The sequence below is a fragment of the Micromonospora sp. C28SCA-DRY-2 genome, assembly GCF_030519475.1.
Lineage (GTDB): Bacteria > Actinomycetota > Actinomycetes > Mycobacteriales > Micromonosporaceae > Micromonospora.
In genome coordinates this window covers 167,481-224,481 of sequence record NZ_JAUMKD010000002.1, presented here as the reverse complement: position 1 = coordinate 224,481, position 57,001 = coordinate 167,481, and the positions used below count along the sequence as shown (strand labels likewise).

Genomic DNA, 57,001 nt, shown 5'->3' with positions numbered 1-57,001 from the left:
GGCGTCTTCGGCATCACCCTGGACATCGGGCACTGCCGCTGCCTGGAGCCGCGGCCGGTGCCGGACTGCGTGCTCGACGTGGCCGAGTACCTGGTCAACGTCCAGATCGACGACATGCGCCGGGGGGTGCACGAGCACCTGGAGTTCGGCACCGGCGAGATCGACTTCCCGTCGGTGCTGGGCGCCCTCGCCGACGCCGGCTACCGCGGCCTGGTCGCCGTCGAACTGCCCCGGCACTCGCACGCCGCACCGGCCGTCGCCGCCCGCTCGATCGACTTCCTGCGCGCCGCCGCCACCCGCGCCGAGGCGCCCGCTCGTGCCGGGGCGCCCGCTCGTGCCGGGGCGCCCGCCCGTGCCGAGGCGTCCACCCGCGCCGAGGCGCCCGCGCGTGCCGAGGCGTCCGCGCGTGGCGAGGCGCCCGGTCGCGCCGAGGCGTCCGCGCGGCCGGCGCGCGCCGCGGCCCCCCGCTCCGCACCCACCGACAGCCCGGACCGGAAGGCCGCGGTGCGTATGTAGGTGCGGAACGAGGGGCCGAGGGTGCCCACCGGCCGGTGCCGGTGGCGGGGCGGCCAGGCCGCCCCCGGGCGCCACTAGACCGCGCCGGCTCCCGGTCGGGAGGCGGCGCCGAGGGGAGGCACGATGACAGCCGATCAGCTGCGGGCCGCGCTGCGGGAGGTGTCCGATCCCGACTGGCTGGCCGAGGCCCTGCGCCGGGTGGCCGCCGAACCGGACAGCATCGCCCGCTCGTTCCCGGCCGCCGGCCGGCGCTGCGGCCGGCACGAGCTGGCCGGACTGCCCGGCTGGACCGCCGACGAGGCGGCCCGGGTGTTGCTGCTGACCAGCCTGCCCACCCGGCACGCCGAGCGCGCCGAGGCCCTCTACCGGCACGGCGACGCCGCCGAGAAGCGGGCCGTGCTGAAGGCTCTGCCGCTGCTGCCGATCGGCGCGGCCGGGGTGCCGCTGCTGCACGACGCGATCCGCACCAACGACACCCGCCTGGTCGCCGCCGCCCTCGGCCCGTACGCCCGGCACCTGGACCCGGCGGCCTGGCGGCAGGCGGTGCTCAAGTGCGTCTTCACCGGGGTGCCGCTGGCCGCGGTGGCCGACCTCGACACGCGCGCCGACGCCGAGCTGGCCGCGATGCTGGCCGCGCTGGCGGCCGAACGGCACGCCGCCGGCCGGAGCATGCCGGCCGACGCCACCGACCTGCTCGACCGGCTCACCGCCGGCTCCGGCCGGCCCACCGCCAGGGAGGCGTGATGCGCATCTTCGACCCGCACATCCACATGACCTCGCGTACCACCGACGACTACGAACGGATGGCCGCGGCCGGGGTACGCGCGGTGGTGGAGCCGGCGTTCTGGCTGGGCCAGCCCCGCACCAGCGCCGACTCGTTCGCCGACTACTTCGACTCGCTGATCGGCTGGGAGCCGTTCCGGGCGGGGCAGTTCGGCGTCCGGCACCACGCCACCATCGCGCTCAACCCGAAGGAGGCCAACGACCCGCGCTGCCGCCCGGTGCTCGACCTGCTGCCCCGCTACCTGGAGAAGGACGGCGTGGTGGCGGTCGGCGAGATCGGCTACGACTCGATGACCCCGGAGGAGGACGCGGCGTTCGCCGCCCAGCTCGCCCTCGCCGTCGCGCACGACCTGCCGGCGCTGGTGCACACCCCGCACCGGGACAAGGCCCGGGGCGTGGAGCGCAGCCTCGCGGTGGTCCGGGAGAGCGGCATCGAGCCGGGCCGGGTGGTGCTCGACCACCTCAACGAGGTGACCGTCAAGCTGGTCCGGGACACCGGCTGCTGGCTCGGCTTCTCCATCTACCCGGACACCAAGATGTCGCCGCCGCGGATGGTGGAGCTGCTGCGGGCGTACGGGACGGAGCGGATGCTGGTCAACTCGGCGGCCGACTGGGGGCGCTCGGACCCGCTACTGACCCGCGCCACGGGCGAGGCGATGCTGCTCGCCGGGTTCACCGCCGACGACGTCGACCAGGTGCTGTGGCGCAACCCGGTCGAGTTCTACGGCCAGTCCGGCCGGCTCGACCTGACCGACCTCGACCTGGCCGACGTCGACCCGCCCGCCGGCACGTACGCCGGCAACTCGATCCTGCGCGGGGGGAGCTGATGCGGCTGCGGCACGCCGGCGGCAGCACCGTCCACCTCGGCTACTGCACCAACGTGCACCCCGCCGAGGACCTCGCCGGCGTCCTCGCCCAACTGGACAGCTACGCCCTGCCGGTGCGCCGGCACCTCGACGCCGACCTGCTCGGCCTGGGGCTGTGGCTGGCCGCCCCGGTCGCCGCCGAGCTGGCCGCCGACCCCGCGGCCCGCCGCCGGCTGCGCGCCGAACTGGCCGCGCGGGGCCTGGAGGTGGTCACCCTCAACGGCTTCCCGTACGCGGCCTTCCAGGCCCCGGTGGTCAAGGGCGAGGTCTACCACCCGGACTGGACCACCGAACGGCGGCTGCGCTACACCCTCGACCTGGCCCGGGTGCTGGCCGACCTGCTGCCCGAGGACGCGGCCCGCGGCTCGGTCTCCACCCTCCCGCTGGCCTGGCGGCACCCCTGGGACGCCAGCCGGGCGGACGCCGCCCGCCGCCGGCTGGACCAGCTCGCGGCCGGGCTCGCCGCCGTCGAGCGGGACACCGGCCGGCCGGTCCGGGTCGGCTTCGAGCCGGAGCCCGGCTGTCTGGTGGAGAGCAGCGCACAGGCGGCCGGGGTACTGTCCGGTATGGACACCGAGCGGCTCGGCGTCTGCCTGGACCTGGCGCACCTGGCGTGCGCCTGGGAGGAGCCGGCCGAGGCACTGGCCCGGCTGCGCGCCGCCGGGCTGCCGGTGGTGAAGGTGCAGGTCTCCGCGGCGATCGAGGCGCCGGCCGCGGCGACGGAGGCGCTGCGCCGGTGGGTGGAGCCGCGCTTCCTGCACCAGACCCGGGCCGCCGGCTGCGCGGGCGCGGCCGACCCGGCCGACCCGGCGTGCGCGGCGGACGACCTGGACGCCGCGCTGGACGCCCGGCTGCCCGGGCCCTGGCGGGTGCACTACCACGTGCCGCTGCACGCCCCGCCCGAGGAGCCGCTGGGCGCCACCCTGCCGGTGCTGCGCGCCGCGCTGGCCGCGCTCTACACCGGCCCGGAGGCCGGCTGCGACCACCTGGACGTCGAGACGTACACCTGGGGGGTGCTGCCGGAGGCGCGCCGGCCGCGCACCGACGCGGAGCTGGCCGCCGGGATCGCCGCCGAGCTGGCCTTCGCCCGCGACGAGCTGGCCGCGCTCGGCCTCGCGCCGGCCGACCCGACGCGGGCCGGCGCCGAGCGGAGCGAGGTGGCGGCATGAGCGAGCCGTGGCGAGCGGATCATCGACACAGCGCCGCGGTGCCTCGTGGCGGCGCCGAGCGGAGCGAGGTGGCGGCATGAGCAGGCGGCTGGTGGTGCTGGACGTGGTCGGGCTGACCCCGCGGCTGCTGGCGCACATGCCGCGGCTGCGCGCGGTCGCCGACGCCGGTTTCCGGGCCGAGCTGGGCACGGTGCTACCCGCGGTGACCTGCTCGGTGCAGTCGACCTTCCTCACCGGGGCGCTGCCGGCCGGGCACGGCATCGTCGGCAACGGCTGGTACTTCCGGGAACTGGGCGAGGTGCTGCTCTGGCGGCAGCACAACGCGCTGGTCGGCGGCGAGAAGCTCTGGCAGGCGGCCCGCCGGGCCGAGCCCGGCTACACGGTGGCCAACGTCTGCTGGTGGTACGCGATGGGCGCGGACGTGGACTGGACGGTCACGCCGCGGCCGGTCTACCACGCCGACGGGCGCAAGGAACCGGACTGCTACACCCACCCGCCCGAGCTGCACGACGCGCTGACCGGCCGGCTGGGCACCTTCCCGCTCTTCACCTACTGGGGTCCGGGCGCCGGCATCGCCTCCTCGACCTGGATCTGCCGGGCGGCCGAGCAGATCCTCGCCGACCAGGCCCCGGACCTCACCCTGGTCTACGTCCCGCACCTCGACTACGACCTGCAACGCTTCGGCGCCTCGTCGCCCCGGGCGGCGGCCGCCGCGGCCGAACTGGACGGGGTGCTCGGGCCGCTGCTGGACGCCGCCGCGGCCCGGGACGCGACGGTGGTGGTGCTCTCCGAGTACGGCATCACCGACGTGTCCCGCCCGGTCGACGTCAACCGGCTGCTGCGCGCCGAGGGGCTGCTCCGGGTGCACACCCAGGCCGGCATGGAGTACCTCGACCCGTGGACCTCGCGGGCGTTCGCGGTCGCCGACCACCAGGTCGCGCACGTCTACGTCCGGGACCCGGCCGACGTGCCGGCGGTGGCGAAGCTCTGCGCCGGGCTGCCCGGGGTGGCCGAGGTGCTCGACGCCGACGGCAAGGCGGCGCACGGGCTGGACCACCCGCGCGCCGGTGAGCTGGTGCTGGTGGCCGAGGCGGACGCCTGGTTCACGTACTACTACTGGCTCGACGACGCGCGGGCGCCCGACTTCGCCCGGCTGGTGGAGATCCACCGGAAGCCGGGCTACGACCCGGCCGAGCTCTTCTTCGACCCGGCCGCGCCGGGGGCGGCGAAGCGGCGGGCAGCGGTCGCGCTGGCCCGCAAGAAGCTCGGCATGCGCTACCTGATGAGCGTGGTCGGGCTCGACGCGGGCGCGCGGGCGGTCCGCGGCTCGCACGGGCGGCTGCCGGCCGACCCGGCCGACGGGCCGGTGCTGCTCTGCTCCGACCCGGCGGCGGCCCGGGACCGGATCGCCGCCACCGAGGTCAAGGCGCTGCTGCTGGAGCTGGCCGGGCTGCCACCCGGCCCGCAGGGCGACCGCGTCCCGGCCGGCCGGCGGCGTCCACCGGCCGGCGGGCCGACCGGGGAGGCGCCGTGACGGTGACCGTGGCGCCGACCGACGCGAGCGGGCTGCGGGCCCGGTTCGACGCCGAGCTGGCCGCGTTCCTCGACCGGCAGGGCCCGGAGTGGCCGGACGGCGCGCCCCGGGGTGTCTTCACCGCGCTGCACCGCTTCGTGCTGGCCGGCGGGAAACGGCTGCGCCCGCTCTTCTGCTACTGGGGCTGGCGCGGCGCCGGGGGCGCGGACGGCACCCCGATCGTGGTAGCGGCCGCCGCGCTGGAGCTGTTCCACGCCTTCGCGCTGATCCACGACGACATCCTCGACGGCAGCGACCGGCGCCGGGGCGAGCCGTCGGTGCACCGGCTCTTCGCCGACCTGCACGCCCGCTCGGCCTGGCGCGGCGACCCGGAGGCGTACGGGCGCAACACGGCGCTGCTCTGCGGCGACCTCTGCGCGGCCTGGTCCGACCAGATGTTCCACGAGTGCGGGCTGAGCACCGAGCAGGTGCACCGGGGGTACGCGGTCTTCGCGCTGATGCGCACCGAGGTGATCGCCGGCGAGTACCTCGACCTGGTCTCCGGGGTCGGCGACGGTTCGGTGGCCAGCGCGCTGACCGTGATCCGGATGAAGGCGGCCCGCTACACGGTCACCCGGCCGTTGCAGATCGGCGCGGCGCTGGCCGGGGGCGGGCCGGACCTGCTCGCCGCGCTGGCCGAGTTCGGCGACCCGCTCGGCGACGCGTTCCAGCTCCGCGACGACGTGCTCGGGGTCTTCGGCGACCCGGCGGTGACCGGCAAGTCGGTCCTGGACGACCTGCGCGAGGGCAAGCCCACGGTGATGATGGCGCTGGCCCGCAGCGCCGCCGACCGGGCGCAGACGGCGCGGCTGCGGGAGCTGTTCGGTAACCCGGCACTGGACGCCGACGGCGCGGCCGAGCTGCGCGACATCATCGAGCGCACCGGCGCCCGGGAGCGGATCGAGCAGATGATCCGGGTCCGCGCCGAGGCCGCGCTGACCGCGCTGGCGCACGCGCCGCTGGGCGAGGAGACCCGGGCGGCGCTGATCGGCCTGGCCGGCCAGGTGGTCGACCGCCGGCTCTGAGCCGCGGCGGCGACGGCTCGGGCCGGGTTCCGCGGCCGGCCACCCCGGCGAGCGCAGGGCCCGAGACGCCGACTTTCGCCCAGATCGACAAAAGTCCATTCTGGATCCGCAGAAGGTATGGACACATCGACGTCGGCAACTTAATGTCGTGCCCAACACGACACTGTTTCGTCGAGGTGAACCGGCGGCGCGGTAACCCATCGACTGGTGACCTCCGAGACGTGGCTCCACCGACCGGTGGTCACGGCCGGCCGGGGCGGCACCCCGGCGGGCCGCCGCATCCCCCCGCTACGGCATCCGGCGCGACGGCGCGCGCCCGCCCTGGCAGTCACTCGTCAGGAAGGGACAGCTCAACGATGTCCACCACGGACGGTTCCACCCACCGACCCCGACGATGGTTCTCCGCCGGCTCGGCACTGCTCCTGGTCGCCGCGGCCGGCACGGTCTCCCTCGGCGCCGGCCCGGCCGCGCTCGGCGGCCCCGCGCCGGCCCAGGCCCACCCGATCACCGCCACCGACTTCCAGCAGGTCGAACTCGCCCGCGGCGTGGCCGAGATGGGCGAACCGATGTCGCTGGCCGTGCTGCCCGACCGCTCGGTGCTGCACACCGCCCGCAACGGCACGCTGCGCCGCACCGACGCGGCCGGCACCACCACGGTGATCGGCACGATCCCGGTCTACACCCACGACGAGGAGGGCCTGCAGGGCGTCGGGGTCGACCCGAACTTCGCCAGCAACCGGCACGTCTTCCTCTACTACGCGCCGCCGCTGTCCACCCCCGCCGGGGACGCGCCGGCCACCGGCAGCGACTTCTCCGCCTGGCAGGGTGTGAACCGGCTGTCCCGGTTCACCCTCAACGCCGACTTCACGCTCAACCAGGCCAGCCGGGTCGACGTGCTGGACGTGCCGGCCGACCGGGGGCTCTGCTGCCACGTCGGCGGGGACATCGACTTCGACGCCGCGGGCAACCTCTACCTGTCCACCGGCGACGACACCAACCCGTTCGACTCCGCCGGGTACGCGCCGATCGACGAGCGCACCAACCGCAACCCCGGCTACGACGCGCAGCGCAGCGCGGCCAACACCAACGACCTGCGCGGGAAGATCCTGCGGATCAAGGTGAACGCGAACGGGACGTACTCGATCCCGGCCGGCAACATGTTCGTCGACTCCGACGCGCGGACCCGGCCGGAGATCTACGCGATGGGCTTCCGCAACCCGTTCCGGATGAGCGTGGACCGGGCCACCGGCATCGTCTACGTCGGCGACTACGGCCCGGACGCCGGCTCCACCAGCACCACCCGCGGCCCCGCCGGCCAGGTCGAGTTCAACCGGGTCACCGGCCCGGGCAACTACGGCTGGCCGTACTGCACCGGGACGAACACCAGTAGCGAGACGTACAACGAGTGGAACTTCGCCACCAACGCCACCGGGCCGAAGTTCAACTGCGCCGGTGGGCCGACCAACAACTCGTTCCGCAACACCGGGCTGCCCACCCTGCCGGCGGCCAAGCCGTCCTGGATCCGGTACGGCGGCGACGCCGGCACGCCGCCCGAGTTCGGCGGCGGCTCCGAGTCGCCGATGGGCGGGCCGGTCTACCGGTACGACGCCGCGTCGACCTCGACCACCAAGTTCCCGCAGTCCTTCGACGGGCAGTTCTTCGCCACCGAGTTCGGCCGGGGCTGGATCAAGCCGATCCACGTCAACGCCGACGGCTCGCCCGGCACCATCGACAGCTTCCCGTGGACGGGCAAGCAGGTGATGGACTCGGCCTTCGGCCCGGACGGGGCGTACTACGTGCTCGACTACGGCACCGGCTACTTCAACGGCGACGCCAACTCCGCGCTCTACCGGTTCGACCACATCGGCGGCGGCAACCGGGCGCCGACCGCGGCGGCGAGCGCCAACCGCACCTCCGGCGCCGCCCCGCTGGCCGTCACCTTCTCCTCGGCCGGCTCGTCCGACCCGGAGGGCGGGGCGCTGACGTACGCCTGGAACTTCGGCGACGGCACCAGCTCCACGGCGGCCAACCCGACGAAGACGTACACCGCCAACGGGACGTACACGGCCACGCTGACCGTGCGCGACCCGCAGGGCGCCACCGGCAGCGCCAGCGTGGTCATCACCGTCGGCAACACCGCGCCGACGGTGACCATCAACAACCCCGGCAACGGCCGGCTCTTCTCCTACGGCGACACGGTGCCGTTCAGCATCACCGTCACCGACCCGGAGGACGGCACGATCGACTGCACCAAGGTCAAGATGACCTACGTGCTCGGCCACGACCAGCACGGGCACCAGATCACCTCGCAGAACGGCTGCTCCGGGGCGATCACCATCCCGGTCGACGGGGAGCACGACGAGGCGGCGAACATCTTCGCCATCTTCGACGCCGAGTACACCGACGCCGGCGGGCTGACCACGCACACCCAGCACACCCTCCAGCCCCGGCACCGGCAGGCCGAGCACTTCAAGACCTCGTCGGGGATCAACACCTTCGACAAGGCCACCGCCGAGGGCGGCAAGACCGTCGGTGACATCCACAACGGCGACTGGATCGCGTTCCAGCCGTACCAGCTCGGCAACGTCACCTCGTTCACCGCCCGGGTCTCCTCGGCCGGCGCGGGCGGCACTGTGCAGATCCGGGCCGGCTCGGCCACCGGCACGGTGCTCGGTTCGGCGACGGTGCCGGTGACCGGGGCCTGGGACGCCTTCACCACGGTGACCGGGACGGTGGCCGGCGCACCGGCCGGCACCACCACGCTCTACCTGACCTTCGCCGGCTCCGGCACCGGGGCGCTCTACGACGTGGACGCCTTCACCCTGAACACCGGCACCGCCAGCGGCGGCACCGGGCCGATCCGGGGGCTCGCCGGCAAGTGCCTGGACGTGCGCAACGCGGGCACCGCCGACGGTACGCAGATCCAGCTCTACACCTGCAACGGCAGCGCCGCGCAGACGTGGACGGTGACGCCGAACTCGACGATCCGGGCGTTGGGCAAGTGCCTGGACGTCTCCGGTGGTGGTTCCGCGGACGGTACGAAGATCCAGTTGTGGACCTGCAACGGCACCGGTGCGCAGAACTGGTCGGCGCAGGCGGACGGGACGGTGCGCAACCCGCAGTCGGGCAAGTGCCTGGACGTCTCCGGCAACAACTCCGCCGACGGCACCGCCGTGCACCTGTGGACCTGCACCGCCGCGGCGAACCAGAAGTGGACCCTGCCCTGAGTTGACCGGAGGGGCCGCCGGTCACGGCGTACCGTCGGCACTGGTGGCCCCTCCTGACCGGAATTGGGAGAGCGACATGCGCAGACTCCTCCGACCCGTCCTCGGCGCGGCCACCGCCGTCCTCGCCACCCTCGCCTGCACCACCCCGGCCACCCCGGCCAGCGCCGCCGACGCCCCGTACGACGTGCTGGTCTTCTCCAAGACCGCCGGGTTCCGGCACGACTCCATCACGGTCGGCACCCAGGCCATCCGTGACCTCGGGGCGGCGAACAACTTCACCGTCACCGCCACCGAGGACGCCGCCCAGTTCACCACCGCCAACCTCGCCCGGTTCGAGGCGGTGGTCTTCCTCAACACCACCGGCGACGTGCTCAACGCCAGTCAGCAGAGCGCCTTCGAGTCGTACATCGGCTCCGGCGGCGGGTACGTCGGGGTGCACGCCGCCGCCGACACCGAGTACGGCTGGTCGTTCTACGGCAACCTGGTCGGGGCGTACTTCGCCTCGCACCCGCACATCCAGCAGGCCAACGTCAAGGTGGAGAACCGGGCGCACGCGGCCACCGCGCACCTGCCGCAGACCTGGACCCGCACCGACGAGTGGTACAACTACCAGACCAACGCCCGGTCCACGGCCCGGGTGCTGGCCACCCTCGACGAGTCGTCGTACTCGGGCGGCTCGATGGGTGCCGACCACCCGCACTCGTGGTGCAAGACCTACAGCGGCGGCCGGGCCTTCTACACCGGCGGTGGGCACACCCAGGCGTCGTACGCCGAGCCGGCGTTCCGCGCCCACCTGCTCGGCGGCATCCGCTACGCGGCCGGCCGGGCCAAGGCCGACTGCCGGCCGGAGACCGGCTACACCACCCTCTACAACGGCTCCACCACCGGCTGGTCCCAGGCCGGACCGGGCAGCTTCAGCAACGCCGACGCCACCCTCACCTCGGTCGGCGGGATGGGCCTGTACTGGTACAGCGCGAAGCAGTTCAGCAACTACTCGCTCAAGCTGGACTGGCGGCTCGCGGGAGACGACAACTCCGGCGTCTTCATCGGCTTCCCGCCGTCGAGCGACCCGTGGTCGGCGGTGAACAACGGCTACGAGATCCAGATCGACGCCACCGACGCGGTCGACCGGACCACCGGCGCGGTCTACACCTTCAAGTCCGCCGACATCGCCGCCCGGGACGCGGCGCTGAACCCGCCGGGGGAGTGGAACACCTACGAGCTGCTGGTCGAGGGTGAGCGGCTCCAGGTCTTCCTGAACGGGGTGAAGATCAACGACTTCACCAACACCGACCCGGCCCGCTCGCTCGCCGGCCACATCGGCATCCAGAACCACGGCACCGGCGACGACGCCTCGTTCCGCAACATCCGGATCAAGGAACTGGGCACCACCCCGCCGCCCACCGGCACCGTCCAGGCGGAGGCGTTCAGCTCGGCCAGCGGGGTCACCCCGTTCAGCAAGGCCGGGGCGAACGGCGGTCAGACGCTCGGCTACATCGACCCGGGTGACTGGGCGGCGTACAACGGTCTCGACCTGACCGGGGTGACCTCGTTCAGGGCGCGGGTCGTCTCCGGCGGGCCGGGCGGCACCATCCAGGTCCGCACCGGCTCGACCACCGGCACCGTGCTCGGCTCGGTCGCGGTGCCGAACACCGGCAGCTGGACCACCTTCGCCGACGTCACCACGAACCTCGCCGGCGTCCCGTCCGGCACCCAGAACCTCTACCTGACCTTCACCGGCTCGGGCTCGGGGCTCTTCGACGTGGACGACTTCACCCTGGTGCGAGGCAGTGGCGGCGGCACCGGCACCGGGCCGATCCGGGGCCTGGCCGGCAAGTGCCTGGACGTGCGCAACTCCGGCACCGCCGACGGTACGCAGATCCAGCTCTACACCTGCAACGGCAGCGCCGCGCAGACGTGGACGGTGACGCCGAACTCGACGATCCGGGCGTTGGGCAAGTGCCTGGACGTCTCCGGTGGCGGTTCGGCGGACGGTACGAAGATCCAGTTGTGGACCTGCAACGGCACCGGCGCGCAGAACTGGTCGGCGCAGGCGGACGGGACGGTGCGCAACCCGCAGTCGGGCAAGTGCCTGGACGTCTCCGGCAACAACTCCGCCGACGGCACCGCCGTGCACCTGTGGACCTGCACCGCCGCGGCGAACCAGAAGTGGACCCTGCCCTGACCCTTGCCCTGCCCTGACCTTGTCGTGAGGGGCGCGGTGGCCGTGCCGTCGGCGGCGTCGCCCGTCGCACATCCCATGGAGCCTGATGACTCAGAGGTATGAATATGCCTCTGAGTCATCAGGCCCGGCCGGATCTCCCCACTCGGATCACGACACGCCGGCATCAGGTGCGCCCCGCCCCGAAGGACCGTAGGGAACTCGCCCCGGCCCCGGCCCCGGCCCCGGCCCCGGCCCCCGGCCGTCTCCGTCCGCGGCCTACCACGAGCCGCTGCCCGTCGCCTCCGCCCGCTGCCGGCCGCTCACGGTGGGGCCTTCCGTGGCGGTGGCGGCGGCCATAGAGTGGGGGCGGCGATCGTGGAGGTGGCCGGCGACCCGGCGGGAGGCGCAACCCGGCGGGTCCAGGTGCTTCGCGTACCCGTCGGCATCGCCGCGCTCGCCGGGCACCACCGGTCACCCTCGCCCCGGTCCGCAGGTACGGAATCCCCATCACGACAGGGGAGAAGGACAATGGCGCGACCCATCACGCTCTTCACCGGCCAGTGGGCCGACCTTCCGTTCGACGAGGTCTGCCGGCTCGCCTCCGAGTGGGGCTACGACGGGCTGGAGATCGCCTGCTGGGGCGACCACTTCGAGGTCGACAAGGCGCTGGCCGACGACTCGTACGTCGACCGCAAGCGGGAGACCCTCGCCAAGCACAACCTGAAGGTCTACGCGATCTCCAACCACCTGGTCGGCCAGGCCGTCTGCGACCACCCGATCGACGAGCGGCACCAGGACATCCTGCCGGCCCGGATCTGGGGCGACGGGGAGCCGGAGGGCGTACGCCAGCGGGCCGCCGAGGAGATCAAGGACACCGCGCGGGCGGCGGCGAAGCTCGGCGTGAAGACCGTCGTCGGCTTCACCGGGTCGTCGATCTGGCACACCCTGGCGATGTTCCCGCCGGTGCCGCCGTCGATGATCGAGCGCGGCTACCAGGACTTCGCCGACCGGTGGAACCCGATCCTCGACGTCTTCGACTCCGTCGGGGTGCGGTTCGCCCACGAGGTGCACCCCAGCGAGATCGCGTACGACTACTGGACGACGAAGCGCGCGCTGGAGGCGATCGGCCACCGGCCCGCGTTCGGGCTGAACTGGGACCCGTCGCACTTCGTCTGGCAGGAACTCGACCCGGTCAACTTCATCTTCGACTTCGCCGACCGGATCTACCACGTCGACTGCAAGGACGCCAAGGTGCGCACCGGTGACGGCCGGCGCGGCCGGCTCTCCTCGCACCTGCCCTGGGCCGACCTGCGCCGCGGCTGGGACTTCGTCTCCACCGGCCACGGCGACGTGCCCTGGGAGGACTGCTTCCGGGCGTTGAACGCGATCGGCTACGACGGCCCGATCTCCATCGAGTGGGAGGACGCCGGCATGGACCGCCTGGTCGGCGCCCCGGAGGCGCTCCAGTTCGTCCGCCGGCTCGCCTTCGACGCCCCGGCCGCGGCCTTCGACGCCGCGTTCAGCAGCAAGGACTGAGTGGGTCGCGGTCGGCCCGCGAGGACTGAGCGCGCCGCGTTCAGCAGCGAGGACCGAGCGCGTAGCGCGAGGGGCCGCGCCCGGTTTCCCGGGCGCGGCCCCTCCTGCGGTGTCGGGTCCGTCAGCCCCGCAGACCCGACATGTGCTGGAAGCTGACCTCCGCGTAGCGCAGCGACCGACCCGGGTCGGCGGCGCCGCCCGGCGCGTTGTCCTGCTCCCACATCGGGTTGTGGTAGCCCTTGGCGCCCATGTTGGCGAAGAAGTGCCCGTAGTCGATGTCGCCCTGACCCAGCGGCACCATGTCGTACCCGGCGCTGTTGGCCGGGTTGAACGCGCCGTCCTTGGCGTGGAACAGCGGGAACCGGATGGGCTGGGCGGCGACCACGGCCAGCGGGTCGAAGACGCTGGTCTGGGTCACCCCGTCCGGGTCGGTGTAGCTGCGGAACCGGTGCTGGGCCACGTGCGCCCAGTAGATGTCCATCTCGAACCAGACCCACTCCGGGTTGGTGCGCGCGATGAAGTACTCCAGCTTCCGCACCCCGGAGGACCGGGTCGGCCGGCCCTGCGCGTCCAGCGGCCCGCTGTCCAGCAGGAAGTTGTACGCCGCGTCGTGGTTGTGCGTGTACAGCTTCAGCCCCCGGGCGGCGGCCATCTCGCCGAAGGTGTTCCACCGGTCGACGGCGGCGTCCCAGTCGGCCTTGTAGTTGCTGCCGGTCGGGTCGCTGCCGGTGCCGATGTGCTGCATGCCGAGGATCTCGGCGGTGTCCAGCGTCCGCTCGAACGCGGCGATGGTGTCCGGCGTGACGGTGCCCGGGATCGAGGCGTGCGAGCCGTTGGCCCGCAGCCCGTTGTCGTCCAGGATCTTGCGGATCTCCTGCGGCGTGATCTGCCGGCCGAGGATGGAGGTGTGCTGGTTGTAGCCGGCGAACTCCACCTCCTTGTAGCCGATCTCGGCGAGCCGGGCGAGCACCCGCTCGAAGCCGTACGGCACCCCGCTGGCGTCCGGGGCGGCGCCGATCCGGTCCCGGACGCTGTAGAGGATGATGCCGCGCTTGCCGGCCGGGACGAGCAGGCCGTTGCCGTTGGCGCCGGCGGCGGAGGCCCAGCCGGTGGCCCCGACGGCGGCCGCGCCGGCGACACCGGCGAGGGCGCCGAGCATCCGGCGACGGCTCATGCCGTGCTGACTGTCGTTCATCTCCTGCTGCCTTTCTCGGTGCTGGTGATGGGTGGGCCCGGCCCGGGTCACCGGCGGTGACCCGGCGCACGGGAGGATCCGGCGGCGCCCGGGGGCCGCCGGGCGGCGGCCCCCGGGCACCGCGTCACGGTGCGACGCCGATGCCCTGGCCGGCGAACTCGATCCAGTTCAGGTTGCCGAAGCCGCTGGCCGGGCCGCCGGGCACGGTGGTGAAGACGAGGTAGAGCCGGTGCGTGCCGCCCGGGTCGGTGATCGGCACGGTGGTGCTGGTGAAGGCGTTGTTACCGGTGGTCGCGTTGACCGTGGCGGTGCCCAGCAGCGGGCCGGTGGGGGCGTCGAGGCGGAACTCGACGCCGAACCGGGGCTGCCCGGCGGTCGCGGCGCTGCCGCCGCTGGTGCGCAGGGTGACCGACTGGATGTTGTGCAGGTTCACCGTGTTGTTCACCGCGATCCAGTCACCCGGGTCGAGGCTGCCCCGTTGCTGCCCGCCGCCGGTGTCGGCGCTGTTGCCGACGGTGGTGCCGGACTGGTCCCGGGCGAACTCCACCTGCTGCCGCTTGTCCTGGATGATCTGCTGGTCCACCGTGGTCAGGGCGGGTTGCCCGTTGGCGCCCTTGTCGGTGTAGGAGGCGCTGACCACGCCGTAGATGTAGCCGCCGTGGGAGGCGTCGTCGGCGATCGTGGGCAGCACGCCCGAGCAGCCGAACTGGTTGGCCTCGCCGTGGCCGTGCTCGTCGTGGCCGAGCACGAAGGTCACCTCGACCTTGCCGCAGTCGATCGGACCGTCCTCCGGGTCGGTGACCGTCACGGACCAGGGGATCCCGTCACCCCAGCTGAAGAAGCCGCCCTCCAGCGGGGTGTCGACGGTCACCGTGGGCGCGGTGTTGCCGACAGTGATCGTGGTGTTCGCCGACGCGCTCTTGCCGCTGGAGTCGGTCACCGTGAGCCGCGCGGTGTAGACGCCGTTGGCGGTGTAGGTGTGCGTCGGGTTCGGGTCGACCGAGTCGGTCGTGCCGTTGCCGTCGAAGTCCCAGGCGAACGAGATGGAGTCCGCCGGGTCCGGGTCCTTCGATCCGTCGCTGGAGAAGGCGACGGTCAGCGGCGCGTGCCCGTTGGTGGGCGTCGCGCCCAGCACCGCGTTCGGCGCCCGCAGGCCCTTGACGTAGCTGAACTTCAGCATCGCCGCGTCCGGGTTGACGTTGAAGAACCCGTCGCCGTACGTCAGCAGGTAGAAGTTGCCGTCCGGGCCCCACTTCATGTCCATCGGGTTGTCGCAGAGGAACGGCCGGGCCGGCGTGCTCGGGCCGGGGCCGCAGTCCAGCACGTTGTTGATCTTCAGGATGTCGCCCTGGCCGTCAAGCCGGATCTCCTTGAGGGTGTCCCGGGTGAACTCGCCGAAGAAGATCGACCCGTCGAAGTACGCGGGGAACTTCCTCTCCGACCTCAGCTCCGGGTCGTAGTCGTAGCGCGCCGCGCCGTGCGGTCCGACGCCGCCGGTGCCCAGCTCGGGGAAGAGCACCGGGCAGGTCTGCGTCGGGGTGGACAGGTAGGACTCCGGGCAGGGGGTCGGAGCCTGGAAGGAGTACCACAGCTCCGACTTCTCGACCGCCGGCAGGTCGGTCAGCCCGGTGTTGTGCCGGGAGGTGTTCTTCGGGGCCGCGCAGTCGAACGGCGCGACCGGGGAGATCGGGCTGGTGGTCCAGTTCATCTCGATGTACGGCAGGTTCGGCTGCACGCACATCGGCCAGCCGTAGTTGGCCGGCTTGTCGACCACCATCATCCGGCCGGTGCCGGCCGGCCCCCGGCCCACCGCGGCGGTCGAGGAGTCGGGGGAGTAGTCGGTGACGTAGGCGACGTCGTTGCGGTCGAGGGTGATCCGGAACGGGTTCCGGAAGCCCATCGCGTAGATCTCCGGCCGGGTCTTGTCACCCGGGTCCCGCGCCTCCGGGAAGAGGTTGCCCGCCGGCACCGTGTAGCTGCCGTCCGGCTGCACCGAGATGCGCAGGATCTTGCCGCGCAGGTCGTTGGTGTTCGCCGAGCTGCGCCGGGCGTCCACGAAGGGCGCCTGGTAGACGCCGGTGGCGCTCACCGAGTCGTTGTGCGGCGAGAAGCCGCCGGAGCCGCCACCGCCGGCCGGGGTGTCGTCGCCGGTGACCAGCCACAGGTTGTTCTTCGAGTCGAAGGCGATGTCGCCGGCCACGTGGCAGCAGGCGCCCCGGTCCACCGGCACCTGGAGGATCTTCTGCTCGGTGGCCAGGTCCAGCGAGGGCGTGTCCCCGTCGACGAACTTGAACCGGGACAGCTGGAAGTAGCCCTTCCACCGGTCCCACGCGCTCGGGTCGGTGCTGGTGGTCGGCGCCCCACCGGCGGGGGTGTCCAGCGGCGGCGCGTAGAAGAGGTAGACCCAGCGGTTGGTGGCGAACTCGCGGTCGATCGCCGGGCCGTACATCCCGTCCTCGCTGTGGGTGTAGACCGGGATCTGGGCCAGCACGGTGGTCTCGTTGCTCGCCGGGTCGTGCAGGCGTACGCCGCCGCGGCGGTCGGTCTGGATGACCCGGCCGTCGGGCAGCACGTCGAAGCCGATCGGCTCGTTGACGTTGGGCTGCGCCCCGATGACCTCCATCTGGTAGTTGGCCAGCACGGTGGCGCCGCAGTCGCCGTCGGTCACCCCGGCCGCCCACTGGATCGCGCCGCCGAGGTGCGCCCGCAGGTCGGTGCTGCCGAAGCTCTCCGGCGTCGCGCCGAGCCCGGTGTAGAAGGAGCGGCCGCCCTGGTAGTCCTTGCACCAGGTGACCGGGTGGTCGAAGCCCATCGTCCCGCCGGCGTACGTCTTCTCGTCCACCGTGGCCAGGACGTGCGAGACGCCCCGGACGTTGGCGGCGAAGTTGTACCAGCGGTCCGGGTGGGTCCAGCGCTCCGGCAGCGGGGCCGAGGCCGGGTGCACCCGGTCGGCGACGGTGACGGTGGCCGCGGCCGGCGCCGACGCGGCGCCCACCGCCCGGGTGCCGAGCACGTCGTCCAAAAAGGACCATCCGGGCTCGGCCTCGATCGCGGAGTGCACGCCGACGAAGCCGCCGCCGGCCCGGTAGTACCGCTCGAAGGCGGCCCGCTGGTCGTCGGTGAGGACGTCGCCGGCGGTGTTCAGGAACACCACCGCGCGGAACTGCTTGAGGTGCGGCTCGTCGAACTTGCGGGCGTCGTCGGTCACCTCGACGGTGAAGCGCCGGTCGTTGCCGAGCTGGCGGATCGCGTCCACCCCGGCGGCGGTGGCGGCGTGGCCGCCGCCGGCTGACCGGGTGAAGACGAGGACCTTGTACTCGATGCCGTTGCTGGTCGGTGCCGGTGCGGCGAGCGCCGGCGCGGGCTGCTGCTGGGCCGTCGCGACGAGTGTCGCGCCGACGAGGGTGAGCAGGCTGAGGAAGGTGGTGGCCCTTCGGCCGATCGGTCTGCGCATCGAACCTCGCTCTGGTCGGGCGGGTCCGCCCCAGCGCCGGGACGTCGCTGAGGAGGTCGCGGGGGAGTACCAAAGAGCCTGGCCAGGTTCTACGCAGGACGATATTTGCGAGCGAGACTAAAGAGAAGAGGCTGGAGGCAGAAGTTTTCGATGGTCGGGTCGAACTTTTGCTCCAAACAGGCGAAAGTGGCGGACGGCCCCGCCGACCTGGGGCGGGGCCGTCCCCGGACACGACAGCGGGCCGGTCACCACCAGGTGTCCGGCCCGCTCGCGGATGAGCTCAGAGGGTGCTGCCGCTGGTGCCCGAGCTGGACGGCTTGCGAGTCGCGCTGCCGGCCGACGTCGACCCGGAGGTCGAGCCCGCCGAGCCGGTCGAGCTGGAGCTCGACGAGCCGGTCTTGGCGCCGACGGTGGCCGGCGTGCCGGCGAACGCGTCGTCGGCGGCGGTCAGCTCCTGCTTGCTGCCGTTGCCGCCGAGCTTCTCGCCCAGCTTCGACTGGCCGAGCTTGTCCTTGCCCTCGCTGTAGAGCCGGGTCGCCTGGGCCTGCGCGACACCCGCCGCCTCCTGCACGGTGGGGTGGTCGAGCACCTTGCGGCCCCGGATCACCAGCTCCTCGTACTTCTCCCGGCCGGCACGGGCGCCCAGGACGAATCCCGCAGCCAGCCCGCCAAGAAACATGATCTTTCCGCGCATGGCGGCTCCTTCCGTACCTGACGCGCCGTCGTCCCGTCGGGCTCACCCCGGCGGGAGCGACCACCTCGCGCCTGCGTTCTCTGTCCGCAGCTAACTACCCATCCTGCTCTCCGCTCATACCTCCTTGTGCCGCGATGACGAATTGTCCGTATTATTCATGGTCGGTCCGGGTCGCGACCGGCCCGGATCGGTGGGTAACCCCCTCGACCAACACCCCCGGGAGTCCTGTACTCTTGTCCCGTCGCACGGCGAAGGAGAGATCCGGAAACCGGGCAACACGGTCCCCCGTAGCTCAATTGGCAGAGCAGCCGGCTGTTAACCGGCAGGTTTTTGGTTCGAGTCCAAACGGGGGAGCCACTCCACTCGACGCCCGTCGGCCCCGCCGGCGGGCGTTCGTCGTTCCCGGCGACGGCGTCCGACACGCACCCCCGTCCGGTGCGGCCCGTCCGCCGCCGGAAAGGCGAGCCTCTTCCGTTTCGCCCACCCCGGCGCCGTTCGCCCGGCAGGATGGTCGATGTCGACCAGACCCCGGCTGCGTCGATCGGTGCATCGGGTGTTGGGTGGGTGTGATGTCCGGACGAGGCGGCAGGGTCACCCTGGTCGCGGTGGCGGTCGTGCTCGCCTGGCTGGTCGTCGGCGCGGTGACCGGGCCCTTCGCCGGCCGGCTGGGCGAGGTCGCCACCAACGACAGCGCCGCGTTCCTGCCCGCCGACGCCGAGGCGACCCGGGCCCAGGAGCTGTCCGGGCGGTTCGTCGACCGGCAGACCACGCCGGCCCTGGTGGTCTACGAACGCACCAGCGGCATCACCGACGCCGACCGGCAGCGGGTGGCGGCCGACGCCACCCGCTTCGCCGGGGTGCCCGGGGTGGTCGGCCCGCTGCCCCCGCCGATCCCCAGCCAGGACGGGCAGGCGTTGCAGGTGGTGGTGCCGATCGACGACGCCGAGGGGGAGCGGATCGGTACGACGGTGGAACGGCTGCGGGACATCGCCGGCGGCGACCGGGACGGGTTGACCGTCGACGTGGCGGGGCCGGCCGGCCTGCTCGCCGACCTGATCGAGGTCTTCTCCGCCATCGACGGCACGCTGCTGCTGGTCACCCTCTGCGTGGTGCTGGTCATCCTGCTGGTCGTCTACCGCAGCCCGATCCTCTGGATCTTCCCGCTGCTCGCCGCCGGGACGTCCTTCGCGCTGGCCGCCGCCCTCGTCCACCTGCTCGCCGACGCCGATGTCATCACCCTCAACGGGCAGGCGCAGGGCATCCTCACCGTGCTGGTCTTCGGCGCCGGCACCGACTACGCGCTGCTGCTGGTGGCCCGCTACCGCGAGGAACTGCATCGGCACGCCCGCCCCCGGGAGGCGATGCGGACCGCCTGGAAGGGCGCCGCCCCGGCGATCGTCGCCTCCGGTGGCACGGTCATCCTCAGTCTGCTCTGCCTGCTGCTGTCCAGCCTCAACTCCAACCGCGCGCTCGGCCCGGTCGCCGCCATCGGCATCGCCGCCACCCTGCTGGTGATGCTCACCTTCCTGCCCGCCCTGCTGGTGCTCGGCGGGCGGTGGGCGTTCTGGCCGCGCCGGCCCCGGGCGGACGAGGCGGAACCGCAGGCCGAGCACGGCAGCTGGCGCCGGATCGCCGGTTTCGTGGCCCGCCGGGCCCGGCCGGTCTGGCTGGTCACCAGCGTGCTACTGGCCACCCTGGCGCTCGGCCTGACCCAGCTCGGCGCCACCACGCTCGGCCAGTCCGACCTGTTCACCCAGCGCACCGACTCGGTCGCCGGCCAGGAGGTGATCGCCCGGCACTACCCGGCCGGCACCGGCAGCCCGGCCACCATCCTGGTCGACCAGCGGGCCGCCCGGCAGGTCGCCGAGGTGGCCCGCGCGGTGCCCGGGGTGGCCGTCGTCCGCCCGGTCACCGGGGACCCGACCGGCCCGCCCGACCCCGCGGCGCCACCCAGGGTGGTGGACGGCACCGTGCAACTGGAGGCGACGCTGGCCGACCCGCCGGACAGCGACGGCGCCGAGCGGACCATCCGCGACCTGCGCGCCGCGGTGCACCGGGTGCCCGGCGCGGACGCCGCGGTCGGCGGCTTCACCGCGATCAACGTGGACACCGCGGACGCCGCCACCCGGGACCAGAACGTCATCATCCCGGTGGTGCTGGTGGTCATCGCGATCATCCTGGCCGTGCTGCTCCGCGCGCTGCTCGCCCCGATCCTGCTGATCGCCACGGTGCTGCTCTCGTTCGCCGCCACGCTCGGGCTCTGCGCGCTGATCTTCCGGCACGTCCTCGACTTCCCCGGCGTGGACGCGTCGTTCCCGCTGTTCGCGTTCGTCTTCCTGGTCGCCCTCGGCATCGACTACAACATCTTCCTGATGAGCCGGGTGCGGGAGGAGTCCGTCCGGCGGGGCACCCGGGCCGGGGTGCTGGCCGGCCTGGCGGTCACCGGCGGCGTCATCACGTCGGCCGGAATCGTGCTGGCCGCGACCTTCTCGGCGCTGGCCGTCCTGCCGCTGGTGGTCCTGGTCGAGCTGGGCGTGGCGGTCGCCGTGGGCGTGCTCATCGACACCATCGTGGTCCGCTCGCTGCTGGTGCCGGCGCTGGCGTACGACATCGGGCCGCGGGTGTGGTGGCCGGGCCGGCTGGCCCGGGCCAACGGTGAACGGGAGGCGCGTCGTGCTGGCTGAGACCGATGTGGTGATCGTCGGCGGTGGCCTGGCCGGCCTCGCCGCGGCCCGGCGGCTGCACCGGGCCGGCGTGCCCTGGCGGCTGCTCGAGGCCGGCGGCCGGCTCGGCGGCCGGGTCGCCACCGACGCCGTCGACGGCTACCTGCTCGACCGGGGCTTCCAGGTGCTCAACACCGCCTACCCGCGGCTCGGCACGCTGCTCGACGTCGACCGGCTGGGCCTGGGCCACTTCACCCCCGGCGTGCTGGTGCGCAAGGGCGACTCGCTGCACCGGCTGGTCAACCCGCTGCGCGAGCCGACCGGCGGGCCGCGCACCGCGCTGGCCGGCATCGGCTCGCCGCTCGACCGGCTGCGGTTCGCCGCGCTCGCCGCCGGCTGCGCCACGCTGCCGCCCGGGCGGCTGCTCGCCGCGCCGGAGACCACCACCGAGGCCGCTGCGCCGGGCCGGGCTCTCCGACGCGATCATCGAGGAGCTGCTCCGGCCGTTCCTCTCCGGCGTCTTCGTGGAACGGGAGCTGGAGACCTCCAGCCGGGTGTTCGCGATGGTGCTGCGCTCGTTCGCCCGCGGGCGGATCGGCCTGCCCGCCGAGGGGATGGCCGCGCTGCCCCGGGCGATCGCCGACCCGCTGCCGGCCGACCTGATCGACCTGGACACCCCGGTCTCGCAGGTCGCGCCCGGCCGGGTCCGCACCCAGGCCGGCGACATCGGCTGCCGCGCCGTCGTGGTCGCCGTCGACCCGCTGGCGGCGGCCACCCTGCTGCCGGCCCTGCCACCGGTACGCATGCACAGCTACACGACCTACTACCACAGCACCGCCGAGCCGCCGCTGGCCGAGCCGATCCTGCTGGTCGACGGCGACCGGCGGGAACTGGTCGCCAACACGGTGGTGGTCAGCCGGGCCGCGCCCGCGTACGCGCCGGCCGGGCGGCACCTGGTGGCCACCTCGGTGGTCGGCCCAACGGCCCCGCCCGAGCCGGCCGTACGGCTCGAACTGGCCCGGCTCTACGGACGGTCCACCGCCGACTGGACGCACCTGACCACCGTGTCGATCCCGGCCGCGCTGCCCGCCGCGCCACCGCCGCAGGGGCGGCTGCGCAAGCCGGTGGCGCTCGGCGACGGCCTGTTCGTGGCCGGGGACCACCGGGACAGCCCGTCCATCCAGGGGGCGCTGACCAGCGGCTGGCGGGCCGCCGGGGCGGTGCTGGAGCGGCTGCGGTCCGGCTGAGAAAGCGGGGCACCCGGCGAGTTGTTGATCACTTATCATCCTCGCCATGCCTGCCCCCCTTCCGCCGCCCAACTTCGACGCCGCGGCGGCGTACCCCCAGGTCAGCGCGGTGCGCGCGGCGCTCGCCGCGCGTGACTGGCCGGCCCTGCGCGCACAGCTGGCCGAGCCGGACCCGCACGGCCGCACGGTCCTGGTCGGCGAGGTCGGCGAGACCGCCGACATCGAGGAGTTCCTTGGCGGCGTGCTGGCCGAGCAGCCGGCGGATCCGCTGGCCGGGACGCTGCTCGGCGCGTACCTCATCCGGGCCGGCTGGCGGATCCGCTCGGCCCGCCGCGCCCAGTACGTCAGCCGTGACCAGTTCGCCCAGTTCTTCGACCACCTGCGCCGCGCCGAGCAGGTGCTGATCGAGGTCACCGCCCGCCACCCGGACGACGCGGCGGCCTGGACGCAGCGCATCACCAACGCCCGGGGCCTGCAACTCGGCCAGGCCGAGGCGCGCCGCCGCTACGACCAGCTCGCCAAGCACCACCCGCACCACCTGCCGGCGCAGGCGTCGCTGCTGCAACAGTTCTGCCCGAAGTGGAGCGGCACCTGGGAGCGGGCGCACGGCTTCGCCCGGGAGTGCGCGGCGGCGGCCCCGCCCGGCGCGCCGAACGCGGTGCTGGTCGTCGAGGCGCACCTGGAGCAGGCGCTCGACCAGGACACCCTCGGCAAGGCCGGCGCCCACCTGCGCAGCCCGCACGTCAGCCGGGAGATCCACGAGGCGGCGCAGCGGTCGATCTGGCACCCCGAGTTCCGCAACGGCTGGGGTTGGGTCTGGGTGCGCAGCACCTTCGCCATGGCGTTCTGCCTGATGGAGGAGTGGCCCGCGGCCGCGCAGCAGTTCCAGGCCCTGGGCCCGCTCGGCCACGAGGCGATGTTCGGCTACATCGACGGCGACGAGACGAAGCAGTTCCAGCGGTTCCGCGACAAGGCGTACGCGAAGGGCGGCCTGGCATGATCCAGCACCTGGACGTGGACGGGGTGCCCACCCTGCTCGCCCCGACCGGCGGGCCGATGCGCGCCGGACTGACCTTCCGGGTCGGCACCGCCGACGAGACGCTGGCCCGCAGCGGCATCACCCACCTGCTGGAACACCTCGCGCTGGCGCCCCTCGGGATGGCTGACTACCACTTCAACGGGGCCACCTCGCCGGTCTTCACCACCTTCCACATGCAGGGGTCCGAGCAGGACATCGCCACCTTCCTCACCGCCGTCTGCGCCAACCTGACCGAGCTGCCGACCGGCCGGCTGGAGGTGGAGAAGGAGATCCTGCGCACCGAGTGGAGCAACCGCGGCGGCTCGCCGGTGGAGGCGGTGCCGCTGTGGCGGCACGGCGCCCGGGACTTCGGCCTGAGCAGCTACCCCGAGTGGGGGCTGAGCGGGCTCACCGGCGACGACCTGCGGCAGTGGGCGGCCCGCTGGTTCACCCGGGAGAACGCGGTGCTCTGGATCGCCGGCGACCGGGTGCCCGCCGGGCTGCGGCTGGCGCTGCCCGCCGGCGTACGCCAGCCGGTGCCGGCCGCGTCGTCGGCGCTGCCGCGTACCCCGGCGTACTTCGTCAGCGGCTCGCGGGCGGTGGTCCTCGACGCGGTGGTGCGGCGCTCGACCGCCGCGAGCCTCTTCGCCGACGTGCTGGAGCGCGAGCTGTTCCGGTCGCTGCGGCAGGAGGGCGGCCTCTCCTACACCACCACCGCCGGCTACGACCCGCGCGGCGACGGGTACGCCTGCCTGCGCGCGCTCGCCGACGCGCTGCCGGAGAAGCAGGACGCGGTGCTCGGCGGCTTCATCGACACGCTGGCCAAGCTCCGGGTCGGCCGGATCGAGCAGAGCGACCTGGACTCCTGCGTGGCCAAGCGCGAGGACCTGCTCGGCACCGCCGAGGTGGACGCCGCCCGGCTGCCGGCGTACGCCTGCAACGTGCTCACCGGGGAGCGCAACCTCACCATCGACGAGCACCGGGCCGAGCTGAAGGCGGTCACCGTCGCCGACCTGCACGCGGTGGCCCGGGAGGTGGCCGGGTCGGCGCTGCTGATGGTGCCGGAGGGCAACACCGCCGACTGGGCCGGCTTCGTCGAGGCGCCCACCTGCTCGGAGCGGATCGTCGACGGCACCGCGTACCGGGAGCGGGAGGGCGACGGCGAACTGCGCGTCGGCGTCGACGGGGTCAGCTACGTCGGGCCGGGCGGCCCGCTCACCGTCACCTACGCCGACTGCGCGGTGCTGCTCGCCTGGCCGGACGGCGCGCGGCAGCTGATCGGCGCGGACGCCATCTCGATGCGGATCGAACCCACCATGTTCGAGCTGCACCCCGGCGCGATCCGGGTGATCGACTCGCAGGTGCCGGCGGACCGGCAGGTGGTCATGCCGGCGCGCGACCCGGAGCGCATCCCGCAGCCCCGCGCGGCCGAGCCGGCGCCCCGCCGGGAGCCGGTCCAGCGGTCCTGGTGGGAGATCCCGCTGATGGTGCTCAGCGGCCTGGCCGCGCTGGCGGTCGGCGGGCTGAACGCCCTGCTCACCCTCGGCATGTTCATCACCGAGACGGCCGAGGGCGAGGGCTGGCTGTGGGGCGTCGTCGTGGTGGGTTGGCTGCTCACTGTTATCCTCGCGTTGCCCATCGTGCTGCTGCGCCGGCGACGCCGATGAGCGAGGGTGCCGGTTCGTGCTAGCCGGTGATCGACCGGCCGGGATAGGATCCGGCGCGGTGCCGGGGCGGTAGCTCAGCCGGTTAGAGCAGGGGACTCATAATCCCTCGGTCGCGGGTTCGAGTCCCGCCCGCCCCACCAGCCGTTTTCCTGCCCAGCCATGCTGACGACGACCCGGGCGGATCGCGTGAAGGTCCGGACCTACGCCCTCAGTCCGCACTGAGTCCGCAGCAGCGCGAGCCGCCGCCCGGTCGAGGCGATCCGCCACCTGGTCCAAGTCGTCCTCTAAGCGCTGCGAGGGCTTCATGACACGGGCTGACTGCCGGATCTAGGTTGTCTCCTGTGCGTGACCAATTCCGTGAGCTGACTGACCCTGACCGTGAGGTTCGGCTGGAGGCACTGCGTGCGCTCGTGGCTGGAGCCGAGAAAGGGGACGTGGCCGCGAAGCAGGTCCTCAGGGAGATCGTGACCGGGTACCCCAACTTCGACCCCGAGATCTACTCCCGCGCGTTGAATCTCCTTGCGTTGTTCGGTGATGAGTCGCTGGCCGAAGCGCTCCTTGCTGCGCTTGCCGACGAGGAGTACGGATGCCAGAGGTGGGCGGCGACCGGCTGCGGCATCCTGCGCCTTCAGACGGCCGCCCCGCTGTTGATCGACCTACTTCGCCACCCGGATGCTCTCGCCCGCGAGAGCGCCTGTGAAGCTCTGGGAGAGATCCGTGACCCCACCGCGATCACGCCTCTCGCGCAGGTGCTCGACGACCCAGCCGAGCACGTCAGAGCAGCTGCCGCCTACGCCCTGGCCGACATCGGTGACGACGAGGCGATCGAGCACTTGTGGGCTGCGCTGGAGTCGCCCCGCCGGCCCGTACGTGCCGGCTACCTGTCGGCCGCGCTGGCGCACCCTGCAATCAAAACTTTCGACCGTCTGATCCAGGCGACCTCACACGACGATCCCGAAGTGCGGTTCTGGGCAGCACGAGCGCTCGGCGCCACCGGCGACGAAAGAGCCGAGAAGCTGCTGACGCGCCTCGCCGTCGAGGACCACGCCACGGTGCGAACCGGCGGGCACGTAAGTACCGCTGCCAAGAAGGCGCTGAAGACGCTGCGAAACGTCCGCAAACACCAACGAAAAGCACGCGCTGGAGAACAGACCACGTGATCTCGTCAAGCAGGTACTGGGATTCCGATCTCAAGCATCTGCCGGGACGGAAAACACCGCGCGGTCCACGCCGCGCGGTCCACGTGTTGCCGAATTCCGCTCTATTTGATCAAGGCGGCCCGCAAGCGGGCCGCGCCGGCCCGGCCCCGGCCTGCTGGCGACCTCCGCCGGCATCGGCCGGGCCGGCCGGCCGGCCACGCTGACAGACGCAGGATCTTTGAAGACCTCGGGGCTCCGCCGCGAACCCTGACCCTCCTCCGAGATGCCGCCCGCGGCTCACCTCGCCGGGCACCACGAGGGCTACCAGCTTCCGGGGAGGGCGACCAGGTCGTTCGTCCGGTAGACGCTCCACCTGGTCACCCTCCCCGGAAGCTGGACGGGCTACGACTGCCCCACGAGGAGATCGCTCTCATCGATCAAGAAACCGCACGATGGCGTCGCCAAGACGCCGGTCCGGGTCGCGAGGCTTTAGGTCAGGGTCGGAGAACGGGGGACCGGCAACGAGCTCAGCCAGAACAGACTGCAGCCGCTTCCGTTCCGCTCGTAGGCTCGACCACGCCGAGTCCGGTAGCCGCAGCACGTTGGTGAGCAGGTCACCCGGGTAGTAGTGGCCCTCGGCCAACGGATCGCGGAGCAGGACTTGTACCGCGAGAGGCAGCAGAGCAGGCACGCCAATCTGTTGCCCGAGCATGATGCGCAGGTCTTCGACCGTGAACTCAGCCAACGGCTTGCGTCGTAGCGTCGTGCAACGCCTCACCAGAGACGTGGCGTCCGGGCCGGGGTCCGGCCAAACGTTCCGTTCAAGCTGCTCGATCGTCGTCACGGCGGTCAGGCTAGTCGGCACCCGCGATGCTGGGCTGCCCGGAAGGCTGGCGGGCCGCCTGGCTGTACAGCTATCAGTACAGCCAACTCGGCCGACACGGGCCGGGGGAGGGCTACACCGGTCGACGACTTGCGCAGGTCAGCAGGACCGACGTACGCCGGCCGACGTCAGTCTTGATCAAGGCAGGGGCGCGTCCCGCCATTGAGCGGCCATGGGAAGCTGCTGCCGTGGAGGACAACACGGATAGGCTGCACGACCTCCTACTAGAGGTCGCTCATGTGCTGCGGGTCGATGAGCCCGAGTGGAGCAGCGCCTTGGCGAGATTCGGCCGGCGGCTGGTCGAGGCGGGCGCAGACCGCGACGGCCGGCAGCGGGTAGTGCGGGACATCCTCGGCCTCTACCGACAAGGGATGGGCGGCTTCCAGGACATTGTCCTGCAGCGAGACGGTGCGGTCCTGCCTGAGCAGCGGCAGCTCGACCGCCTGCGTTCAATGCTCTTCGAGGAGTTGCAAGGGCAGTTGGCCGGCGAGCCTCTGTAGCCTGCAGCGGTGGAGCAGTTTGCCCCACAGACGGGCAGTCCGCAGTCCGCAAGAGGGTGACGGAGGCTGGGGGAGCGGTGTGAGGTGTCGGAAGGTGTTTTGGCTGCTGGGCCCCTATTCCCCCAGATAGGCAGGGCGGGCACTTTGATCTCATAATCCTCGGTCGCGGGTTCGAGTCCCGCCCGCCCCACCAACCGTTTTCCTGCCCAACCATGCTGCCGACGACCCGGCCGGACCGCGTGAAGGTCCGCACCGACGCCCTCGGTCCGGGCGGCTGCTCTCGCTCGCGCACCACATCACGCTCAACTTCCACGCCAGACGAGGACGGCTCGGTGAGTGACGTTCCTGATCTCGGTCCCCTGCCGCAGCGCATCACCGTCGACGCGGAACAGGTGCATCGGCTCATCGCCGACCAGTTCCCGCACCTGGCCGACCTCCCGATCGAGCCGGTAGCCAACGGCGGCTGGGACAACTGGACCTTCCACCTCGGCCCCGAGATGCTGGTGCGGCTGCCCAGCGCTGCCGAGTACGCCTTGGCGGTCGACAAGGAACATCGGTGGCTCCCGGCCCTCGCCGCTCGGCTGCCACTGCCCATCCCCGCCCCGCTGGCGAAAGGCGAGCCGGATGCGGGCTATCCCTATCCGTGGTCGATCTACCGGTGGCTCGACGGCGAGCCGGCGACCATGGACCGCATCGCGGACCCGGTGCGATTCGCGATCGACCTGGCCGAGTTCCTGGCGGCCTTGCGGAGCGTCGACGCCACTGGCGGCCCGCAGCCGGGTGTCCACAACTGGTTCCGGGGCGGCACCCTGCGCACCTACGACAAGGAGGTCGAGCGTGCGCTCGCCGAGTTGACCGACCACGTCGACGCCGAACTGGTGCGCGAGATCTGGGCGGGGGCACTCGACGCCTGCTGGGACGGTGTCGACCGCTGGTTCCATGGAGACCTCGCCCAGGGGAACCTGCTCCTTGCTGACGGCCGGTTGGCGGCCGTCATCGACTTCGGGACCTGCGGCGTCGGTGACCCGGCCTGCGATCTGGCGATCGCCTGGACGTTGCTGACCGCAGACGGCCGGCAGGTGTTCCGCGAACAACTGTCGGTGGATGATGCGACCTGGGCGCGCGGACGTGGCTGGGCCCTCTGGAAAACCCTCGCCACCTGCTCCTCCACCTCCCAAGATCCCGAGGACGCAGCAGAGTTCGCGAACGCGCAACGCGTCCTCGGTGAAATCTTCTCCGAATACGCGGCCAGCGCTGTCACCAAGCCTCGCCCGGGACAGTGATTATGTGGACGTGGAGTACGTGTCCAGAGTGCCGCGACCGCCGCTGGACGGGCTGATCGACGACCTCTACTACCTGGAGGGTGCGCCGCCGTACGCCCGGCTGACGCTGCCGCCGATGCCGGCGGCGCTGCTCATCGTCAACCTCGGGGCCCCGTTCCGCATCCGCGCCGGCACCGACATCGAGCCGGCCGAGTACGCCGACGGCTGCGTGGTCACCATGCCCACCCGCGCGTTGGAGTTCGGCTACCCGCTCCGGACCCGGTCCGTCGGCGTGCACTTCAAGCCGTGGGGGCTGGCGCCGTTCCTGCCGATGCCCGCGGCCGAGTTGTGTGACCGGCCGGTGACGGTAGAGCAGGTTTGGGGCCGGCCCGCCACTGCTGAGCTGCGAGACCGGCTGGCCACGGCGCACGGGCCGCACGAGATGCTCACGCTGCTCGAGGAGGAGCTGACCCGACGGCTGGGCGAGACCGCCGGCCTGGGACTGGTCCGCCACACGAGCCGCGTCATCGCGGCGACCGGCGGGGCGGTGGCGATCGGCGACCTGACGGTGGCAGCCGGTGTCAGCAGCACTCATCTGGCACAGCGGTTCAAGGAGCTCATCGGCGTCACGCCGAAGCGGCTGGCCCGCACCCACCGCTTCACCGCCATCGTGTTCTCGATCAACCCCGCCGGACCGATCGACTGGGGCGATCTCGCCGGTCGCGCGGGCTACTTCGACCAGGCCCACTTCGGCCACGAGTTCCGGGCGTTCACCGGGCTCACGCCGACCCGGTACGTCGAAGTCCGGCGGCGGTTCCTGCGCGAGCATCCCGACCACGTGCTGGACAGCTGGCCGCTGCCGGCCGATTGATTTCTTACAAGAGCGACAGCTCACGACACGCCAATATGGGGGCATCCCAGAGCAGAGGAGCGCCCCATGGGCACAGTGATCATGTACGGCTCGGTGTCGGTGGACGGCTTCATCGCGGACGAGAACGACCAGCCCGGACCGCTGTTCGACTGGTTGTCCAGTGGTGACGTCCCGTTGGACTCGAGCGGCGAGCTGAAGGTGTCGCAGACGTCCTACGACTACACCCGGCCGTACTGGGACCAGATCGGAGTCACGATCGTCGGCCGCCACGTCTTCGACATGACGGACGGCTGGGACGGGAAGCCTCCGGGCGGGATCGACCACGTGGTCGTCGTGTCGCACCGGCCGCAGCCCGAGGGCTGGGATCCCGAGGCGCCGTTCCACTTCGTCGACGGCGTCGAGGCAGCCGTGGCCACGGCGCAGGAGCTCGCGGGTGACCGCGTGGTCGAGGTCGCCGCTGGCGACGTCGGCGGCCAGGTGCTTGCCGCGGGCCTGGTCGACGAGGTGCGTATGGACGTCGTACCCGTCGTGTTCGGCTCCGGCAAGCGCTACTTCGGGTCGGTCCACGCGCAGCACCTGTTGGAGGATCCCGACGTGGTGATTCAGGGCAACCGGGTGCTTCACCTGCGCTATCGGGTGCGCCGTTGACCGATCCGGGCTGTCCCGGGTCGGGCGGCCGACGCCGACCCGCCCCAGCACCTCGCCTGCGGCTGGTTCACCGCGCGGTCGCTTGCTCAGGGTGCGGCCGAGCTCCGGGGCATGCCGCCGCTCCCGCGGACAGGCCCCTCGGGAAGGAATCGCGCTCAGCGCTTCGTCTCGTACCTGGTCAGGATCACGCCGCCGGGGAAGGTCCGCGTCTCCACCAGGTTCAGGTCCACCCAGCCGTCCAGCGCACTGAAGAACGGTTTGCCGCCGCCCACGAGGACCGGATGGGTCACGATCTCGTACTCGTCGATCAGCCCGGCCCGCATGACCGCCCCGGCGAGCGTTGCGCCACCGACCCTCATCGGCCCGCCGTCCTCGGCCTTGCGCCGGGTGATCTCGGCGACCGCGTCGCCGGAAACCAGGCGAGCGTTCCAGTCGACCTGGTCGATCGTCGAGGAGAACACCACCTTCGGCGTGTCCCGCCAGTTCCGCGCGAACTCGATCTGCGCCGGGGTGGCACCCGGCTGCTGGTCGCCGGTCGGCCAGTAGGCGCTCATGGTCTCCCACAGTCGGCGCCCGTACAGGAACAGGCTGATCACCCGCTCTTGATCGAGCCACCACTGGAAAAGCTCATCGTTCGGCTCGCTCCAGCCGAGGTCGTCGCCGGGCGCGGAAATGTAGCCGTCCAAGGACAGGTTCATGCCGTAGACCAGTTTCCGCATCGCGCGATGCCTTCCGTCAGCCGGTCTCGGAAGACTAGACCAGTCGAGCGGAGGACGGTGGCTGGACAATCTCCCGTACGGCCTAATCGCCGACGAATATGGCGCGGCGCGAACGGTGGCGAAACCGAGAGCGGATCAGGTTGGTGCTCGTCCAGCAGACGATCTCGCCGGTGCGTTGGGTGACTATGGCACAGTCCTGAGTGTGTCGTTGGACGAGCTGCCGGACTGGTTGCCGGCTTGGTGTCTCGACCAACTGGGCGGCGATCCCGCCGGCGTGCTGTTCCAGTCGCGACAGGTCTCGATGGTGTTCGGTCTGCGGTTGGTCGGTGGCCGGGACGTCGTGGTCAAGGCGCGCGCCGACGGCGGCCGGGCCTCGTCGTGCGTCGCGGCGCAGGCCCGGCTGGCCGAGCGCGGGTTTCCGTGTGCCCGGCCGCTCACACCGGTGGTCGGTGTCGGTGAACTGGCCGTGCACGCCGAGGAATTCCGGCCCGGAGGCGAGGTGTTGCACGGGGACTCCCCGGACATCGCTCTGCGCTGCGCGGAGGTGTTCGCCCGGCTGATGGCCGAACTTGCCGGTGTGCCCGTCGCGCCGCCGCTGCCGAATCCGCCCTGGGTGCGCTGGGACCACACCGATCCCGGGGTGTGGCCGGCCATCGACCTCCTCGACAGCCGGGACCAGAGTGTGGTGTCCGAGCACATCGTCGAGACGGCCGAGCGGGCCCGGGAGCGGCTGCTGGCCGCCGGCTTGCCGTGCGTGCTCGGCCACGCCGACTTCGAGGCGCAGAACCTGCGGTGGCGGGGTCGGCAGGTGTGGGCGGTGCACGACTGGGACAGCCTGGCGTGGCAGCCGGAGGCGGCGCTCGTGGGAGCGGCGGGCGGGTCGTTCGCCAGTGCCGGACCGCCCACGCTGGCGCCGATCGACAGCTCCGAGGCGTTCCTGGTGGCTTATCAGGACGTTCGGCGGCGCCTGTTCACGGCCGAGGAGCTGGAGATCGCCTGGGCGGCCAGCTTGTGGATGGCTGCGTACAACGCACGGGAGCTGGCACTGTGCGGTGGCACCCCGGCGGGCGCCGATGCGCTGCGGGCGCAGGCAGCCGAACGCCTCCGCCGGGCCAATGCGTAAATCAACCACATCGGCGGGTTCTATCGTGCGTCGCTCGCTTGGTGGAGGCGGCCGTCGGGCAGGCACGGCGCGGGGGGCGGGCGGGCCCGGAGCAGCCGGTGACGGGGATAAATGGCTTGCACGGGCGCCGGGCCGAGGGTTTGGCTGCTCGGCATGCCTTCCCCCTCACCGATCTTCGTAGCGGGTACGGGCCGTTCGGGAACGTCGCGGATCGCCGACATCATCGGCGAACATCCACTGATCCATCGGATTCCGATGGAGACGAAGTTTCTCGTCGACCCGGGTGGCCTGCGGGATCTGGCCGACGCGCTCACCGATCGATACGACCCCACGGTCGGTGAGGACGCCCTGCACCGGCTGAGCGACTTCCTCACCGTACGAGTACCCGGCCGGCGCGACGATCGCGGCAAGACCGTTCCCGAGCTGGTCGGCGAGCGGCGCTACCGGGACGCGGTGCAGCAGCTCTGGCCGCGGTTGATCGCGTGCGCATACGACGAACCCGCGCCCGCGGAAGGCTTCGGGAACGCCGACCGGCCGGCCGGGCCGTTCGAGCCGCTGAGCCGCCGGCGGGTACTTCCCAGGTACTTCAGCGACCGGGGCGAACTGCTCGGAATCCTGCGGGGCCTGATCGACACCATGTTCGGCGGAGCAGCCGCCGACGCGGGCAAGCCGACCTGGTGCGAGAAGACACCGTTCAACCTGCTGTGCATGGACTTCCTCTGGGAACTGGTCCCCGAGGCGACCATCGTGCACATCAAGCGTCACCCGGTCGCGGTGCTCGCATCCCACCTGGCCCAGCCGTGGGCCCCGCCCACCGTCGACGGCGCCCTCGCCTACCTCAAGCCGGTCTACCACCGATGGCTCACCTGGAAGAACGCGGCCGACCTGACGGGCAGGCGATACGTCGAGGTGAAAGCAGAAGACCTCGCGGCCGACTGGCCCGGGCAGCGCCGCGCCCTGTTCGAACGGCTCGACGTCGACGACTTCGCCACCCCGTCGACGTTCCAGTCGCACAAGCTGACGCACCGCAGCGACCAATTCGACGGCGAGACCCGCGAGTTCATCGAAGCAGCCCTCGGCACGGTCATCCCAGCCATGGGATATGAGTGACCGCTCCGGCTCGCCACCGTGACGACGCCGTGTCGCGCCGCAGCCGGCCTCGTGATCTCACGGCCCCTCGGTCGCGGCGTTCGGGTCCCGCCGCCCACCGCGTACGACCGCCGCTCAGCGCTTACCGACGACCCGGACGAACGGCGTCACGATCGGGACGGGGCAGCACCGCCGTCATCGTGGTCAGCCCTCGATGAACTGGTAGTCGTTGCCGATGCGACCGTCCGCACCGAGGATGAGGATCTCCAGCCCGCCACCGGCCGCGTCGCCGCCGGCCCGAGGCACCATCTCCCACCGGAACTTGACCACGTCGTGGAGCCGGTCGGCGTCGCCGTGGGACCGGAACACGAAGGTGCCCGGAGCGACGAACCGTTCATAGGCGCGCCTCACCCGCAGTTCCAGCGCGTCATGCCCGCGCGCCTCCAGAGTCAGGCGTTCGAACCCCAGCCCCTCCGCGGTCTGTCGCATCTCCTGAGGGGGTTGTAGGACGTGGACAGCGTCGGGCGACCAGAGTGCGGCAATGGCGGTGCGGCGTCGTTCCGGGTCGGGTTCATTCCACACGGCGACGTAGCGGTCCGTGAGGTCCTTCAGGTCGATGTCAGCCATGATGATCCTTCGGTCGTGGATGATCGTTGCGACCACGACTGTGCTGCGGCCGGCGCGCCGCCACAATTCCCCGCAGGGAATCGTCCGACGGCGCTGCCCCCCGTATACAGGAGGCATGATCACCGAATCGGCGAGCGGTGGACTCGCGGCGGGGCTGCGCACGTGGCGCACCCGCCGACGCATCAGCCAACTCGAACTGGCGGTGCGTGCGGGCACCACCCAACGGCACGTCAGCTTCATCGAGAGCGGACGCTCGACCCCTGGCCGGTCGATGATCATCCGGCTGGCCGAGTCGCTGGAGGTGCCGATCCGCGAACGCAACGAACTGCTCCTCGCCGCGGGTTTCGCCCCCGCGTACCCACAGACCGACCTGGACGACCCCCAGTTGGCGCCGATCCGGACGGCCCTCGAGCGCGTCCTTCAGGGGCACCTGCCGTATCCGGCGGTGATCGTCGATCGGCACGGCGACCTCATCTCGGCCAACGCCGGGTTCCACACGATCACCCGGGGAGTCGACCCGGACCTGCTCGCCCCACCGGCGAGCGTGCCCAGGATCCTGCTGCATCCACGAGGTCTCGCGCCGCGCATCGTCAACCTCGACGAGTGGGCATGGCACATCATCACCCGCGTCGAGGCCGAGAGCCTGCGCAACCCGAGCGACCGGCTCCGCCACCTCGCCGCCGAACTCGCCGACCTGGCACCGCCGCGTCCACGCCACCTCGCGCCGCACCACCTCGGCTTCGCGGTGCCGCTACAACTGCGCACGAGCGAGCCGGACAACCGGGAACTCCGGCTCATCACCACACTCACCCACTTCGGTACCGCCACCGACGTCACCGTCGCCGAACTGCGACTCGAAGCATTCCTACCGGCCGACGAAGCGACCAGCGCCGCACTGACCGAACTCGTCACGGGGTGAACACCACCCGTTCATGCCGCTGACCGGAGATCCGGTCATGCCGGCGGCCAAGCGCTTGCTCCTCACGCGGCGTCATGCCACATAGTCGGTGGCGTGGAGGAGCACCTGACAGTGGGGCGTGTGGCGAAGTTGGCCGGCGTCAGCGTCCGCACACTGCACCACTACGACGAGATCGGCCTCCTGGCGCCGTCCACGCGGACCGCGGCCGGGCACCGGGCCTACTCCGCCGGCGACGTGGAGCGGCTCCGGGAGGTGCTCGCCTACCGGCGGCTCGGCTTCGGCCTGCGGGAGATCGCGGATCTGGTCGACGACCCGGCCACCGACGCGGTCGCGCACCTGTGCCGGCTGCGCGGCCTGCTGATGGACCAGCGCGACCGCGCTGCCGCCATGGTGACGGCCATCGACAGGGAGCTGGAGGCGCGGGCGATGGGAATCAGGACGACCCCGGAGGAGCAACTGAGAATGTTCGGCGCGCAACTGTACGACGCCATCGGATCCGCCTACCCGGCGACGCGGCGGACCGAGCCACGGATCGCCGAGCGCATCTGGGATGCGCTGGGGGACGCACGCACCGTGCTGAACGTCGGGGCAGGCACCGGCTCCTACGAACCACCCGACCGGGACGTCACGGCGGTGGAACCGTCGGCGGTCATGCGGGCGCAGCGTCCCGTGGGCGCGGCGCCGTGCGTGGCCGCCGCCGCGGAGAACCTGCCGTTCGAGGACCAGTCCTTCGACGCCGCGATGGCGGTCAGCACCGTCCACCACTGGCCGGACCCGGTCGCCGGGCTGCGTGAGATGCGGCGGGTGGCCCGCCGCGTGGTGGTGTTCACGTACGACGCCGACGACACCGGCTGGCGTCAGCGGTTCTGGCTCACCCGCGACTACCTGCCCGAGTTCGCAGACCTCCTCGTCGGCTGGCCGTCCCTGGCCGACCTGACCCGCGCGATCGGAGGGCGCGCGGAGCCGGTGCTCGTCCCGTGGGACTGCGCTGACGGCTTCTTCGAGGCGCACTGGCGCCGGCCCGAGGCGTACCTGGACGAACACGTACGCCGCGCGGTCTCGGTTTGGACCAGGGTCGGGCCGCAGGCCGAGCAGCGTGCGGTCAGGACGCTGCGCGAAGACCTCTCCTCGGGCCGGTGGGCCGAACGCAACCGCGACCTGCTCGCCCTCGACGCGGCGGAACTCGGTCTCCGCCTGCTCGTGGCCTGAACCACCGGGCGTGAGAGCGCCGCCAGGAACATCAGCTACCGCCGCGGCGACGTCACCAGCCGGTCCCGGTTCTCGGCGACCACGACGCCAACCGGTCGGGACACGACAGTCGCTTCGGGCGTTCGGCGGGGTGCGGTTTTCCGCACCCCGGTGGTTGAGGTCGGCCTGCTGAGGTCGGCGGTGGACCCCATGGTCCGGGCCGCGGGGGGTTCATAGCGTCTTCGGCATGATCCGTTTGTGGCAGCTACCGATGCACGTCGGCCGGTTGGCCCGGGAGCCTGATCCGCCCCCGGGCGGTCCGGTCGGGTTGGCGACCGATCTGACGGAGCGGCTCGGTGCCCCCGCCGCCGGCCTGGCCGTCGCGACGCGGAATCCGATCCCGGCCCGTGCACCCGGCACCGTTCACTGCACCGCACCCCGGTCGGAGCAGGGCCGATGACGCCGGGTGTGGTGGACCCCGCCCCGACCGGGCGTCGCCGGCGGCAGGCTGCCCGGGCGCCGTTCACCACGCGGGCCGGCCGGTGGAGCGCCAACCATCCGTGGCTCGCGATCACCGCCTGGTTGTGTTTCGTGCTCGCCAGCGTGGTCGGTGGCAGCCTGGTCGGTACGGTGGAGGCCACCACGCAGGACAGCCTGCACGGGGAACTGGCCCGCGCGGACCGCATCGAGCAGGCCGGCGCCTTCCCGGAGGCCCCGGCGGCGGAGAGCGTCCTGATCACGGCCCGAACCGGGGATCTCGATTTCCAGCGTGCGCAGGGTGTGGCGGCCGACCTGTCGGCGCGGATGCGCGCGCTGCCCGAGGTGGCGACGGTGGCTGACCCGGTCACCTCGCCGGGTCGCGACGCGGTGCTGGTCGAGGTCGAGCTGACCGGTTCGGCGAACGACGCCGACGCGCGGGTCGGACCGCTGCTGGAGGCCACCAGGCAGGCGCAGCAGCGGCATCCCGACCTGCGGGTGGAACAGGTGGGATCGGCGTCCCTGGCGAAGGCGCTGACCGAGACGCTGGCGGCGGATTTCGTCAAGGCCGAGCTGATCAGCGTGCCGGTCGCACTGGTGATCCTGCTGTTCAGCTTCGGCGCGTTGATCGCCGCCGGGGTGCCCGTGGTGCTGGCGTTGTCGGCCGTCGCGGGTGCCATGGGGCTGGCCCAGTTCGCCTCGCACACCTTCCCGGCCGGTGAACTGGTCAGCAGCATCATCCTGCTGATCGGCATGGCCGTCGGGGTCGACTACTCGCTGTTCTACCTTCGCCGCGAGCGGGAGGAACGCGCTCGCGGGCGGGACCATCGCAGCGCGGTCGAGATCGCAGCCGCCACCTCGGGGCACGCGGTGCTGGTCTCCGGCGTCGCCGTCATGGTCGCCATGGCCAGCCTGTTCCTGGTCGGCGACAACACGTTCAGCTCGATGGCGACCGGCTCGATCCTGGTCGTCGGGGTGGCGGTGGTCGGCTCGCTGACCGTCCTGCCGGCGATCCTGGTCGTCCTCGGGCGTTGGGTGGACCGGCCGCGGGTGCCCTTCCTCGGCCGGCGGATCCAGCGGGCGGAGCGTAGCCGGTTCTGGTCGGCGGTCCTGCGCCCGGCGCTGCGCGCGCCGCTGGTGACGTTCGTGCTCTCCGCCGGGGCGCTGGTGCTCCTCGCCGTGCCGGCGCTGGACATGAACCTCAAGCGGCCGACCACCACCGACCTGCCCCGCTCGATCCCGATCCTGGGCACCTACGACCGCCTGGCGCAGGTGTTTCCGAGCAACGAGCTGGGCACCAGCCATCTGGTCGCGGTCCGTACCGGCGTCACCGGCGGACCGGAGGTGGAGCGGAAACTCGCCGATCTTGCCGAGCGGATCAAGGGGGACGGCCGGTTCGCCCAGGACCGCCCCCCGACCGTGCGCAGGTCCGCCGACGGCACCGTCTTCCTGGCCACCATCCGCGTGGCGGGCGCCAGCGACAGCAGCGAGGCGACGCAGTCGCTGCGCCGGCTGCGCGGCGAACTGCTGCCGGCCACGGTCGGCACGGTCCCGGACACGGAGTGGGCGGTGGCTGGCCGTACCGCGAGCGATGCCGACTTCCGGGACCGCACGGCGGCGGCGCTGCCACCGGTCGTCGCGTTCGTGTTCGGCATGACGTTCCTGGTCATGCTCGCCACGTTCCGATCGGTGGTGGTGGCGTTGGTGTCGATCCTGCTCAACACGATCTCCGTGGCCGCCTCGTACGGACTGCTGGTGCTGGTGTTCCAGCACACCTGGGCGGAAGACCTGCTCGGGTTCACCTCCAACGGCGCTGTCGTGTCCTGGCTGCCGCTGATGCTGTTCGTCATCCTCTTCGGGCTCTCGATGGACTACCACGTGTTCGTGGTGAGCCGCATCCGCGAGGCGGTCCAGCGCGGCGTACCGACCCGGCGGGCGATCGAGCAGGGCATCGTCTCGTCAGCGTCGACGGTCAGCAGCGCCGCGATCATCATGGTGGCCGTCTTCTGCATCTTCGCCACCCTGTCCATCGTCGAGTTCAAACAACTCGGCGTGGGGCTCGCCGCCGCGATCCTGATCGACGCCACCATCATCCGCGCGGTTGTCCTGCCGTCCCTCATGCGACTGCTCGGCGAGGCGAACTGGTGGGCCCCGCGCTTCCTCGCCGGCCGCCACACCGATGTCACCCGGCGGGACAGCGCCGCCGATGCGCCGGTCGCCACCCTTGCCGGTGACCGGTAGCTCGACCGCCGACCGCAAACCTGCCCACCGAACCGGAAGGAGGACGGGCCCCCCGCCCGCCCGCACGGGCGCGGCGGCCCTGACCACAGATGACCACTTCCTGGGACCCCACCGCGCCGGGTGTGCTCCGACTGCCCTCCGGCCGACTTGTCCGCGGCCGTGCGCTCCGGCGCCCGCTGCCGCCGGGCGTGCAACCCACCTTCGCGCTCTACCTCCTCGGCCGCGAGCCAGCCCCGGTGGCATGGGAGCACCGGTGGCTGCGCTGGCCCGACTTCCGGCTGCCGTCCGACCGCGCGGCGACCGCCGACGCGTTGCGCGAGGCCTGGGCTCGCGCCGGAGACGAACGCGTAGAGATCGCCTGTGGCGGTGGGAGGGGACGCACCGGCACGGCCCTCGCCTGCCTCGCGGTGCTCGACGGGGTGCCCAACGACCAGGCGGTCGCCTATGTCCGGCAGCACTACGCCGCCGGTGCCGTCGAGACCCCCTGGCAACGCCGTTTCGTCACCCGCTTCCGATAGGTGCGACCCCGGCTTGCGCGGGGGCCAGCCGGTAGCCAGGCAGACTCGCCTGGCTACCGGCGAACCCGCCACGGCTGGCCCGCGAGCTGTACGGGCGCGCTTGGGCCAGCGGCGTCCCGATCCTGGTTCCGAGCCGGTCGGACCTGCAGGACCGCGACCGACGACAGCACCAGCACCCCGCCGACGAGTTGGACAGCGCTCAGGGATTCGCCGAGGGTCAGCGCGGCCAGTCCGGTGGTGACCACCGGTTCGAAGGTGGACAGGATGGCGGCGGTCGACGGGCCGGTCCGCTTCAGACCGGCGAAGAACGTGAGCATCGCCAGGACGGTGGAGACGACGGCGATGCAGGCCAGCCAGAACCATCCGGGCATCCTGAAGTCGAGGTCGACCCCGCCGGTGAGCAGCGCACGCGCACCGAGGGTGCCGGCGGCGCCGGCCATCACCAGCGCGGACAGCACCACCGGCGGCAGCCGGTGCACGACGGTGTCGGCGACCAGGATGTAGCCGGTGTAGGTGATCGCGGCACCGAAGGCCAGCAGCGCCCCGCGGGGATGGAAGCTCACGCCGCCGGCGCCGAGGAGGACGAGCAGCGTTCCGCAGGACGCGGCCACCAGGGCGGCGCGCGGGACTCGCGGTGTTCTTCCTCGGCGCCTCACCGCTGCTGGTCCTCCGCGCCCGGGTGTCAGTCGGTCCCGGCCCAGCAGCACCGCCGCCACGGTGACCAGGACGGGGTAGGTGTAGAGGATCAGGGACAACAGCGACGCGTCCATCAGCTGCAGGGCCGAGAAGAACAGACTGGCCTGCGTGGCGTACCCGACGGCGCCCAGGCCGACGGCGGTGGCCAGCAGCCGGCGGCGTGCGGCCGCTGGGCGGTCGGCCGGCTCGCCGGGTGGTCCCGGTGCTTCTCGCCGTAGGTCCTGGCGGGCGAGCAGGACCATCCCCAGCAGCGCGGCGGCCAGGCTGAAGCGCACCAGGAGCAACGTCCCGGGCGATACGCCCGCCTGGTAGGCGAGCTTTCCGAAGATCGCCATGGCGCCGAAGCACGCCGCGGAGAGAAGACACAGAGCCGCACCCATGCGATTCAGCATCGGCTACCCGATTCATCAGGTCTAGTGACGATACGTGGAGCCGACTCGTTAGCATTTCTGCATGGTCGCGCTGGATCTTCGCCGCCTCCGCTTCCTTCGGGAGTTCGAGGAGCGGGGCACCCTGGCCGCGGTCGCCGGGGCGCTCGGCTACAGCCCCTCCGCGGTGTCCCAGCAGCTAGCTCTCCTGGAACGGGAGGTCGGCACCCGGTTGTTCGAGAAGGCCGGGCGGGGCGTGCGGCTGACCGACGCCGGGCAGCTCTTGGCCCGGCACGCGCGGGTGCTGTTGTCGGCGGCCGAGGCGGCGGAGGCCGACCTGGCCGCGTTGAGCGGTGAGGTGCGGGGCACCGTGCGGGCCGGCGGCCTGCAGTCTGCCGCTCGCCGCCTGCTGGTGCCGGCCGTCGCCCGGTTGACGGTCGAGCACCCGCAGGTCCGCGCGGAGATCTCCGAGCTCGAACTGGAGCAGGCACTACCGGGCCTGCGGCTGGGCGCGGTCGACCTGATGATCGGCGACGAGTACGACGGTCATCCCCGGCCCCGGCCCGCCGGGCTGCGCTTCGCGGTCCTGCACGAGGAGCCGCTGAAGGTGGTCCTCCCCGCGACCCACCCGCTGGCCAGGTCTGGCGGACCGGTCCCGATCGCCATGCTGCGATCCGAGGTCTGGGCCGCCTCCGACGAGGGGACCGGCCATCACGCCATGGTGGTCGGGACCTGCCGCTCCCTCGGCGGGTACGAGCCCGACCTGCGGCACCGCTCCAGCGACGCCGACGTACAACTCGAACTCGTCCGCGTCGCGGTGGCCGTCGCGTTGATGCCCCTGCTGACCCTGCCGGCCGACGACCCCGCGCTGGCCGTCCGCGACGTCGCCGAAGCCACCCTCGGCCGCCGCCTGGTCGTGGTCACCCGGGACAGTCCGCCGGCTCCGGCCCTGACCGCCCTGCTGGCCGCCGTGACCGACCAGGCCCGCCAGCTCGAACGATCAGGGCCCGAGCCGACGCCCGGACGCCGATCCAAGGGCTGCGCCGAGGAGGGTCGGGTGCTCGGTCCACAGCCACCGCAGGTACTGCCGTAGTTCCTCGGGGGTGGCCACCCACCCCTCGTCGGTGTAGGCGAGGATGCGTCGGACCTCACCCGGCACCAGGTCGTAGCCGGTCGCCCCGGTCTCCGGGACGGGCCGGTCCGGGGGCACGGCCACCGGCAGCGGAATCAGCGGGAGGCGAAGCCCGCCGCCGGTGAGGGCCTCGAGGACCGTGAGGTAGACGCGGGCCAGGTGGTACGGGGAGACGACGAGCGCCAGGCTGGTGATGCCGTACCCCCGGACCCGGTCGACGATCCACGCGGCCTGCAGGCCGGTGTTGGGGGCCGGCTCGGCCTGGAGGTGGACCCCGTCGGTGCGACGGAGGCCGAGGCCGCGCAGGTGGTCAAGGGTGAGCTCGACGTACGTCTGTTCCGCCGGGTTGCCGTTCGCGACCAGGAGGTGGCGGACCCGGGGGTTGGCCTCCCAGTGCCGAATGGCGTGGGTGAGCCGCCAGTCCTCGCCCTGCCCGGTGGGGACCACGAGCGCGTCGACCTGCGCGGCGGCCGACTGCGGCAGGGTCAGGATCATCGTGAGGGCCTTCGCCACCGCCAGGAACTGGCCGGCGGTGCAGCCGGCGAAATCCTCGTCGGGCACGAGCCGAGGGGTCGCGGGGCGCGACGGCGACACAGCCACCCGACGATGCTACGAAGCCGCGCCGCCCGCCGCTGCCCGCCCGCGCCCGCCGCTCGCCGCCGTCCGCCCGCAGCCGCAGGCGGCGGCCGGGGCGCGTAACGGCGGAGGGGGCGTATGGTGCCGGCATGGCGCGCGAGGTCTGGGCCGACGGCCAGGCATACGAGGCGTACGTGGGCCGGTGGAGCCGCCGGGTCGCCGAGGAGTTCGTCCGCTGGCTGGCCGTGCCACCCGGCCGGCGCTGGCTCGACGTGGGTTGCGGCACCGGCGCACTGACCTCGACGGTCCTCGCGCGGGCGGCGCCGGGGCAGGTCGTCGGCGTCGACGCCTCCCACGGGTTCGTCAGCCACGCCCGGTCGCTGGTGGACGACCGGCGGGCGGCCTTCCAGGTCGGCGACGCCCGGGCGCTGCCGTTGCCGGACCGCAGCGTCGACGTGGTGGTCAGCGGGCTGGCGCTCAACTTCGTGCCGGACCCGGCGCGCGCCGCGGCCGAGTTCGCCCGGGTGCTCCGGCCGGGCGGCGTGGCCGCCGCGTACGTCTGGGACTACGCCGAGGGCATGGCGATGATGCGGCACTTCTGGGAGGCGGCGATCCGGCTCGACCCGGCGCTGGCCGAACTGGACGAGGCCCGCCGGTTCCCGGTCTGCGCCCCGGAGCCGCTGCGGACGCTGTGGACGGAGGCCGGGCTGACGGCGGTGTCGGTCCGGCCGGTCGAGGTGCCGACCGTGTTCGCCGACTTCGACGCGTACTGGGCGCCGTTCCTCGGCGGTCAGGGCGCGGCTCCGGCCTACCTGATGGCGCAGCCCGAGCGGCACCGCGCCGCGCTGCGCGAGGAACTGGCGGCCCGGGTGCCGACCGAGCCGGACGGGTCGATCCGGCTCACCGCCCGGGCCTGGGCCGTGCGGGGCAGCGCCGCCGGCTGATCCTCGGGCCGTCCCGGCCGGCGGGCGGGAGACCGGACGGATCGGCCGGGTGTCCGATAGCTGACAGGACGCCGGTGCCCCTCGCGCAGCACTGTTGTAGCAGGTGAGAGGCGTGCGGATGGCGGGCCACATCCCATTCCTCCGGCCCGGTGGGGACAGCAGCGTCGCCACCGACCCCGCCAGCACCGCCCGGGCGCCCGGGCCGGTGCCCTCCCGCCGACACCGACGTCGCGACCTCCGGCAGCCGTACGCCGACCGCGCCGACGCGGTCGGGCCCGGCGCGACCGACCGGGGATCCCCGGTCACGGCCGGCGCGCCGCAGCCACCGGGCCGACCGACCGCCAGAGCCGATCACCGAACCCCGACCGCGGGCGGGGACGGCTCGTCGTACCCGGAAACCGGTCCGCGCCGGCCCGGCTGCCGCCGCACCCACAGCCCGCCGGGCCGCCACCGGTGCACGAGCCGGCCGGACCGGCACCGAGCAAGAGAGGAGGGGCCGGCATGGCCGCTCCCACCGCGACCGCAACCCTGAACGCGTCGACCTACTCGCCGGGCGACCAGATGACCCTGACCGTCGCCTACTCCGACGCCGACACCCGACCGCTGACCGTCACCGTCGTGGTCACCGACGCACTGGGCAACAGCAGCGCCCCGGCCCGGGTCACCGCCGTCCTGGATCCGCTCACCGTGACCGTCGCCGACGACTCCGGCCGCACCTGGACCCGGGTCTCCGACAACGGTTCGGTGGCCGTCTACCGGGCGGTGGCGTGATGCCCCGGGTGACCGTGACGGTGCGGGACTCGGCCGGGCGCACCGTCACCACGACCGCCACCTACTCCGTCGCCGCGCCGGTGCTGGGCGGCTACTACCTGTCCGGCGGGGCCGACCCGACGGCGGACATGGCGGGCGGCAACTTCCGCTCGCTCACCCAGTACCGCAGCTTCGCCGACGGCTACACGTTCCCCGGCTACAACCGGCCGTGGCTGACCAACCTGGGCCGGGCGGCCGTCGCGATCAACATGGTGCTGGAGTTGAAGCACTACGGCGCGGCCGACGGACCGCAGACCTTCACCGTGGACGGGGTCAGCTACACCGTCCCGGCGCCGGCGATGACCATCCAGCAGCGTCCGGGCACCACCTGGCCCAGGGCGTACGGCTACGGCCAGGTGCTCGCCGGGCAGTGCGACGGGCTCTTCGCCCGAGCGCTGGCGCAGTACCGGACCCTGGGCTTCGGGGTGAACATCCAGCTCGCCTCCGAGCTGGACACCGACCACGAGTTCGGCACCACCGAGGCGGGCAGGGCGTACACCTGGGCGGAGTCGGACGCCCGGGCGGTGCAGGCGATGACCTACATCGTGAACTGGTTCAAGGCCCGCCCGCTGCCCGCCGGCACCACCTTCTCGGTCGGCGTGGGCGGCTTCGACCGGGCCTGCTTCCAGCGCACCCACCCGGAGGCGCTGATGGCGAAGCTCGACTTCCTCCAGTGGAACGTCTACGCCACCGCGCCCGAGCACACCGCGCTCGCCCGGTTCCGCCGCACCAAGGACTGGGCGGTCGCCGACCTCGGCCCGGTCGCGCTCTCCCGCCCGGTGATCATCGCCGAGTGGGGGGTCCGGGTGGCGGAGATCCCGGACCAGGCGAAGTGGATCGCCACCGTGCCGGCGGCCATCGCCGCGCTCAACGCCGAGCGCGGGCCGCGGATCGTCCGGACCAACTACTTCAACTCCGGCTGGGGCACGTTGTCGCCCAAGGCCGACGGCCTGGCCGCGCTGCGCGCCGCGTACGCGACCCGGCCGTACGTCTGAGCTGAGCCGGCGGCGCCGGTCCGGCCCCGGCCGGCGCCGCCGACCCTCAGTCGAGCCGGGTGGCGTACGCGTCGCGCAACTCGGCCCAGCCGAACTCCTTCGCCTCGGTGCCCCGGATCGGGCCGACCGGGTCGCCGTCGAGCAGGTGCTCGGCCACGTCCAGGCAGAGGTGCCAGCCGGCCGCCACCATCGGCGCGATCCCGCGCTCGGTGACCGTGTGCCGCAGGGTCAGCCGGGTGCCGGTGACGCTCGGCGCCAGCTCCCAGCGCAGCAGGTCGTCGCCCCAGGTGTACTCCAGCAGGTGGGGCGGCTCGGCCCGGCGTACCGTCGCCGGCAGGTCCTCGGTGGTGTCGCCGTCGACCATGGTGAGCACGGCGGCGCCGGGGGCGCCGAGGTCGCGGTCGGCGAGGAACGGGGCCCACTCGCGCAGCCGGGCCGGATCGGTCAGCGCCGCCCACACCGCCTCCGGCGGGTGGCGCAGGTCGCGGACGAAGACCAGGGTCGTGCCGCTGTCGGCCGGCTCGGCGCGGACCTCGGCGGGTGGGCTGGGGCGGAAGCTGTCGCGTGGCATCACTGCTCCTGACGGTCGAGGTGTCGTTCCAGGGCGTCCAGGTGGGTCTCCCAGAGTTGCCGGTACGGGGCGAGCCAGTCGTCGACGGCCTGGAACGGGCGCACGTCGATCCGGTAGATGCGCTGCCGGGCGGCGGTGCGGCAGGTGACGAAGCCCGCGTCGCGGAGCACCCGCAGGTGCTTGGAGACGGCCGGCTGGCTGACCCCGAGGGTGTCCACCAGCTCGCCGACGCTGGACTCGGCCCGGCGGAGCCGGTCGAGGATGCGGCGCCGGGTCGGCTCGGCGAGGACGGTGAAGGCGTCGACGGACACCCACCGAATATGCCTCGTTGGTCATATGACTGTCAAGGCATATGAACCTTTCCGGCGGCGCCCGGGCCGGCTACCTATGCTCGGGACATGGAATTGCGGATCTTCACCGAACCCCAGCAGGGCGCGACCTACGACGACCTGCTCGCCGTGGCCCGCTGCGCGGAGGAAACCGGCTACGCCGCCTTCTTCCGCTCCGACCACTACCTGAAGATGGGCTCGGTGAGCGGGGAACCCGGCCCGACGGACGCCTGGACCACCCTCGCCGGCCTGGCCCGCGACACCCGGCGGATCCGGCTCGGCACGCTGATGACCGCCGCCACCTTCCGGCTGCCCGGCCCGCTGGCGATCACCGTCGCCCAGGTGGACCAGATGAGCGGCGGCCGGGTCGAGCTGGGCATCGGCACCGGCTGGTTCGCCGAGGAACACACCGCGTACGGCATCCCGTTCCCCTCGGTCGGCGAGCGGTTCGACCGGCTGGAGGAGCAGCTTGCGATCATCACCGGGCTCTGGGCGACCCCGCCGGGCAAGACCTTCGACTTCGCCGGCCGGTACTACCCGGTCACCGACTCGCCGGCGCTGCCGAAGCCGGTGCAGCAGCCGCGCCCGCCGATCCTGCTCGGCGGCATGGGCCCGAAGCGCACCCCGCGGCTGGCCGCCCGGTACGCCGACGAGTTCAACCTGCCGTTCGTCTCGGCCGAGGACACCGCCGCCCAGTTCGAGCGGGTACGCGCGGCCTGCGCCGAGGTGGGCCGGGACCCGGCCGAGCTGCGCTGGTCCAACGCCCTGGTGCTGTGCTGCGGCCGGGACGACGCCGAGGTGGCCCGCCGGGCCGCGGCGATCGGCCGGGAGCCCGACGAGCTGCGCGCCAACGGCCTCGCCGGCACCCCCGCCGAGGTGGTCGACAAGATCGGCCGGTACGCGGCGGCCGGCAGCCAGCGGATCTACCTCCAGGTGCTCGACCTGGCCGACCTGGACCACCTGGAACTGGTCGCCGCCGAGGTGATGCCGCAGGTCTGAGCCGTCCCGTCCGGTCGGGCCGGCGAGCAGCGACGCGCCGCGCCCGGCCGGGCGGGGCGCGGCTGGCCCGGCCCGGTCAGCGGCCCGGGTCGCGCAGCACGGTGTCCAGCCGGCCGTCGCGGTCCCGGTCGAGATAGGTCACGTCCGGCACCCCGTCGCCGTCAAGGTCGACCTGGAGCACGTCCGCGACGCCGTCGCCGTCCAGGTCGGTGACCACCTCGACGGAACCGTCCAGGTGCCGGGTGACGATCGAACGCGCGCCGGTCCGGGGCGGCGGCCCGGGCGTCGGCACCGGCGTGGGCGCCGGCGGCGGCGCGGGGGTCGGCTTCGGCCCCGGGCTGGTCGCCACCACCCGGCGGTACGCCCCGGCCGGCCCGCTGGCCGGCTCGACGCCGCTGCCGGTCGGGTCGATCTCCTCCTCGGACGGGAAGACGTCGCCGCGTGGGGCGGGATCACGGTAGGTGCTCATCGGCGTAGGCTTCCCCGACGGCGGCGGTGGTAACCGCTGGCCGATCGACCGGTGCTGGCGCGTGCCCGGTCGGCGCATGATGCAGACCGGAAACGACGGCCACGAACGGGGGTACGACGTGGAACTGCACCGCAACCGGGGGGCGTTGGTGCTGCCCCTGGTCTGCGTGCTGGGGGGTGCGGCGCTGCTGCTCTTCGCGCGCGACGGTGCCGTGCTGCACCGGATCGTCGGCGGGGGCGGCGTGCTGCTCGGCGGCGTGGTGCTGGCCGGGCTGCTGCGCCCGTTCCGGTTCGCCATCGGTGCCGACGGGCTGACCGTACGGCTGCCGAAGCTGCGCCGGCTGATCCGCTGGCACGAGATCGACGCGCTGGCCCTGGACCAGCCGCCGGCCGCGCAGGGCCGGCCCACCTCGCCCCGGCTGCTGCTGGTGCCGGCGGCGGGGACCGCGCTCGGCCTGCCGGCCACCGGGCACCACCCGCGTGACGGGCGGGCCGCGGTGGAACTGCTCGATCTCGACCGGGTTCGGGAGCGGCCCGCGGAGATCGCGGCGGCCCTGTCGCGGTACGGCGGGGACCGCTTCGTCGACGTGCTCGGGCTGCGCCAGGCCGCCTTCGGCGCCCCGGACTTCACCGTCGGGCTGCGCGGCTACCAACCGGACCGGGTCGACGCGCTGATCCGGCGCGGCCAGGACGCCCTGGTCTGGGGCGGCACGCTGGAGCGGCAGGCCGCCCGCTCGGAGATCGAACGGGCCCGGGCCGAGGGCCTCCCGGCCACCGGGCGCGGCTACAGCACCGCGCAGGTCGACGCGGCCCTGGCCACGCTGAGCGGAGCGTTGGCCGGCGACCAGTCCACCGAACGGAGGCCGACCGCGTGACGGGACCGGGGGTGCCGCGCCGGAACTGGGCGGGCAACGTGCGCTACGCCGCCCGCCGGTACCACCGGCCGGAGTCGGTGGACGAGCTGCGCCGGCTGGTGGCCGGCAGCGAACGGGTCCGGGTGGTCGGCACCGGCCACTCCTTCAACCGCCTCGGCGACACCACCGGCGACCTGGTCTCGCTGGCCGGCCTGCCGCCCGACGTACGGCTGGACCCGGAGCGGCGGACCGTGACCGTGCCGGCGGCGACGCGCTACGGTGACCTCGCCGCCCTCCTGCACAGGCAGGGGTACGCGCTGGCCAATCTCGCCTCGCTGCCGCACATCTCGGTGGCCGGCGCGGTCGCCACCGGCACCCACGGCTCCGGCCCGACGATCGGCAACCTGGCCACCGCGGTCGCCGGGCTGGAACTGGTCACCGCCGACGGCGACCTGCTGACCGTGGACCGGTCGAGCGAGGACTTCGCCGGCATGGTGGTCGGGCTGGGCGCGCTCGGCGTGGTCACCCGGCTCACCCTGGACGTGGTGCCCACCTTCGACCTGCGCCAGTACGTCCGGCTCGACCTGCCCCGGGAGGCGCTGGACGCGGCGCTCGACTCGGCGTACAGCGTCAGCGTCTTCACCGACTGGCGGACGCCGCGGCTGCGGGAGGTCTGGCGCAAGCAGCGCGCGGACCAGCCGCCGCCCCCGGCGGACTGGCTGGGTACGACGGCGGCCGACCGGCCCCGGCACCCGGTGCCCGGCATGTCGGCGGAGAACTGCACGGCCCAGCTCGGCGAGCCCGGCCCGTGGCACGAGCGGCTGCCGCACTTCCGGCTCGGCTTCACCCCGAGCAGCGGGGAGGAGTTGCAGTCGGAGTACCACCTGCCGCGCGCGGCGGCGGCCGAGGCGCTGGCCGCGCTGGACGAGGTCGCCCACCTGATCGCTCCGGTGCTCCAGGTCTGCGAGCTGCGTACGGTGGCCGCCGACGAGCTGTGGCTCAGCCCGAACCAGGGCCGGGACAGCCTCGCCGTGCACTTCACCTGGATCGCCGACGCGGCGGCGGTGCTGCCGGTGGTGGCCGCGGTGGAGGAGCGGCTCGCCCCGTTCGCGCCGCGCCCGCACTGGGGCAAGGTGTTCGAGCTGGCCCCGGCCGCGGTGGCCGCGGCCTACCCCCGGTACGCCGACTTCACCGCTCTCCTGCGTCGCCTCGACCCCCGGGCCACGTTCCACACCGACCCGTTGGACGCGTACTTCCCCCGCTGAGCGGTCCCCGTGATCGTCTGATCGGGGGCAGGTCGGGCCGGCTCAGCGACAGGCGATCACGAGGTCAGCGGCGGGCGAGGTCGTCGCGCATGCTGCCGCGCTGGACGGCGCGGCTGATGTCGCTGGGGGAGACGATGCCCACCAGGCGACCCTCGGTGACCACCAGGGCCCGGCCGTCGGCGCACTCGCTGAGCCGGGGGAGCAGGTCGTTGAGCTGCTCGTCGGGGGAGGCGAGCACCAGCTCGTCGGCCCGGCAGGAGACCTCGGCCAGCGTGGTGCCGGTCCGCCGGTCGGCCGGGATGCCGCGGACCCGGTCCAGGGTGACCAGCCCGACCGGCCGGCCCTCCTCGGTCAGCGGCAGCGCCGAGTGCCGGTACGCGAAGAGGTAGTGGTCCACGAAGTCGGCCACCGTCATCTGCCCCGACGCGGTCTGCGGCTGCGGGGTCATCACGTCGGCCACCCGGATCCCGCGCAGCGCGCTGCCCAGCCGGGCCTGCCGCTCCTCCATGCCGGCCGCGCCGATCAGGAACCAGCCGATCAGGGCCAGCCAGAGCCCGCCGAAGCCGACGCCGGCCAGGAACTGCCACAGCCCCAGGCCGATCAGCAGCGCGCCGAGCACCCAGCCGGCCCGGGCGGCCACCACCGACGCCTTCGTCCGGTCCCCGGTCCACTTCCAGACCGCCGCCCGCAGCACCCGCCCACCGTCCAGCGGCGCGGCCGGCAGCACGTTGAACACGGCCAGCAGCACGTTGATGCCGGCCAGCCAGGACATCGCGCCGAGCAGCAGCCCGTCCTCACCGACCAGGGCGAGCAGCACGGCGATGGCCCCGAAGAAGAGCCCGATCACCAGGCTGACCAGCGGGCCGACCCCGGAGATGCGCAGCTCCGCGCCGGGGTCCTTGGCCTCGCCCTTCAGCTCGGCCACGCCGCCGAAGAGCCAGAGCGTGATCCCCTCGACGGCCAGCCCGTTGCGCTTGGCCACGATCGCGTGGGACACCTCGTGGGCGAGCAGGCCGAGGAAGAAGACCACCGCGGCGGCCAGTCCGGCCAGCACGTACGCGGCCACCGGCTCGCCGGGGTAGGCCCGGGGGAACTGGTTGGCCGACAGCCCCCAGGCGATCAGCGCGAAGATGACCAGGACGCTCCAGTTGACCCCGACGGGTACGCCCGCGATCCGGCCAAGCCGGAAGCTCGCCCTCATGTTTCCGTGATACCCCCGCATCCCGTCCCCATGCCAGAAACGGGACCGGGGCGGCCGAACCGCGATCACGCGCGCCGAGCCGGTCCGCCCGCCGCCGCCCATCGGCGCGCCGCCGCGGCTCGCCGCCCGGCCGCCGGCCCCGGCGGTCGCTCGGCCCGCGCCGGGCCGGTGACCGGGCAGGCCACCGGCTCGGCGGTTGAGCGGCCACCGGTCAGCTCAGCTCGGCGCGCGGGTCCGGGACCGCCTTCTCGGCGGCGCGGCTGACCTCTTCCCACTCGGCCCAGGTCGCCAGGCGTCGCTGGCTGATGTCGACGGCGACGTCGTAGACCATGCTGCCGAGCAGCAGCCGCAGCGGGGGGTTGTCGCTGGCGACCAGCTTCATCAGCGCCTCGGCGGCCAGCCGGGGTTCGCTGTCGACCGATCCTTCGGCCCACTGCTTGGCCAGTTCCTCGCGCAGCGGGTCGTAGGCGGGGTTGGGGGTGGTGGCGGTGCTGCTGGTGTAGAGGTCGGTCCAGTAGCCGCCGGGTTGGACGATGGTGACCTTGACGCCGAAGGCGGCCGCTTCGGCGGCGAGGGCTTCGCTCATGCCCTCCAGGGCGAACTTGCTGGCGCTGTAGAGCCCGGTGCTGGGGAAGCCGCCGAGCGCGCCGATGCTGGAGATCTGGACGAGGTGGCCGCCGCCCTGGGCGCGCAGGTGCGGCAGGACGGCCTGGCTGACCCAGAGCGCGCCGAAGAAGTTCAGCTCCATCTGGGCGCGGGCCTGCTCCTCGGTGAATTCCTCCACCATGCCGGCGAACAGGGCCCCGGCGTTGTTGACGACGATGTCGAGCCGGCCGAAGTGCCGCACCGCCTCGGCGACGGCGTCGACGACCGCCGGGCGGTCGGTGACGTCGAGGCGCAGGGCGAGCAGGCGGTCGGGGTGCCGGGCGGCGAGGTCGTCCAGTGGTGAGACGTCCCGGGCCGCGCCGACGACGCGGTCACCGGCGGCGAGCGCCGCTTCGGTGAACGCGCGGCCGAGGCCACGGCTCGCGCCGGTGATGAACCAGACCCGGGATGGGGCGGTGCCTGAGGCCTCCATGGAGGGACTCCCTTCGTTGCGAGACGAACCGTCTCGTCTCGCTTGCGAGGATGACAATACCCGGCCGTGTCGGGATGTCAAGACGGACCGTCTCGTCTCTCTTGCTGCTAGATTCGGTCCGTGCCCACGCAGAAGGTCGCTCCCGATTCCAGCCGTCGCAGCCAGGCGGCGCGGCGGGCCATCCTCACCGCCGCCCTCGACCTGGTCAGCGAGCTGGGGTACGCGAAGCTCAGCATCGAGGGCATCGCCTCCGCCGCCGGCGTGGGCAAGCAGACGATCTACCGGTGGTGGCCGTCCAAGGGTGCCCTGCTCTTCGACGCGTTCCTGACCTTGACCACGGACGGGCAGGACGTTGGCGAGGCGGCCCTACCCGACACCGGCGACCTGGCGGGCGACCTGAAGGCGGTGCTGCGGGCCACCGTCGAGGAACTGAACGACCCCCGCTACGACCAGCCGATGCGGGCCCTGCACACGGAGGTCGTACACGATCCCGCCCTGGCCGCCGCCTACCAGGAGCGGCTGGACGGGCCGCTGCGCGAGCTGAAGAAGGAGCGCCTGCGCGCCGCCCGCCGCGCCGGGCAGCTGGCCGAGGACGTCGACCTCGACGTCGCCGTCGACCTGCTGTTCGGCCCGATCCTGAACCGGTGGCTCCAGCGCACCGGCCCGCTCACCGCCGAGTACGCCGACCAGGTGGTGGACGCCGCGTTGCGCGGCCTGCGGCCGGCGTCACCCGCCCGGTAGTCGGTGCCGGGCCGTTCCATCGCGACCCCGTGGTCAGGGGCGCGGGGTCTCGCTGGCCACGGTCTGCTCACGCGGCAGCGCCGCGGCCCGCAGCGCCCAGTCCAGCGCGTAGTCGGCGACCTGCTCCCAGCCGGGCTGCCCCACCGTGAAGTGCGAGCGGCCGGGGAACTCGTGGTACGCGGTCAGCGCCCGCGACTGCTGGTACAGCGCCGCGTTGGAGCGGACCACGGTGGCCGGCACCACGTGGTCGACCCCGCCGGCGATCAGCAGCAGCGGCGCCCGGTCGGAGCGACGGGTGTCCACCTCGGCCGGGGAGTTCGGGTCGAGGTTGGCGAACGCCCCCTCGAAGAGCACCCGGCCGGCGCCCGGCACCGCGTACCGCTGCCAGGCGCGGTCGGAGTCCTCCCGGCTGAGGGTGTTGCCGAAGGCGTAGTGGAAGTCGTCGGGCGTGAACGGCACCGCCCGGTTCCGGTTGGCCGGGTTGTGCAGGATCGAGAAGGCCGAGCGCAGGGTGCTCAACGGCAACTTGAGCACCCCCTTCACCGCGGCCGGGTGCACGCCCACCGCCGCCGCGCCGAGGCCCCGGTCGACCAGCAACTGGGTGATCAGGCCGCCGAACGAGTGCCCCATGATGACCGGTGCGGTGGGCAGCTCCCGGATGATCCGGTCGTAGTGGTCGACGATCTCGGCGAGGCGCTGCCGGGCGATCGGGGCGGGATCCTCCCGCAACTGCTCGACCTCGCCCTCCATGCCCGGCCAGGACGGGGTCAGCACCCGCAGCCCGCGCCCGGCGAACCGGGTGGCCCACCGCTCCCAACTGCGCGAGGTCATCCAGAGCCCGTGGATGAGTACGACGGTGTCGACCGGTCCCTGCGGCGCGCTGGCCATGGCGTCCCTCCCGGTGTCGTGGCGTCCGGACCTGCGGTTACCCGCCCGGCCGCCGGCGATTCCCGGCGCGCCCGGCCTGTCAGGCGGTCGGCGGCGGGGCGGGCAGTTGGTCGACCACCACCACCGCGCTGCCGGTCCGCACCTCCGCCAGCAGTTCCCGCTGGCCGCTGCGGGTCAGCCGGATGCAGCCGTTCGTGGTGTTCCGGCCCAGTTCGCCGTCGTGGTACCAGCTGTGCAGGCCGATGTGCGCCCCGCGCAGGCTGGCCGGCACCGAGTTCGGGTCGTCCGGCACCGCGCCGAGGGCGAAGATGTCCACCCCGCCGTACACGTGCTGGGGCGGTGGGGTGCGGCCCAGGATGAACGTCCGGCCCAGCGGCGTCTCCTGCCCCCGCTGCCCCAGGCTGACCTCCCAGGACCGCACCGCCCGGCCGGCCCGGTACCAGGTGAGCCGGTGCGCCCGGCGCTCGACCACGAGCTGGTCGCGCAGCTCGACGGTGGTGAAGCCGCCGGGCGGCAGCCAGGCGAGCCGGCGGTTGGCCGACGGGAGCAGCACCGCCGTCCAGCCGGCGCGGCGCTGGGCGATCGGCATGGTCAGCTCGACGCCGCGGATGGTCGGGGCCAGGAAGGCCAGCGGCCGGCCGCCCGGCGCGTCGTACGCGGCGATCCGGCGGGTCGGGTGCAGCCCCTCGGTGAGCGGAGTGGGGTCCGCCGCGGCCGGGTCGGCGGGGAAGCCGCGGGGCGCCGGGTCGTAGTCGACCACCGGCAGGTCGTCCGGCGCGGGCGCGGCGACCGGCACGGTCTCCTCAGGCGTCGGGCTCGGCGCCGGGGCGGTGGGGTCCGGTTCGGCGGGGGCCGCCTGCTCGACCGGCGGCGGCACCGGCTCCGGGGTGAGCGCCCAGCCGGTCGCGCCGGCCGTCGCCAGCAGCGCGGACACGCCGACGGCGGTGGCCACCCGGCGGATCCAGCGGTACGTGGTTATTCGGTCAAACGGCACAAAGAGACTGTAATGGCAGGACCCCCGTCCGGCCGGTAAATCGGCCGGACGGGGGTCCCTGGAGGAGGTGGGGGGTCAGCTCAGGCGGGCGCCGACGTGGATGGCGACCGCGTCGTGGGCGGGGATGTCGGCGGCGAACCAGCCGTTGCCGTCCACGGTGACCACCGGCCCGCTGCACGAGCCGTTGCTGAACGTGCCGTGGATGACGTCGCAGTACCGGCCGGCGGGCAGCCCGGCGTGGTACGAGCGGCCGGTGATCGCGTGGTCCTCGTCGTTGACCGTGAGGTAGCCCTTGCCGGCTCGGCTGAACGCGATGTGGTTGTTGCCGTTGTCGTACCAGTTGGCGACCCCGGCGCCCTCGGTGGCGTTGCGGAAGCCGACCATGTTGGCGATGACCGGCCAGCGGTGCTCGCACTCCCAGCCGGAGTAGCAGGTCACGTCGAGCGTCCGGCCGGAGCCGTCCTGCGGCGGGCCCTGGTCGCGCTGGCTGAAGGTGTAGCTGGACATCACCGTCGGCGAGCCGTACGGCCAGGCCAGCATGAACGCGTTGGCCAGCGCGTAGATCCCCCGGTCGCGGTAGGTCAGCACGCCGCCGACGTCGCGCTGGGTGTCGTGGTTGTCCACGAAGACCGCCGACACGCCGCTGGGCAGGTGACCCCAGCCCTCCCCGAAGTTGCGCAGGTAGGCGAGCCGCTCGGAGCGGAACACCCGGGCCAGGTCCTTGCCGTAGCGGAACTCGTGCACGTCGCCGTTGCCGGTGTACTCGCCCGGCTGGATCGGCTCGCCGGCGCCGTGGATGACCTCGTGCACCAGGTAGACCGGCCGGGAGAGGCGGCTGCGCAGCGCGGCGATGTCGGCGGCCGGCATGTGCTTGCTGGCGTCCATCCGGAAGCCGTCGACGCCGAGCGAGAGCAGGTCGTTGAGGTAGCCGGCGAGCCGGCCCCGGACGTAGTCCGACTCGGTCCTCAGGTCGGCCAGGTTGACCAGTTCGCAGTTCTGCACCTCCCACCGGTCGCCGTAGTTGGCGATGTCGTCGCCGCCGTTGCGGCCGCAGTGGTGGAAGTCCTGGTACTGGTAGATGCCCGGGTAGTCGTAGTGCCCGTACGACGAGCCGGCCCAGCCGGTGCCGCCGTTGTCCTGCCCGGACATGTGGTTGACGACCGCGTCCACGATCACCTTGACGCCGGCCGCGTGGCAGGCGTCCACCATGGCCTTGAACTGGGCGCGGGTGCCCTTGCGGGACTCGATCCGGTAGCTGACCGGCTGGTACGCCAGCCACCACTGGGCGCCGCGGACGTGTTCCTGCGGCGGGGAGACCTGGACCCAGCCGTAGCCCTTGGGGCCCAGCGTGGTCCGGCACTCGTTGGCCACCGAGGTCCAGTTCCACTCGAAGAGTTGGACGATCACCTTCTTGGTGCCGGCCGGTGCGGCGACGGCCGGGGGTGCCGTCACGGTGGTGGGGACGAGCACGCTCGCGATCACACCGAGGGCGAGCAGCGCCGAGTGCCATCGACGTCGATGCATCGGAACTCCTGACGGGGGTGCGGGGGACGGGGTGGTGGTGCGGGGGAGCGGAATCCCTCGGCTGCCCGAATCTTGCAACCAGGGGTGAAATATTTCGGAAAGATTACAAGCGCGTTGCAGCGGCTGTCAACGCATGGAAATTCGTCACTATTCTTCGCGGGCCGTCGAGGGTGGCCGTCGCTACACGCGGCCGGTGGCCGGACGGTTCGACAACCGAGCCGGAATTTTTTCCCGGGTCGGTGATCCGACCACGCCGTCGCTCCGTACTCGATGGGGGAGCAGGTCGGCCGGCGGTGCGCCGCCGCGAGACGATCGAGGAGCAGATGGCCCGGGTCAAGCAGAACCAGAAACCGGCCACCGTCCGGACCACCAGCACCAGCCGGGGCGTGCGCACCCGGTCCCGGTCCGCGACGGCCGTGCTGACCGTGTCCGCGATCGCGGCGCTGTGGGCGGGGACGATGCTCACCGGGGCCGGCCAGACGGCGTACGCCTACGGCTTCTTCTTCACCGAGTTCTTCGCCGGCGTGATCGCCCTGGTGGCGCTGAGCCTCACCGTGATGCTCGGGCTGCTCGCCACCGACCGGCTGGTGCTGCTGATCCGGCACCGGGTGCTGCTCCAGTCCGCGCACCGGGCCACCGGCATCCTCGGCGTCGCCGGGCTCTTCTTCCACGTGCTGACCAAGGTGGCCACCGGCCGGGCGGCGAGCACCGACGCGATCGTGCCGTTCGTCGGCGGCGGCGGGCTCTACGTCGGTCTCGGCACGGTGGCCGGGCTGCTCATGGTGAGTGTGCTCTGGACCGGCATCGTCCGGGCCCGGTTCGCCGGGGTCGGTCCGAAGTGGCTGTGGCGGGCGCTGCACTCGACGGCGTACCTCTCCTGGCCGTTCGCCATCCTGCACGGGCTCAACGCCGGCCGGCCGGCGAAGTCCTGGGTGGTGCTCAGCTACCTCGCCTGCGTGCTGCTGGTCGTGCTGGCGCTGCTGGTGCGGCTCTCGGTGACGTTCGGGCGGCGCAGCCGGGAGCAGCACCAGGCCGCCGCGATGAACCAGGCCCTGGCCGCCCGACCGGCCGAGGACGGCAGGGGCCGGGCGCTGCTCGGTGGCCTGTCCCGCCGTCGCGCCGACGGCGCCGGCCGGGACAGCAGCTGGGCGGAGACCACCCTGGCCGGCACCTGGGCCGCGCCGGGCGCCAAGCGGCGGGACCCGGAGCGGTTCACCGTGCCGGTGGTGCCCGAGCCGGGGTCGTTGCGCGAACCGGTCCGCCCGGCCCGCCGCCGCGACGAGGACCTGGCGCCGGTCGCCCGCCGTCGCCGCACCGGGGAGCGCGAAGCGGTGGCCCGCCGCCGCGAGGACGAGCTGGAGCCGACCGCCCGGCGCCGCCGGGAGGAGGAGCCGCAGCGGCGGGCGACCCGCCGTCGCGGCGAGGAGCCGGCGCCCGCCGAGCGGCGGTCCCGCCGGGCCGGGGAACCGGCCCGGGCCGGCCGCCGCCGGGACGAGGAGCTGACCCCGACCGGCCGCCGCCGGCGCACCGAGGAGGACCTGGCGCCGACCGGCCGGCGGGTCCGGGA

At 72.9% G+C, this 57,001-nt stretch carries 48 protein-coding genes, 2 tRNA genes and 1 pseudogene (2 of these 51 only partly in view); 35 read left to right on the top strand and 16 right to left on the bottom strand.

From position 1 onward, the window contains the following. The 9 genes from Q3W71_RS09445 to Q3W71_RS09405 form a co-directional block, all read left to right on the top strand. Window positions 1-516: the final stretch of a sugar phosphate isomerase/epimerase gene (locus Q3W71_RS09445; protein WP_302918941.1), read on the top strand. The gene continues 564 nt to the left of window position 1, outside the view; only the last 516 of its 1,080 coding nucleotides appear in the window; its start codon lies off the left edge, out of view; it ends in the stop codon at window positions 514-516. 123 nt (window positions 517-639) lie between these two features. Continuing rightward, window positions 640-1,260: an EboA domain-containing protein gene (locus Q3W71_RS09440; protein ID WP_302918940.1), complete on the top strand. Its 621-nt coding sequence runs from the start codon at window positions 640-642 to the stop codon at window positions 1,258-1,260. Then, window positions 1,260-2,126: a TatD family hydrolase gene (locus Q3W71_RS09435; protein WP_302918939.1), complete on the top strand. Its 867-nt coding sequence runs from the start codon at window positions 1,260-1,262 to the stop codon at window positions 2,124-2,126. Before Q3W71_RS09440 ends, Q3W71_RS09435 begins: the two co-directional genes overlap by 1 nt. Beyond that, on the top strand, window positions 2,126-3,334 hold the full coding sequence (eboE, locus tag Q3W71_RS09430) for a metabolite traffic protein EboE (protein ID WP_302918938.1): 1,209 nt from the start codon (window positions 2,126-2,128) through the stop codon (window positions 3,332-3,334). The genes Q3W71_RS09435 and eboE overlap by 1 nt, the downstream gene beginning before the upstream one ends. 76 nt (window positions 3,335-3,410) lie before the next feature. Next, a complete protein-coding gene (locus Q3W71_RS09425) occupies window positions 3,411-4,868 on the top strand; it encodes an alkaline phosphatase family protein (RefSeq protein ID WP_302918937.1) in 1,458 nt (485 codons plus the stop codon). Next, on the top strand, window positions 4,865-5,932 hold the full coding sequence (locus tag Q3W71_RS09420; protein WP_302918936.1) for a polyprenyl synthetase family protein: 1,068 nt from the start codon (window positions 4,865-4,867) through the stop codon (window positions 5,930-5,932). Before Q3W71_RS09425 ends, Q3W71_RS09420 begins: the two co-directional genes overlap by 4 nt. Window positions 5,933-6,288: 356 nt before the next feature. Further along, entirely contained in the window at window positions 6,289-9,159 is a 2,871-nt protein-coding gene (locus Q3W71_RS09415; protein WP_302918935.1) for a PQQ-dependent sugar dehydrogenase, read from the top strand. 76 nt (window positions 9,160-9,235) lie between these two features. Beyond that, entirely contained in the window at window positions 9,236-11,344 is a 2,109-nt protein-coding gene (locus Q3W71_RS09410; protein ID WP_302918934.1) for a ThuA domain-containing protein, read from the top strand. A gap of 507 nt (window positions 11,345-11,851) precedes the next feature. Then, the gene (locus Q3W71_RS09405; protein ID WP_302918933.1) at window positions 11,852-12,859 is read left to right on the top strand and encodes a sugar phosphate isomerase/epimerase; all 1,008 of its coding nucleotides are present in this window, start codon (window positions 11,852-11,854) and stop codon (window positions 12,857-12,859) included. A 121-nt stretch (window positions 12,860-12,980) separates the two neighbouring features. On the opposite strand, the gene Q3W71_RS09400 is transcribed toward Q3W71_RS09405, so the two are convergent. From Q3W71_RS09400 to Q3W71_RS09390, 3 genes are all read right to left on the bottom strand, one after another. Then, window positions 12,981-14,054 (bottom strand): sugar phosphate isomerase/epimerase, encoded by a 1,074-nt coding sequence (locus tag Q3W71_RS09400; protein ID WP_233258146.1) that lies wholly within the window; start codon window positions 14,052-14,054, stop codon window positions 12,981-12,983. 124 nt (window positions 14,055-14,178) lie between these two features. Continuing rightward, window positions 14,179-17,508 (bottom strand): ThuA domain-containing protein, encoded by a 3,330-nt coding sequence (locus Q3W71_RS09395; protein WP_302918932.1) that lies wholly within the window; start codon window positions 17,506-17,508, stop codon window positions 14,179-14,181. A gap of 280 nt (window positions 17,509-17,788) precedes the next feature. After that, window positions 17,789-18,202 carry a hypothetical protein gene (locus Q3W71_RS09390; protein ID WP_302918931.1) on the bottom strand — a complete coding sequence of 138 codons (414 nt, stop codon included), beginning with the start codon at window positions 18,200-18,202 and terminating at the stop codon, window positions 17,789-17,791. A gap of 281 nt (window positions 18,203-18,483) precedes the next feature. Between Q3W71_RS09390 and Q3W71_RS09385 the strand changes: the two genes are divergently transcribed. From Q3W71_RS09385 to Q3W71_RS09355, 7 genes and pseudogenes are all read left to right on the top strand, one after another. Continuing rightward, window positions 18,484-18,559, top strand: a tRNA-Asn gene (locus Q3W71_RS09385). Window positions 18,560-18,771: 212 nt separating this feature from the next. Then, window positions 18,772-20,886 (top strand): MMPL family transporter, encoded by a 2,115-nt coding sequence (locus tag Q3W71_RS09380; RefSeq protein WP_302918930.1) that lies wholly within the window; start codon window positions 18,772-18,774, stop codon window positions 20,884-20,886. Next, window positions 20,876-22,112, top strand: a pseudogene (locus Q3W71_RS09375) (FAD-dependent oxidoreductase). Before Q3W71_RS09380 ends, Q3W71_RS09375 begins: the two are co-directional and overlap by 11 nt. A 46-nt stretch (window positions 22,113-22,158) precedes the next feature. After that, a complete protein-coding gene (locus Q3W71_RS09370; protein WP_302918929.1) occupies window positions 22,159-23,112 on the top strand; it encodes a hypothetical protein in 954 nt (317 codons plus the stop codon). Continuing rightward, a complete protein-coding gene (locus tag Q3W71_RS09365; RefSeq protein WP_302918928.1) occupies window positions 23,109-24,797 on the top strand; it encodes a pitrilysin family protein in 1,689 nt (562 codons plus the stop codon). The genes Q3W71_RS09370 and Q3W71_RS09365 overlap by 4 nt, the downstream gene beginning before the upstream one ends. A 63-nt stretch (window positions 24,798-24,860) precedes the next feature. Continuing rightward, a tRNA-Ile gene (locus Q3W71_RS09360) sits at window positions 24,861-24,937 on the top strand. 201 nt (window positions 24,938-25,138) lie between these two features. After that, on the top strand, window positions 25,139-25,957 hold the full coding sequence (locus Q3W71_RS09355) for a HEAT repeat domain-containing protein (RefSeq protein WP_302918927.1): 819 nt from the start codon (window positions 25,139-25,141) through the stop codon (window positions 25,955-25,957). A 409-nt stretch (window positions 25,958-26,366) separates the two neighbouring features. On the opposite strand, the gene Q3W71_RS09350 is transcribed toward Q3W71_RS09355, so the two are convergent. After that, the gene (locus tag Q3W71_RS09350) at window positions 26,367-26,780 is read right to left on the bottom strand and encodes a contact-dependent growth inhibition system immunity protein (RefSeq protein ID WP_302918926.1); all 414 of its coding nucleotides are present in this window, start codon (window positions 26,778-26,780) and stop codon (window positions 26,367-26,369) included. 227 nt (window positions 26,781-27,007) lie between these two features. Between Q3W71_RS09350 and Q3W71_RS09345 the strand changes: the two genes are divergently transcribed. The 4 genes from Q3W71_RS09345 to Q3W71_RS09330 all read left to right on the top strand — a co-directional run bounded on the left by Q3W71_RS09345 (window position 27,008) and on the right by Q3W71_RS09330 (window position 30,100). Beyond that, window positions 27,008-27,319 carry a hypothetical protein gene (locus Q3W71_RS09345; protein WP_302918925.1) on the top strand — a complete coding sequence of 104 codons (312 nt, stop codon included), beginning with the start codon at window positions 27,008-27,010 and terminating at the stop codon, window positions 27,317-27,319. Window positions 27,320-27,651: 332 nt separating this feature from the next. Further along, complete coding sequence (locus tag Q3W71_RS09340; protein ID WP_302919642.1) at window positions 27,652-28,602, top strand: aminoglycoside phosphotransferase family protein; 951 nt, start codon at window positions 27,652-27,654, stop codon at window positions 28,600-28,602. A 10-nt stretch (window positions 28,603-28,612) separates the two neighbouring features. Further along, a complete protein-coding gene (locus Q3W71_RS09335; protein WP_302918924.1) occupies window positions 28,613-29,452 on the top strand; it encodes a helix-turn-helix domain-containing protein in 840 nt (279 codons plus the stop codon). Window positions 29,453-29,518: 66 nt separating this feature from the next. Further along, on the top strand, window positions 29,519-30,100 hold the full coding sequence (locus Q3W71_RS09330) for a dihydrofolate reductase family protein (protein WP_302918923.1): 582 nt from the start codon (window positions 29,519-29,521) through the stop codon (window positions 30,098-30,100). 155 nt (window positions 30,101-30,255) lie between these two features. Here the strand turns inward: Q3W71_RS09330 and Q3W71_RS09325 are convergent, their stop codons facing one another. Further along, window positions 30,256-30,819 (bottom strand): dihydrofolate reductase family protein, encoded by a 564-nt coding sequence (locus tag Q3W71_RS09325; RefSeq protein WP_302918922.1) that lies wholly within the window; start codon window positions 30,817-30,819, stop codon window positions 30,256-30,258. 202 nt (window positions 30,820-31,021) lie between these two features. Between Q3W71_RS09325 and Q3W71_RS09320 the strand changes: the two genes are divergently transcribed. Both Q3W71_RS09320 and Q3W71_RS09315 read left to right on the top strand, forming a co-directional pair. Further along, complete coding sequence (locus Q3W71_RS09320) at window positions 31,022-31,942, top strand: phosphotransferase (protein WP_302918921.1); 921 nt, start codon at window positions 31,022-31,024, stop codon at window positions 31,940-31,942. A gap of 153 nt (window positions 31,943-32,095) precedes the next feature. Beyond that, window positions 32,096-33,052, top strand: coding sequence for a sulfotransferase (locus Q3W71_RS09315; RefSeq protein WP_302918920.1), 957 nt, complete (start codon window positions 32,096-32,098; stop codon window positions 33,050-33,052). 183 nt (window positions 33,053-33,235) lie between these two features. On the opposite strand, the gene Q3W71_RS09310 is transcribed toward Q3W71_RS09315, so the two are convergent. Further along, window positions 33,236-33,658: a hypothetical protein gene (locus Q3W71_RS09310; protein WP_302918919.1), complete on the bottom strand. Its 423-nt coding sequence runs from the start codon at window positions 33,656-33,658 to the stop codon at window positions 33,236-33,238. A gap of 115 nt (window positions 33,659-33,773) precedes the next feature. Between Q3W71_RS09310 and Q3W71_RS09305 the strand changes: the two genes are divergently transcribed. The 4 genes from Q3W71_RS09305 (at window position 33,774) to Q3W71_RS09290 (ending at window position 39,001) form a co-directional block, all read left to right on the top strand. Further along, the gene (locus tag Q3W71_RS09305; RefSeq protein ID WP_302918918.1) at window positions 33,774-34,577 is read left to right on the top strand and encodes a helix-turn-helix domain-containing protein; all 804 of its coding nucleotides are present in this window, start codon (window positions 33,774-33,776) and stop codon (window positions 34,575-34,577) included. A 93-nt stretch (window positions 34,578-34,670) separates the two neighbouring features. Next, window positions 34,671-35,786, top strand: a complete 1,116-nt coding sequence (locus tag Q3W71_RS09300) for a MerR family transcriptional regulator (protein ID WP_302918917.1) — start codon at window positions 34,671-34,673, stop codon at window positions 35,784-35,786. A gap of 435 nt (window positions 35,787-36,221) precedes the next feature. Further along, a complete protein-coding gene (locus tag Q3W71_RS09295; protein WP_302918916.1) occupies window positions 36,222-38,483 on the top strand; it encodes an MMPL family transporter in 2,262 nt (753 codons plus the stop codon). Window positions 38,484-38,671: 188 nt separating this feature from the next. Beyond that, on the top strand, window positions 38,672-39,001 hold the full coding sequence (locus tag Q3W71_RS09290; protein WP_368050430.1) for a protein-tyrosine phosphatase family protein: 330 nt from the start codon (window positions 38,672-38,674) through the stop codon (window positions 38,999-39,001). A 53-nt stretch (window positions 39,002-39,054) separates the two neighbouring features. On the opposite strand, the gene Q3W71_RS09285 is transcribed toward Q3W71_RS09290, so the two are convergent. Beyond that, entirely contained in the window at window positions 39,055-40,077 is a 1,023-nt protein-coding gene (locus Q3W71_RS09285) for a DMT family transporter (protein ID WP_302918914.1), read from the bottom strand. Window positions 40,078-40,150: 73 nt separating this feature from the next. Here Q3W71_RS09285 and Q3W71_RS09280 point away from each other — a divergent pair, with 73 nt between their 5' ends. Beyond that, window positions 40,151-41,158: a LysR family transcriptional regulator gene (locus Q3W71_RS09280; RefSeq protein ID WP_302918913.1), complete on the top strand. Its 1,008-nt coding sequence runs from the start codon at window positions 40,151-40,153 to the stop codon at window positions 41,156-41,158. Here the strand turns inward: Q3W71_RS09280 and Q3W71_RS09275 are convergent. Continuing rightward, a complete protein-coding gene (locus Q3W71_RS09275; protein WP_302918912.1) occupies window positions 41,066-41,758 on the bottom strand; it encodes a hypothetical protein in 693 nt (230 codons plus the stop codon). The genes Q3W71_RS09280 and Q3W71_RS09275 overlap by 93 nt on opposite strands. A 164-nt stretch (window positions 41,759-41,922) precedes the next feature. On the opposite strand from Q3W71_RS09275, the gene Q3W71_RS09270 reads away from it, so the two are divergent. The 3 genes from Q3W71_RS09270 (at window position 41,923) to Q3W71_RS09260 (ending at window position 44,522) form a co-directional block, all read left to right on the top strand. Further along, a complete protein-coding gene (locus tag Q3W71_RS09270; protein WP_302918911.1) occupies window positions 41,923-42,717 on the top strand; it encodes a class I SAM-dependent methyltransferase in 795 nt (264 codons plus the stop codon). A 501-nt stretch (window positions 42,718-43,218) separates the two neighbouring features. After that, the gene (locus tag Q3W71_RS09265) at window positions 43,219-43,488 is read left to right on the top strand and encodes a hypothetical protein (RefSeq protein ID WP_302918910.1); all 270 of its coding nucleotides are present in this window, start codon (window positions 43,219-43,221) and stop codon (window positions 43,486-43,488) included. Next, a complete protein-coding gene (locus tag Q3W71_RS09260) occupies window positions 43,488-44,522 on the top strand; it encodes a hypothetical protein (protein ID WP_302918909.1) in 1,035 nt (344 codons plus the stop codon). Before Q3W71_RS09265 ends, Q3W71_RS09260 begins: the two co-directional genes overlap by 1 nt. 46 nt (window positions 44,523-44,568) lie before the next feature. Here the strand turns inward: Q3W71_RS09260 and Q3W71_RS09255 are convergent, their stop codons facing one another. Both Q3W71_RS09255 and Q3W71_RS09250 read right to left on the bottom strand, forming a co-directional pair. Then, a complete protein-coding gene (locus tag Q3W71_RS09255) occupies window positions 44,569-45,093 on the bottom strand; it encodes an SRPBCC family protein (RefSeq protein WP_302918908.1) in 525 nt (174 codons plus the stop codon). Further along, window positions 45,093-45,404 carry a helix-turn-helix transcriptional regulator gene (locus Q3W71_RS09250; RefSeq protein WP_302918907.1) on the bottom strand — a complete coding sequence of 104 codons (312 nt, stop codon included), beginning with the start codon at window positions 45,402-45,404 and terminating at the stop codon, window positions 45,093-45,095. Before Q3W71_RS09250 ends, Q3W71_RS09255 begins: the two co-directional genes overlap by 1 nt. A gap of 87 nt (window positions 45,405-45,491) precedes the next feature. Between Q3W71_RS09250 and Q3W71_RS09245 the strand changes: the two genes are divergently transcribed. Then, complete coding sequence (locus Q3W71_RS09245) at window positions 45,492-46,421, top strand: LLM class F420-dependent oxidoreductase (RefSeq protein WP_302918906.1); 930 nt, start codon at window positions 45,492-45,494, stop codon at window positions 46,419-46,421. Window positions 46,422-46,497: 76 nt separating this feature from the next. Here the strand turns inward: Q3W71_RS09245 and Q3W71_RS09240 are convergent, their stop codons facing one another. Continuing rightward, window positions 46,498-46,890 carry a hypothetical protein gene (locus tag Q3W71_RS09240; protein WP_302918905.1) on the bottom strand — a complete coding sequence of 131 codons (393 nt, stop codon included), beginning with the start codon at window positions 46,888-46,890 and terminating at the stop codon, window positions 46,498-46,500. Window positions 46,891-46,966: 76 nt separating this feature from the next. Here Q3W71_RS09240 and Q3W71_RS09235 point away from each other — a divergent pair, with 76 nt between their 5' ends. Beyond that, window positions 46,967-47,764, top strand: a complete 798-nt coding sequence (locus Q3W71_RS09235) for a hypothetical protein (protein WP_302918904.1) — start codon at window positions 46,967-46,969, stop codon at window positions 47,762-47,764. An 11-nt stretch (window positions 47,765-47,775) separates the two neighbouring features. Further along, entirely contained in the window at window positions 47,776-49,008 is a 1,233-nt protein-coding gene (locus Q3W71_RS09230; protein ID WP_302919641.1) for an FAD-binding protein, read from the top strand. Window positions 49,009-49,072: 64 nt separating this feature from the next. Here Q3W71_RS09230 and Q3W71_RS09225 read toward each other — a convergent pair whose 3' ends face one another. Both Q3W71_RS09225 and Q3W71_RS09220 read right to left on the bottom strand, forming a co-directional pair. Beyond that, complete coding sequence (locus Q3W71_RS09225; protein ID WP_302918903.1) at window positions 49,073-50,209, bottom strand: site-2 protease family protein; 1,137 nt, start codon at window positions 50,207-50,209, stop codon at window positions 49,073-49,075. Between the two features lie 211 nt (window positions 50,210-50,420). Further along, window positions 50,421-51,287 (bottom strand): SDR family oxidoreductase, encoded by an 867-nt coding sequence (locus Q3W71_RS09220; RefSeq protein WP_302918902.1) that lies wholly within the window; start codon window positions 51,285-51,287, stop codon window positions 50,421-50,423. A gap of 120 nt (window positions 51,288-51,407) precedes the next feature. Here Q3W71_RS09220 and Q3W71_RS09215 point away from each other — a divergent pair, with 120 nt between their 5' ends. Further along, window positions 51,408-52,028 carry a TetR/AcrR family transcriptional regulator gene (locus Q3W71_RS09215; RefSeq protein ID WP_302918901.1) on the top strand — a complete coding sequence of 207 codons (621 nt, stop codon included), beginning with the start codon at window positions 51,408-51,410 and terminating at the stop codon, window positions 52,026-52,028. A 33-nt stretch (window positions 52,029-52,061) separates the two neighbouring features. Here the strand turns inward: Q3W71_RS09215 and Q3W71_RS09210 are convergent, their stop codons facing one another. The 3 genes from Q3W71_RS09210 to Q3W71_RS09200 all read right to left on the bottom strand — a co-directional run bounded on the left by Q3W71_RS09210 (window position 52,062) and on the right by Q3W71_RS09200 (window position 55,434). Next, window positions 52,062-52,916, bottom strand: a complete 855-nt coding sequence (locus tag Q3W71_RS09210; RefSeq protein ID WP_302918900.1) for an alpha/beta hydrolase — start codon at window positions 52,914-52,916, stop codon at window positions 52,062-52,064. 79 nt (window positions 52,917-52,995) lie between these two features. Beyond that, window positions 52,996-53,910, bottom strand: a complete 915-nt coding sequence (locus Q3W71_RS09205; RefSeq protein ID WP_302918899.1) for a L,D-transpeptidase — start codon at window positions 53,908-53,910, stop codon at window positions 52,996-52,998. Between the two features lie 75 nt (window positions 53,911-53,985). Continuing rightward, entirely contained in the window at window positions 53,986-55,434 is a 1,449-nt protein-coding gene (locus Q3W71_RS09200; protein ID WP_302918898.1) for an alpha-amylase family protein, read from the bottom strand. A 293-nt stretch (window positions 55,435-55,727) separates the two neighbouring features. Between Q3W71_RS09200 and Q3W71_RS09195 the strand changes: the two genes are divergently transcribed. Further along, window positions 55,728-57,001: the 5' portion of a hypothetical protein gene (locus Q3W71_RS09195; protein ID WP_302918897.1), read on the top strand. 532 nt of this gene lie beyond the right edge of the window; 1,274 of the gene's 1,806 nt are visible here — the first part of the coding sequence; it begins with the start codon at window positions 55,728-55,730; its stop codon lies beyond the right edge, outside the window.

What these genes read in the sequence shown, in the direction of transcription:
- Q3W71_RS09440 (WP_302918940.1), top strand. Translation starts at nt 640, where the DNA reads ATGACAGCCGATCAGCTGCGGGCCGCGCTGCGGGAGGTGTCCGATCCC.
- Q3W71_RS09435 (WP_302918939.1), top strand. Translation starts at nt 1,260, where the DNA reads ATGCGCATCTTCGACCCGCACATCCACATGACCTCGCGTACCACCGAC.
- eboE (WP_302918938.1), top strand. Translation starts at nt 2,126, where the DNA reads ATGCGGCTGCGGCACGCCGGCGGCAGCACCGTCCACCTCGGCTACTGC.
- Q3W71_RS09425 (WP_302918937.1), top strand. Translation starts at nt 3,411, where the DNA reads ATGAGCAGGCGGCTGGTGGTGCTGGACGTGGTCGGGCTGACCCCGCGG.
- Q3W71_RS09415 (WP_302918935.1), top strand. Translation starts at nt 6,289, where the DNA reads ATGTCCACCACGGACGGTTCCACCCACCGACCCCGACGATGGTTCTCC.
- Q3W71_RS09410 (WP_302918934.1), top strand. Translation starts at nt 9,236, where the DNA reads ATGCGCAGACTCCTCCGACCCGTCCTCGGCGCGGCCACCGCCGTCCTC.
- Q3W71_RS09405 (WP_302918933.1), top strand. Translation starts at nt 11,852, where the DNA reads ATGGCGCGACCCATCACGCTCTTCACCGGCCAGTGGGCCGACCTTCCG.
- Q3W71_RS09400 (WP_233258146.1), bottom strand. Translation starts at nt 14,054, where the DNA reads ATGAACGACAGTCAGCACGGCATGAGCCGTCGCCGGATGCTCGGCGCC.
- Q3W71_RS09395 (WP_302918932.1), bottom strand. Translation starts at nt 17,508, where the DNA reads ATGCGCAGACCGATCGGCCGAAGGGCCACCACCTTCCTCAGCCTGCTC.
- Q3W71_RS09390 (WP_302918931.1), bottom strand. Translation starts at nt 18,202, where the DNA reads ATGCGCGGAAAGATCATGTTTCTTGGCGGGCTGGCTGCGGGATTCGTC.
- Q3W71_RS09380 (WP_302918930.1), top strand. Translation starts at nt 18,772, where the DNA reads ATGTCCGGACGAGGCGGCAGGGTCACCCTGGTCGCGGTGGCGGTCGTG.
- Q3W71_RS09370 (WP_302918929.1), top strand. Translation starts at nt 22,159, where the DNA reads ATGCCTGCCCCCCTTCCGCCGCCCAACTTCGACGCCGCGGCGGCGTAC.
- Q3W71_RS09365 (WP_302918928.1), top strand. Translation starts at nt 23,109, where the DNA reads ATGATCCAGCACCTGGACGTGGACGGGGTGCCCACCCTGCTCGCCCCG.
- Q3W71_RS09330 (WP_302918923.1), top strand. Translation starts at nt 29,519, where the DNA reads ATGGGCACAGTGATCATGTACGGCTCGGTGTCGGTGGACGGCTTCATC.
- Q3W71_RS09325 (WP_302918922.1), bottom strand. Translation starts at nt 30,819, where the DNA reads ATGCGGAAACTGGTCTACGGCATGAACCTGTCCTTGGACGGCTACATT.
- Q3W71_RS09315 (WP_302918920.1), top strand. Translation starts at nt 32,096, where the DNA reads ATGCCTTCCCCCTCACCGATCTTCGTAGCGGGTACGGGCCGTTCGGGA.
- Q3W71_RS09310 (WP_302918919.1), bottom strand. Translation starts at nt 33,658, where the DNA reads ATGGCTGACATCGACCTGAAGGACCTCACGGACCGCTACGTCGCCGTG.
- Q3W71_RS09305 (WP_302918918.1), top strand. Translation starts at nt 33,774, where the DNA reads ATGATCACCGAATCGGCGAGCGGTGGACTCGCGGCGGGGCTGCGCACG.
- Q3W71_RS09295 (WP_302918916.1), top strand. Translation starts at nt 36,222, where the DNA reads ATGACGCCGGGTGTGGTGGACCCCGCCCCGACCGGGCGTCGCCGGCGG.
- Q3W71_RS09285 (WP_302918914.1), bottom strand. Translation starts at nt 40,077, where the DNA reads ATGGGTGCGGCTCTGTGTCTTCTCTCCGCGGCGTGCTTCGGCGCCATG.
- Q3W71_RS09280 (WP_302918913.1), top strand. Translation starts at nt 40,151, where the DNA reads ATGGTCGCGCTGGATCTTCGCCGCCTCCGCTTCCTTCGGGAGTTCGAG.
- Q3W71_RS09270 (WP_302918911.1), top strand. Translation starts at nt 41,923, where the DNA reads ATGGCGCGCGAGGTCTGGGCCGACGGCCAGGCATACGAGGCGTACGTG.
- Q3W71_RS09265 (WP_302918910.1), top strand. Translation starts at nt 43,219, where the DNA reads ATGGCCGCTCCCACCGCGACCGCAACCCTGAACGCGTCGACCTACTCG.
- Q3W71_RS09260 (WP_302918909.1), top strand. Translation starts at nt 43,488, where the DNA reads ATGCCCCGGGTGACCGTGACGGTGCGGGACTCGGCCGGGCGCACCGTC.
- Q3W71_RS09255 (WP_302918908.1), bottom strand. Translation starts at nt 45,093, where the DNA reads ATGCCACGCGACAGCTTCCGCCCCAGCCCACCCGCCGAGGTCCGCGCC.
- Q3W71_RS09245 (WP_302918906.1), top strand. Translation starts at nt 45,492, where the DNA reads ATGGAATTGCGGATCTTCACCGAACCCCAGCAGGGCGCGACCTACGAC.
- Q3W71_RS09240 (WP_302918905.1), bottom strand. Translation starts at nt 46,890, where the DNA reads ATGAGCACCTACCGTGATCCCGCCCCACGCGGCGACGTCTTCCCGTCC.
- Q3W71_RS09235 (WP_302918904.1), top strand. Translation starts at nt 46,967, where the DNA reads ATGATGCAGACCGGAAACGACGGCCACGAACGGGGGTACGACGTGGAA.
- Q3W71_RS09225 (WP_302918903.1), bottom strand. Translation starts at nt 50,209, where the DNA reads ATGAGGGCGAGCTTCCGGCTTGGCCGGATCGCGGGCGTACCCGTCGGG.
- Q3W71_RS09220 (WP_302918902.1), bottom strand. Translation starts at nt 51,287, where the DNA reads ATGGAGGCCTCAGGCACCGCCCCATCCCGGGTCTGGTTCATCACCGGC.
- Q3W71_RS09210 (WP_302918900.1), bottom strand. Translation starts at nt 52,916, where the DNA reads ATGGCCAGCGCGCCGCAGGGACCGGTCGACACCGTCGTACTCATCCAC.
- Q3W71_RS09200 (WP_302918898.1), bottom strand. Translation starts at nt 55,434, where the DNA reads ATGCATCGACGTCGATGGCACTCGGCGCTGCTCGCCCTCGGTGTGATC.